This window comes from Magnetococcus sp. PR-3 (assembly GCF_036689865.1).
Classification (GTDB): Bacteria; Pseudomonadota; Magnetococcia; order Magnetococcales; family Magnetococcaceae; genus Magnetococcus.
In genome coordinates this window covers 1-57,671 of the sequence record NZ_JBAHUQ010000037.1, presented here as the reverse complement: position 1 = coordinate 57,671, position 57,671 = coordinate 1, and the positions used below count along the sequence as shown (strand labels likewise).

50 protein-coding genes are annotated in these 57,671 nt (G+C 48.4%); 22 read left to right on the top strand and 28 right to left on the bottom strand.

Going from position 1 to position 57,671, the window contains the following annotated elements:
• The first annotated feature begins 229 nt into the window (after positions 1–229).
• From V5T57_RS17670 to pntB, 3 genes are all read left to right on the top strand, one after another.
• Positions 230–430 (top strand): hypothetical protein, encoded by a 201-nt coding sequence (locus V5T57_RS17670; RefSeq protein ID WP_332892578.1) that lies wholly within the window; start codon positions 230–232, stop codon positions 428–430.
• A gap of 357 nt (positions 431–787) precedes the next feature.
• Positions 788–2,350: a Re/Si-specific NAD(P)(+) transhydrogenase subunit alpha gene (locus V5T57_RS17665; protein ID WP_332892577.1), complete on the top strand. Its 1,563-nt coding sequence runs from the start codon at positions 788–790 to the stop codon at positions 2,348–2,350.
• Positions 2,351–2,383: 33 nt separating this feature from the next.
• Positions 2,384–3,787 (top strand): Re/Si-specific NAD(P)(+) transhydrogenase subunit beta, encoded by a 1,404-nt coding sequence (pntB, locus tag V5T57_RS17660; protein ID WP_332892576.1) that lies wholly within the window; start codon positions 2,384–2,386, stop codon positions 3,785–3,787.
• Between the two features lie 98 nt (positions 3,788–3,885).
• Here pntB and V5T57_RS17655 read toward each other — a convergent pair whose 3' ends face one another.
• Entirely contained in the window at positions 3,886–4,215 is a 330-nt protein-coding gene (locus V5T57_RS17655; protein WP_332892575.1) for an HU family DNA-binding protein, read from the bottom strand.
• A gap of 155 nt (positions 4,216–4,370) precedes the next feature.
• Between V5T57_RS17655 and V5T57_RS17650 the strand changes: the two genes are divergently transcribed.
• Positions 4,371–4,976, top strand: a complete 606-nt coding sequence (locus V5T57_RS17650) for a ParA family protein (protein ID WP_332892574.1) — start codon at positions 4,371–4,373, stop codon at positions 4,974–4,976.
• Positions 4,977–5,224: 248 nt separating this feature from the next.
• On the top strand, positions 5,225–5,605 hold the full coding sequence (locus V5T57_RS17645) for an ankyrin repeat domain-containing protein (protein ID WP_332892573.1): 381 nt from the start codon (positions 5,225–5,227) through the stop codon (positions 5,603–5,605).
• A gap of 217 nt (positions 5,606–5,822) precedes the next feature.
• Here V5T57_RS17645 and rfbD read toward each other — a convergent pair whose 3' ends face one another.
• The 4 genes from rfbD to V5T57_RS17625 all read right to left on the bottom strand — a co-directional run bounded on the left by rfbD (position 5,823) and on the right by V5T57_RS17625 (position 10,466).
• Positions 5,823–6,722, bottom strand: a complete 900-nt coding sequence (rfbD, locus tag V5T57_RS17640) for a dTDP-4-dehydrorhamnose reductase (protein WP_332892572.1) — start codon at positions 6,720–6,722, stop codon at positions 5,823–5,825.
• 8 nt (positions 6,723–6,730) lie between these two features.
• Positions 6,731–7,354, bottom strand: a complete 624-nt coding sequence (locus V5T57_RS17635; RefSeq protein ID WP_332892571.1) for a hypothetical protein — start codon at positions 7,352–7,354, stop codon at positions 6,731–6,733.
• A gap of 10 nt (positions 7,355–7,364) precedes the next feature.
• Positions 7,365–9,653 (bottom strand): putative bifunctional diguanylate cyclase/phosphodiesterase, encoded by a 2,289-nt coding sequence (locus tag V5T57_RS17630; protein WP_332892570.1) that lies wholly within the window; start codon positions 9,651–9,653, stop codon positions 7,365–7,367.
• 63 nt (positions 9,654–9,716) lie between these two features.
• Positions 9,717–10,466 carry a DUF547 domain-containing protein gene (locus V5T57_RS17625; RefSeq protein ID WP_332892569.1) on the bottom strand — a complete coding sequence of 250 codons (750 nt, stop codon included), beginning with the start codon at positions 10,464–10,466 and terminating at the stop codon, positions 9,717–9,719.
• Between the two features lie 98 nt (positions 10,467–10,564).
• On the opposite strand from V5T57_RS17625, the gene V5T57_RS17620 reads away from it, so the two are divergent.
• Positions 10,565–12,547, top strand: coding sequence for an ABC-F family ATP-binding cassette domain-containing protein (locus V5T57_RS17620; protein WP_332892568.1), 1,983 nt, complete (start codon positions 10,565–10,567; stop codon positions 12,545–12,547).
• Between the two features lie 181 nt (positions 12,548–12,728).
• On the opposite strand, the gene V5T57_RS17615 is transcribed toward V5T57_RS17620, so the two are convergent.
• Together V5T57_RS17615 and V5T57_RS17610 are read right to left on the bottom strand one after the other, a co-directional pair.
• The gene (locus V5T57_RS17615; protein ID WP_332892567.1) at positions 12,729–13,595 is read right to left on the bottom strand and encodes an FKBP-type peptidyl-prolyl cis-trans isomerase; all 867 of its coding nucleotides are present in this window, start codon (positions 13,593–13,595) and stop codon (positions 12,729–12,731) included.
• 104 nt (positions 13,596–13,699) lie between these two features.
• Positions 13,700–13,975: an integration host factor subunit beta gene (locus V5T57_RS17610; RefSeq protein WP_332892566.1), complete on the bottom strand. Its 276-nt coding sequence runs from the start codon at positions 13,973–13,975 to the stop codon at positions 13,700–13,702.
• A 577-nt stretch (positions 13,976–14,552) separates the two neighbouring features.
• Between V5T57_RS17610 and V5T57_RS17605 the strand changes: the two genes are divergently transcribed.
• Positions 14,553–14,882, top strand: a complete 330-nt coding sequence (locus tag V5T57_RS17605) for a hypothetical protein (RefSeq protein ID WP_332892565.1) — start codon at positions 14,553–14,555, stop codon at positions 14,880–14,882.
• An 83-nt stretch (positions 14,883–14,965) separates the two neighbouring features.
• Entirely contained in the window at positions 14,966–15,235 is a 270-nt protein-coding gene (locus V5T57_RS17600; protein WP_332892564.1) for an IS1/IS1595 family N-terminal zinc-binding domain-containing protein, read from the top strand.
• A gap of 150 nt (positions 15,236–15,385) precedes the next feature.
• Here V5T57_RS17600 and V5T57_RS17595 read toward each other — a convergent pair whose 3' ends face one another.
• Entirely contained in the window at positions 15,386–16,759 is a 1,374-nt protein-coding gene (locus tag V5T57_RS17595; protein WP_332892563.1) for an N-acetylmuramoyl-L-alanine amidase, read from the bottom strand.
• 69 nt (positions 16,760–16,828) lie between these two features.
• Here V5T57_RS17595 and ubiG point away from each other — a divergent pair, with 69 nt between their 5' ends.
• Complete coding sequence (gene ubiG, locus V5T57_RS17590; RefSeq protein WP_332892562.1) at positions 16,829–17,551, top strand: bifunctional 2-polyprenyl-6-hydroxyphenol methylase/3-demethylubiquinol 3-O-methyltransferase UbiG; 723 nt, start codon at positions 16,829–16,831, stop codon at positions 17,549–17,551.
• 41 nt (positions 17,552–17,592) lie between these two features.
• Here ubiG and V5T57_RS17585 read toward each other — a convergent pair whose 3' ends face one another.
• Complete coding sequence (locus V5T57_RS17585) at positions 17,593–17,985, bottom strand: hypothetical protein (RefSeq protein ID WP_332892561.1); 393 nt, start codon at positions 17,983–17,985, stop codon at positions 17,593–17,595.
• A gap of 14 nt (positions 17,986–17,999) precedes the next feature.
• Here V5T57_RS17585 and V5T57_RS17580 point away from each other — a divergent pair, with 14 nt between their 5' ends.
• Together V5T57_RS17580 and V5T57_RS17575 are read left to right on the top strand one after the other, a co-directional pair.
• A complete protein-coding gene (locus V5T57_RS17580; RefSeq protein WP_332892560.1) occupies positions 18,000–18,998 on the top strand; it encodes an RluA family pseudouridine synthase in 999 nt (332 codons plus the stop codon).
• Between the two features lie 45 nt (positions 18,999–19,043).
• Positions 19,044–19,460 (top strand): hypothetical protein, encoded by a 417-nt coding sequence (locus tag V5T57_RS17575; RefSeq protein WP_332892559.1) that lies wholly within the window; start codon positions 19,044–19,046, stop codon positions 19,458–19,460.
• Positions 19,461–19,464: 4 nt separating this feature from the next.
• Here the strand turns inward: V5T57_RS17575 and V5T57_RS17570 are convergent, their stop codons facing one another.
• Entirely contained in the window at positions 19,465–19,653 is a 189-nt protein-coding gene (locus V5T57_RS17570) for a hypothetical protein (RefSeq protein WP_332892558.1), read from the bottom strand.
• Positions 19,654–20,113: 460 nt separating this feature from the next.
• Here V5T57_RS17570 and thpR point away from each other — a divergent pair, with 460 nt between their 5' ends.
• Positions 20,114–20,659, top strand: a complete 546-nt coding sequence (thpR, locus tag V5T57_RS17565) for an RNA 2',3'-cyclic phosphodiesterase (RefSeq protein ID WP_332892557.1) — start codon at positions 20,114–20,116, stop codon at positions 20,657–20,659.
• A gap of 122 nt (positions 20,660–20,781) precedes the next feature.
• Complete coding sequence (locus tag V5T57_RS17560) at positions 20,782–23,667, top strand: hypothetical protein (RefSeq protein ID WP_332892556.1); 2,886 nt, start codon at positions 20,782–20,784, stop codon at positions 23,665–23,667.
• A 73-nt stretch (positions 23,668–23,740) separates the two neighbouring features.
• Here V5T57_RS17560 and V5T57_RS17555 read toward each other — a convergent pair whose 3' ends face one another.
• The 14 genes from V5T57_RS17555 to V5T57_RS17490 all read right to left on the bottom strand — a co-directional run bounded on the left by V5T57_RS17555 (position 23,741) and on the right by V5T57_RS17490 (position 41,532).
• Positions 23,741–24,235, bottom strand: a complete 495-nt coding sequence (locus V5T57_RS17555; RefSeq protein ID WP_332892555.1) for a chemotaxis protein CheX — start codon at positions 24,233–24,235, stop codon at positions 23,741–23,743.
• 377 nt (positions 24,236–24,612) lie between these two features.
• The gene (locus V5T57_RS17550; RefSeq protein WP_332892554.1) at positions 24,613–25,380 is read right to left on the bottom strand and encodes a tyrosine-protein phosphatase; all 768 of its coding nucleotides are present in this window, start codon (positions 25,378–25,380) and stop codon (positions 24,613–24,615) included.
• 105 nt (positions 25,381–25,485) lie between these two features.
• Complete coding sequence (locus V5T57_RS17545) at positions 25,486–26,772, bottom strand: TRAP transporter large permease (protein ID WP_332892553.1); 1,287 nt, start codon at positions 26,770–26,772, stop codon at positions 25,486–25,488.
• Positions 26,769–27,305 (bottom strand): TRAP transporter small permease, encoded by a 537-nt coding sequence (locus V5T57_RS17540; protein ID WP_332892552.1) that lies wholly within the window; start codon positions 27,303–27,305, stop codon positions 26,769–26,771. Before V5T57_RS17540 ends, V5T57_RS17545 begins: the two co-directional genes overlap by 4 nt.
• A gap of 202 nt (positions 27,306–27,507) precedes the next feature.
• Positions 27,508–28,533, bottom strand: a complete 1,026-nt coding sequence (locus V5T57_RS17535; protein ID WP_332892551.1) for a TRAP transporter substrate-binding protein — start codon at positions 28,531–28,533, stop codon at positions 27,508–27,510.
• 438 nt (positions 28,534–28,971) lie between these two features.
• Entirely contained in the window at positions 28,972–29,472 is a 501-nt protein-coding gene (gene tpx / locus V5T57_RS17530) for a thiol peroxidase (protein ID WP_332892550.1), read from the bottom strand.
• Between the two features lie 241 nt (positions 29,473–29,713).
• The gene (locus V5T57_RS17525; RefSeq protein WP_332892549.1) at positions 29,714–32,983 is read right to left on the bottom strand and encodes a hypothetical protein; all 3,270 of its coding nucleotides are present in this window, start codon (positions 32,981–32,983) and stop codon (positions 29,714–29,716) included.
• Positions 32,984–33,184: 201 nt separating this feature from the next.
• Positions 33,185–33,769 carry a molybdenum cofactor guanylyltransferase MobA gene (mobA, locus tag V5T57_RS17520; RefSeq protein ID WP_332892548.1) on the bottom strand — a complete coding sequence of 195 codons (585 nt, stop codon included), beginning with the start codon at positions 33,767–33,769 and terminating at the stop codon, positions 33,185–33,187.
• Positions 33,770–33,935: 166 nt separating this feature from the next.
• Positions 33,936–35,267: a M16 family metallopeptidase gene (locus V5T57_RS17515; protein WP_332892547.1), complete on the bottom strand. Its 1,332-nt coding sequence runs from the start codon at positions 35,265–35,267 to the stop codon at positions 33,936–33,938.
• Positions 35,264–36,625, bottom strand: coding sequence for a M16 family metallopeptidase (locus tag V5T57_RS17510; RefSeq protein ID WP_332892546.1), 1,362 nt, complete (start codon positions 36,623–36,625; stop codon positions 35,264–35,266). Before V5T57_RS17510 ends, V5T57_RS17515 begins: the two co-directional genes overlap by 4 nt.
• Positions 36,626–36,814: 189 nt before the next feature.
• On the bottom strand, positions 36,815–37,168 hold the full coding sequence (locus tag V5T57_RS17505) for a hypothetical protein (RefSeq protein ID WP_332892545.1): 354 nt from the start codon (positions 37,166–37,168) through the stop codon (positions 36,815–36,817).
• Between the two features lie 49 nt (positions 37,169–37,217).
• Positions 37,218–37,700, bottom strand: a complete 483-nt coding sequence (gene lspA / locus V5T57_RS17500; protein ID WP_332892544.1) for a signal peptidase II — start codon at positions 37,698–37,700, stop codon at positions 37,218–37,220.
• Positions 37,697–40,561, bottom strand: coding sequence for an isoleucine--tRNA ligase (ileS, locus tag V5T57_RS17495; protein ID WP_332892543.1), 2,865 nt, complete (start codon positions 40,559–40,561; stop codon positions 37,697–37,699). The genes lspA and ileS overlap by 4 nt, the downstream gene beginning before the upstream one ends.
• A 47-nt stretch (positions 40,562–40,608) precedes the next feature.
• Entirely contained in the window at positions 40,609–41,532 is a 924-nt protein-coding gene (locus V5T57_RS17490; protein WP_332892542.1) for a bifunctional riboflavin kinase/FAD synthetase, read from the bottom strand.
• 264 nt (positions 41,533–41,796) lie between these two features.
• Between V5T57_RS17490 and V5T57_RS17485 the strand changes: the two genes are divergently transcribed.
• Positions 41,797–43,707: a SurA N-terminal domain-containing protein gene (locus tag V5T57_RS17485; protein ID WP_332892541.1), complete on the top strand. Its 1,911-nt coding sequence runs from the start codon at positions 41,797–41,799 to the stop codon at positions 43,705–43,707.
• A gap of 255 nt (positions 43,708–43,962) precedes the next feature.
• On the opposite strand, the gene V5T57_RS17480 is transcribed toward V5T57_RS17485, so the two are convergent.
• Positions 43,963–44,658 (bottom strand): metal-dependent hydrolase, encoded by a 696-nt coding sequence (locus V5T57_RS17480; protein ID WP_332892540.1) that lies wholly within the window; start codon positions 44,656–44,658, stop codon positions 43,963–43,965.
• A 238-nt stretch (positions 44,659–44,896) separates the two neighbouring features.
• Positions 44,897–46,345 carry an AmmeMemoRadiSam system protein B gene (gene amrB / locus V5T57_RS17475; RefSeq protein ID WP_332892539.1) on the bottom strand — a complete coding sequence of 483 codons (1,449 nt, stop codon included), beginning with the start codon at positions 46,343–46,345 and terminating at the stop codon, positions 44,897–44,899.
• Positions 46,346–46,449: 104 nt separating this feature from the next.
• Here amrB and V5T57_RS17470 point away from each other — a divergent pair, with 104 nt between their 5' ends.
• Positions 46,450–48,237 carry an extracellular solute-binding protein gene (locus V5T57_RS17470; protein ID WP_332892538.1) on the top strand — a complete coding sequence of 596 codons (1,788 nt, stop codon included), beginning with the start codon at positions 46,450–46,452 and terminating at the stop codon, positions 48,235–48,237.
• 18 nt (positions 48,238–48,255) lie between these two features.
• Positions 48,256–49,305 (top strand): microcin C ABC transporter permease YejB, encoded by a 1,050-nt coding sequence (locus V5T57_RS17465; RefSeq protein ID WP_332892537.1) that lies wholly within the window; start codon positions 48,256–48,258, stop codon positions 49,303–49,305.
• A gap of 143 nt (positions 49,306–49,448) precedes the next feature.
• Here the strand turns inward: V5T57_RS17465 and V5T57_RS17460 are convergent, their stop codons facing one another.
• Positions 49,449–50,411, bottom strand: coding sequence for a tetratricopeptide repeat protein (locus V5T57_RS17460; RefSeq protein WP_332892536.1), 963 nt, complete (start codon positions 50,409–50,411; stop codon positions 49,449–49,451).
• Positions 50,412–50,472: 61 nt separating this feature from the next.
• Complete coding sequence (locus V5T57_RS17455; RefSeq protein WP_332892535.1) at positions 50,473–51,705, bottom strand: putative sensor domain DACNV-containing protein; 1,233 nt, start codon at positions 51,703–51,705, stop codon at positions 50,473–50,475.
• A gap of 500 nt (positions 51,706–52,205) precedes the next feature.
• Between V5T57_RS17455 and dsrA the strand changes: the two genes are divergently transcribed.
• From dsrA to V5T57_RS17425, 6 genes are all read left to right on the top strand, one after another.
• The gene (gene dsrA / locus V5T57_RS17450) at positions 52,206–53,414 is read left to right on the top strand and encodes a dissimilatory-type sulfite reductase subunit alpha (RefSeq protein ID WP_332892534.1); all 1,209 of its coding nucleotides are present in this window, start codon (positions 52,206–52,208) and stop codon (positions 53,412–53,414) included.
• Positions 53,415–53,474: 60 nt separating this feature from the next.
• The gene (gene dsrB, locus V5T57_RS17445; RefSeq protein WP_332892533.1) at positions 53,475–54,548 is read left to right on the top strand and encodes a dissimilatory-type sulfite reductase subunit beta; all 1,074 of its coding nucleotides are present in this window, start codon (positions 53,475–53,477) and stop codon (positions 54,546–54,548) included.
• Positions 54,549–54,574: 26 nt separating this feature from the next.
• The gene (locus tag V5T57_RS17440) at positions 54,575–56,332 is read left to right on the top strand and encodes an NAD(P)-binding protein (protein WP_332892532.1); all 1,758 of its coding nucleotides are present in this window, start codon (positions 54,575–54,577) and stop codon (positions 56,330–56,332) included.
• 138 nt (positions 56,333–56,470) lie between these two features.
• Positions 56,471–56,872, top strand: coding sequence for a CopD family protein (locus V5T57_RS17435; protein WP_332892531.1), 402 nt, complete (start codon positions 56,471–56,473; stop codon positions 56,870–56,872).
• Between the two features lie 35 nt (positions 56,873–56,907).
• Positions 56,908–57,228 carry a heat shock protein HspQ gene (gene hspQ, locus V5T57_RS17430; protein WP_332892530.1) on the top strand — a complete coding sequence of 107 codons (321 nt, stop codon included), beginning with the start codon at positions 56,908–56,910 and terminating at the stop codon, positions 57,226–57,228.
• Positions 57,229–57,279: 51 nt separating this feature from the next.
• Positions 57,280–57,627, top strand: a complete 348-nt coding sequence (locus V5T57_RS17425; protein ID WP_332892529.1) for a hypothetical protein — start codon at positions 57,280–57,282, stop codon at positions 57,625–57,627.
• The last annotated feature ends 44 nt before the right edge of the window (positions 57,628–57,671 follow it).

Below are 57,671 nucleotides of genomic sequence, written 5' to 3'. Positions count from 1 at the left end.
TGATCCTTAGTAAGTGAATTCAAAATGGTATGCTCTTGCATAAAACAACGACAGACACTTTCCCCCTACCTTTTTTTTATTGATCAAGCACAATTCCCCCCTTTTATCGGGAACCCAACCCTTTGCCCACCGTCCTAAGCATGGTTTAATAAATCATGTAGACGGATGTGAGTTATCATTTCTCAAGCGCAGGCAAAATAAAATGCGCTCTGTCATTCAGGAGAGATCCATGAGTTGCGGTATCGATCAAATTATTCAAGACTCCAATGAAACCTTGAACGAAACCATCGAACGGCTGGTTGAAGATCTAGCCACAGATTTTAATACACAGATCAATGCCGATGAGGTCATGGATCAAGAAGCCACCACCATCTTACGTGGTGAGCTGCAAAAATTTGCGGTGTGGCTTATCCACGATCGTCACAAGTAGCATTTGGCCATCGGTAACCTGAAACGCAGCGTTCAGGTTACCGATGATATACATTCACAAACCGTTATATCTGCATTTTCATATATCATTTATTCTTACCAAATCCTCCCTTTCCCGCTACACTGGCCCGGTGTTCCTTTCACGTCCATAATCAAAAACATGGCTGATGTTGTCTTTACATCCCTTGCTCAAGCTGCAGCAAAGGAATGTAAAAACAAAATGAAGCGTCGTTACATAATTTTCAGAAATAGGGTTGTCATTTTCTGAAAATACCAGTAGCTTCGCAATTTCAGAATATACTGATAATGGATCGTTTTACCCATGACCTCTGCATACGTTTAGGAGGAAGTCAGACCCATGAAGATTGGTATCCCCAAGGAAATCCATCCTGGTGAGCGCCGGGTCGCCGCATCGCCGGAATCCATCGAGCGACTACGCAAACTCGGTTATGAGGTGCAGGTTGAAACAGGAGCAGGCGCGGAAGCGACCTTCCTGGATGACGCCTACCGCGAAGCCGGGGCAGACATTGTTGCCGACGCTAAAACCGTATGGGGCACGTCGGATCTTGTTCTCAAGGTTCGTCCCCCCGAAGCCCACACCGAGCTTGGTGCCCACGAAGTGGACATGATGCGCGATGGTGGACAACTGATGAGCTTCATCTGGCCTGGCCAGAACGAAGAGCTGCTTAAACGTTTGCAAGATAAAAAAGCAACGGTTCAAGCCATGGATGCGGTTCCCCGTATCTCTCGTGCCCAGAAACTGGACGCGCTGAGCTCCATGGCCAACATTGCCGGCTATCGTGCGGTTGTAGAAGCTGCTAACAACTTTGGCCGTTTTTTCACCGGTCAAATCACCGCTGCGGGTAAGGTTCCTCCTGCTAAGGTACTGGTTATCGGTGCCGGTGTAGCAGGTCTGGCTGCCATTGGTGCTGCTGTTAGTATGGGTGCCATCGTCCGTGCCTTCGACGTCCGTAAGGAAGTGGAAGATCAAATCAAGTCAATGGGGGCAGAGTTCCTCAAAGTTGACTTTGAAGAGGATGGTGCAGCTGCAGGCGGTTACGCCAAAGAGATGAGTGAAGAGTATAAAGTCGCTCAACGTGAAATGCTTGCCCAACAAGCGATGGATGTTGATATCATCATCACTACCGCATTGATTCCTGGCAGGCCTGCTCCAGAACTGATCACCGAAGGCATGGTTGAGTCCATGCGCGAAGGTAGTGTGATCGTAGATCTGGCCGCAGAGACCGGTGGTAACTGTGTCTGCACCGAACCTCATGAGAAGGTTGTGAAGCATGGTGTAACGATTGTTGGTTATGCCGATCTGCCCAGCCGAATGTCTACCCAGTCCAGTCAGCTGTACGCAACCAACTTGCGTCACCTGATCACCGACATGACACCTGAAAAGGATGGTCAGTTGGTAGTGGATATGGAAGATGATGTTGTACGTGGATGTACCGTTGTTAAAGATGGTGCAATCACCTGGCCACCCCCACCACCTAAAGTGGCGGCTCAAGCGGCACCAAAAGCTGCACCTGTTGCTGAGCCAGAGCCTGTTGATGAAGCCGCTATTGCAGCAGCTCAATCACGTAGCCGGTTCATAACCTTTGGCATCGCAGCTCTCGCGCTACTTGGTGTCGGTTATGCTGCCCCTGCAGACTTTATGCAGCACTTTATCGTGTTTGTACTCTCCTGCTTCGTCGGTTACATGGTGATCTGGAACGTATCACCAGCGCTGCACACACCACTGATGTCGGTAACCAATGCCATCTCCGGTATTATCGTTATTGGTGCGATCTTGCAGCTATCCAGTGATAGCTTGACAGTGACCATACTCGCCAGTGTGGCGGTGCTCATTGCAACCATCAACATCGCCGGTGGCTTTTTGGTCACGCAGCGCATGTTGAAAATGTTCCAGAAATAACGCGCAGTACGCGTCTAGACGAGGTTTGAACCCATGACTCAAGGTATTCTCACCGTCTCGTACATCGCCGCGGCTGTGCTGTTTATTCTCAGCCTCGGTGGTTTGAGCAATCAAGAAACCGCTAAACGCGGTAATATGTATGGTGTGTTGGGTATTGCGATCGCCATTGTGGCAACAGCATTCTCCGACCATGTTAGTAACTATCCAGTACTGGCCGCTACCATGGCCATCGGTGCAGCCATTGGCGCCTTCTTGGCCGCCAAGGTTGAAATGACCGAAATGCCTGAACTGGTCGCTGTCCTGCACAGTTTTGTGGGTCTGGCTGCTGTTTTGGTGGGTATTGCCAGCTATATGGACCACCCCACGTTCCCTTCGAACGTGCATAAGATCATCCATGAGATTGAAATCTTCCTGGGTGTCTTCATTGGTGGTTTGACCTTCACAGGCTCGGTTGTTGCTTTTGGTAAGCTCAAAGGCTCTATTAAATCCAAGCCCCTGATGCTACCCATGCGCCACATGATCAACTTCGCACTGATCATTGTCTCCATCGTGCTGGGTAAAATGTTCATGGAAGCAGGTAGTGGCACTTCAGCAATGACCTATCTGCTGATCATGCTGGCCATCTCTTTCTTCATCGGTTGGCATTTGGTAATGGCCATTGGTGGCGCCGATATGCCGGTTGTGGTCTCCATGCTGAACAGCTACTCCGGTTGGGCTGCTGCGGCAACTGGCTTTATGCTGGCCAACGATCTGCTCATCGTAACCGGTGCTTTGGTTGGTTCTTCTGGTGCGATCCTGAGCTACATCATGTGTCGTGCTATGAACCGCTCCTTCATCAGCGTCATCCTCGGTGGCTTTGGTGAAACTGGCGGGACCTCAGCAGCACCTGGTGATGATGGCCCCAAAGAGGTTATTGCAACCTCTCATGATGAACTGGCAGAGATGCTCACGGATGCTTCAGAAGTCATTATCGTACCTGGTTACGGTATGGCCGTTGCTCAAGCTCAGCATCCTGTCTATGAGATCACCAAGATCCTTCGTGACAAGGGCATTAAAGTTCGCTTTGGTATCCACCCAGTGGCGGGTCGTTTGCCAGGGCATATGAACGTGCTGTTGGCTGAAGCGAAAGTGCCTTATGACGTTGTGCTGGAAATGGATGAGCTCAACGATGATTTCCCCGATACTACGGTATCTCTAATCATCGGCGCCAACGATATTGTCAATCCTGGTGCACAGACTGATACCAACAGCCCCATCTATGGCATGCCTGTTCTGGAAGTTTGGAAAGCCAAAACCTGTGTGGTTCTTAAACGCTCCATGGGTACAGGTTACTCGGGTGTGGATAACCCCCTCTTTTTCAAAGAGAACACCCGTATGTTGTTCGGTGATGCCAAAGCAAGTATGGATTCCGTCTTGACAGCACTGCGCAACCACTAAGCTAAACGGTATGGGCTCTCCCTAACGGGAGGGCCTCTATCCATAAAAAAACCCAGTCCACATGGACTGGGTTTTTTTATGGAACAACAGGATCAAGATTACTCAGGATCATCTTCTTCACTGGGCATAGGGGGAATCTGCTTCCAGTCACGGCCACCATTAAGCCGTTTACGCAGTTCTGTATCGGATTTAAAATACGGAACGTTCTTGCCAGGAAGTTTCATCATCTGCCCGGTATCAGGGTGTCTACCCAACCAGGGGGGAATTTTCTTAATTGCAAACTGCCCAAACTCAGGAAACAAGACGGGTTCACTACGCCCGAGGCAATCTTCGACATTGGAGAGCAGGTCCGCAATAATCTCAGCAACCTGCTCAGGCTCTAAATTGCGTTTACGCGCAATCTGTTTAATCAGACCCTGGAGATCCATCTCGGCATCCTTTTTATAGGCTTAGGCGTCCGGTTCTACGGGTAAGGTGGCGCTTACCACTAAGCGATCAGGTATAATAACCGCGCAAAGTGTAGCAGCTTTCAGGATAAAATGGGATAACATCCCATCATTTCATACCTTGGAGTATCAGCATCATGCAAAGTGTGGCATTTTTTCATCAAAAAGGGGGAACAGGCAAGTCAACACTGGCCATGGCCAGTGCTCTGTTTTGTGCCGCACAAGGTCACCGGGTTATCTTGGTGGATGTCGATAATCAAGGAACAACCACCCACTGGTGGCAACAGTGCGCCCACCACTACCCCGATTTGGCATTAGAGACCAGGGGACAGCTTCAAGAGAGCCTTCCTGCCCTACTGCCTCGCTTAAGCCACAGTTTTGATCTGTGTCTTATTGATGCCCCCCCGGCTTTGACGCAAAGCACCATTAAAATGCTTGAGTATTGTGATGGATTGATCATACCAACACGCCCCAGTCCTCCTGATCTTTGGGCTTTAGAGCGCTTAAGCATGCTTCTACACACCCCCCCGCTAGATACACTGTCTCACCGTTTGGTTTTTAACCAGCATCAAGGGGAAGATCTATCCCTGCTGCAGAACATGCCTGCTGTACAGGATTTAGACCATCATCCAACAGTCATACCCTATCATGAAGCTTATCCAGCCCTGTTTTTAGGACAGCCCTTAACCTTGGCGATCAAACAACAGATGGCCGCTCTTATGAGCTCATGGCTACCGCAATAGCTGTGTTGTTTTTTTCCCTAGGCAAATAGTGCCACTTCGAAAAATTGGGGTATTTTTTTCCTATCTAGAATCTATTTAAGCTAGGAATAAATCATTAATATTCCCTATATTTCAATCATATACAGAGTTAAGCATGTTTGGCATACCCCTTGTAATGGATAAGGTTGCCGGAACTCTGTCATAGAGGCCGGCAAAACCACCACCACACGAACAGTTTCGTTTGTGTGCTATTGAAGGAGGAGCCGGCCATGAAACGCTTTACCGGTCTAATCCTGATTGCACCTGGCCTGCTGCTTACTGGCATGATCTCACTACCTGAGAAACCTGCCTCCGAGCGACATAAAGATGCGATCACGCAAAAGGTGCGCTATGACGCACCAAGTGTTGAGCTGCGCATGCGACAAGTGAAGTACCCTTTTGTGATGTCCGATGCTCAAGATGAGAAGCGGGATCTAAAAGGTTATACCGATCTAATGTGGGCAGCAGAAAATGGTCATTCTGTATTGGTGGCCGAACTATTGGCGGCGGGATCGGATCCCAGAGCCACAAACTGGTGGGGGCAATCAGCACTTGAGCTGGCCCGTGCCAAGGGACACGAACAGATCGTAGCCCTGCTTAAAAGAGAGTGACATGCCACCCTTGTGGTTAACACCATAAGGAACCGACACTCTCTGCACCCGAGCAAGGACCCCAACTTCCCCCAAATGAAGCCCTTGCGCTCTGCGCTAACGCTTAATAGAACCGGGGTCTGGTGCACACATGCCAAGGAACGTGATAGGGCGGAATGGTTATCGTACCACCGCCCTGGTCACGGACCGACTTACACCCGCGTTTACAACACCACTTTTACCCCTTATTCATCTGCTGCAACTCCTGCATAACCGCACCCAAAGCCTTCTCCCATGTCGGGGGCGTTGCCTTTTGCCCCAACCTGTTACTCAAAGCTGAACTATCCAACACAGAGAATGCTGGCCTGGGTGCAGGTGCACCATATTCAGCCGCGGTTGTGGATTCTATTGTTACAGGCTTTGATATCAAGGCTAACTCAAGCGCACGATCTTGTATTGTTTGTGCAAATTCATACCAGTTGGTTTGCCCTGCGCAACTCCAATGGTAGAGCCCCCCACCATTTTGAGTCGTTATCATATCATCGGCTAACAACCACAGCAGCTCAGCTAGTGCGTGACAACTGGTCGGGGCCCCCCATTGATCGGCGACAATACGTAAAGGGGAGACCCCCTGCCCCATTAAACGCAACATTGTGGTTAAAAAGTTTTTTCCCTGGGCATCATAAAGCCAGGTCGTCCGTACAACCGCACCTTGCTGCCCTAAATGTTCAAATATAGCCTGTTCTCCAGCCCGTTTACTTTGACCATATACAGACATGGGGTTGACTTCATCCTGCTCCGTATAGGGTTTGCACGCTTGGCCATCAAAGACATAGTCTGTAGAAATTCCCAAAAGAGGAATATCATGTGAGGCACACCATCGCGCTAAGGCCTCACTCGATTCAGCATTGAGCTTAAAGGCTGCCTCTCTATGCTGTTCTGCGCCATCTACATCGGTCATTGCCGCCGTATGGATTAATAAGTCAGGAAGACCCTTAGAAGGTAAGGATAAGACATCTGGCTGCGAGAGATCCCATTGATCTCGTCCAAAACAGCGACAATGATACTCTGCAGGGGTTGAACGGACCAAAGCACGTGCCAGCTGACCATGGGCACCTGTTATCCATATTGTGGGCATGATATGTATTACTCCGGCTGTTTTGAGGCATCCCAGGCATGGTAGAGCATAAGTGTTGCTTGCCATTTAAACCCTTTACCTTGGCGTTTAAGCATACTGTTTAATAAATAGCGTTTTGGTTGACCGTCAGCCCCTTTTAAGGTGACTTGAAAACCAGAAATTCGACATTGACCCGATTGCGCCCCCACCATCAAATGCTCAAGAACCTCTTCCGCTTGCTGAGGGTTCATAAAATAGTGCGCAGATAGCGGATGCTCCTGAAGAATTTGTTCCAAACTTGTTTCCAGATGATAGGCCGCACTATCGCTAACCATGGCGGGTTTGACCTCTTGTAATGCTTTTTGTGTCATCGCCGCTGGATATGCCACAAACACATAAGGCACGGCATCCCGAATAAAATTATGCTCTGCTTTACGAATATTGATCGCTTTTGCGGTACGGGTGATAAAAAAGGGCGGAATAAAAGGCACGACAAATTTAGCTTGAGCACACCACGGAAAATAGCTGCTCAACCATTGAATCAACGCCAATAGAATCAGAATGGAACTCCCCACAACCAGCGTTGCCAAAGGTGGCCGGGAGATAATGTATTCCAACTTTGCCAACACAGGACCAGCAGGTGAGTAAGCCATACCAGAGCTCCTAGTTAGAATGCGCGTCATTGAACTGCTGTACAAAAGCAGAAAAATCAGTCACAGACAGCGGTTTACTAAAATGGTAACCCTGAACAATGTCACTACCCAGAGCTTCAATGGCGGCTAAATCCTCATCGGTTTCCACCCCCTCGGCAATAATACTAAGGTTTAAACTGTGCCCAAGCTGGATGACAGCCCGACAGATCGCCGCATTATCCGCATCTTTGGCAATATCAAAAACAAAGGATTGATCGATCTTCACTTTTTGCACAGGAAAACGTTTAAGATATGAGAGCGAAGAGTAACCGGTACCAAAGTCATCAATAGATAGAGATGCCCCGGTTCCACGAAGTTGCGTTAACACCGCCATGGTGGATTCAGCCCCCTCCATCGCCACACTTTCGGTGATTTCCAAATCCAACCATTGAGGATCCAAGCCACTTTGGGCTAATGAACGATTTACCTCTTCCACCAGCTCTGGATCACTAAACTGCACAGAAGAGAGATTTACAGCCACTTTAAGTGGTGGCAACCCTGCATCTTGCCAAGTTTTGTTTTGATAACATGCGGTTCGTAACACCCAACGCCCAATGGGGATAATAAGCCCACTTTCCTCAGCCAAAGGAATAAAAACACCGGGCGATATATAGCCGTTTTCTGGATGTTTCCACCGAATTAAAGCTTCCATTCCAGAGAGAGTACGGCTAGGCACCGCCACCTGCGGCTGATAAAAGAGCTCAAACTGCTCCTCTTCTAAAGCTGTACGCATTTCGCGTAGCAACGTATGGCGGGCCATCATGCCTTCATCCATAGACTGCTCAAAAAAGCAGTAAATATTCCCTTTTTCCCCTTTGGCTCGATAGAGCGCCAAGTCTGCCTGACGGGTTAAATCTTCGACCCGCGCCCCATCACTGGGGGATAGAGAGATACCTAGTGAGGCCTGTAACTCAACCTCTTCTTTTTTTGCTTGGAAGCTCTGGTCAAAAACACTTAATAGTGCTGCCGCACTATCTGCAGCAGCAAGAGGGTCTGCCACATGCAATACAACCGCAAAGAGATCCCCACCCACCCGGCTTAAGGTTGCCGTTTCTGGAACCCGGGGGCGCAAACGTTCCACCACCTGTTGCAAGATACGCTCTGAACATGCGCGCCCCAAACGCTGGATAATGGTATCAAAATGGTTTAAGCCCAAATAGAGTACTGCCACCATAGGCAATTTAGTTTCACCACGGCTGACACGGGTTAAAGCACGGTCAAGACGATCATCAAATAGACTACGGTTCGGTAACCCTGTTAGACCATCATGGTTGGCTTGGTGTAGAAGCTGAGCTTCAAACTGCTTGCGGTCTGTAATGTTGGCACCATAAAGGTTCACATAGCCTGCAGCTAAGATAGGCGCCATACATAAACCAAATGTCTCAGTACCCGCATCGACTTCAAAAGCCAACTCTTCACCACTGTTTAGAGCATCTTCAATCATCTCTTTCCACGGCGAGGTCAATGTGGGTTTCTCTTCCTGATCAATCCCCCATGCTTGAAGCACAGGTTGACTGGCAGCATTATGGTAAAGAACACCACCACCACTGGCCACACGCATGACCGGGTTAATGTTCTCTTCAGGAAAACGGGCCAAACTTAATGCTCTTTTTTCAGCTTCAATTCGCTGCGTCACACTGGTTGCATAAATGTTGACATAACCAGTCTCTGTGATGGGTGCCAAACGTAGCTGAAAGGTCTCTATATCCGTTATTAGGTGTAGCTCTCGTTCATCTCCCCAGGCAAGGGTATCGGCAATGACATCCAACCACGCTTGATCCAGAGACTCTCCTCCTAAAGAGGAGATCAACGGCTCACTCGCAGCATTGGAGAACAAAACACTTCCCTTACCATCCACACGTAAGACCGGGTTGGCATTCTCTTCAGGAAATCGCGCCAAAGATTTTAAATGATCCCGCTCACCGACCAGGCGGGTGACATCCGTCCCATGTAATTGAAGCAGCTTATGATCACCTGGATGATGTATTTGCACAGCAAACACCTGTTCACCAATGCGGATCTCAAGAGTCTGCCCGTGCTGTTCCTGCATGGCATTTTGCACGCTAAGCATCAGGTCAGCAGGCAAGAACATGACTTGATCTGAACCATGCCAGAAGGTAAGCCACGCTCTGGCCGCCTGATTGACGTAGTGAAGATGACCCTTTGAGTCACAATGTATGATGGGGCTTGGATGTTCATCAGGCATATGGCTTATTTGCGGTATGTCACTTACCTTTGCCGCACGGCGTAACCACCACATCAACCCAAAACCGAAAAAGAGCAGAAAAATTAATAGATAAAGGTGCATATAATTAAGCCTTAGTTAGTGACCATTTAGAGCCCAATCGTAGGGTATATCTGCTTGGATTTTGCCAGAAGGCCATGCTTTAGGCGTATGATGCCGCAGGAAGTTGGGTAGATCAACAAAGTCAGACTTAAACCAGTGAAAGATTTGTGAAACATGAACCGTGTTACCGGAACGGTACAACCCCTTCACAGAATTGGCTAAAAAGAGTCTTGTCTGTTCATCCAGCTGCTGGTCTAAACTTTCAGCACTATAGGCTGTTGGTCGTAGATCTGGGCAACTACGGGAAGCACAGACAATGGCAAAGTGTATCCTTGGTTCTGCCAGTTTCCGTAAAATTTTATGTTCCAACTCATCCAGCGTCATGAGCTTGCCATGCACAATACCCGCGTTGTGCTTCCATACCGGCCATAACCAGGATCCAACATCTTTAATGCTTTTGACGGGCCAGTTATCAATCACCATTTTTATGGCCAATATATTGTAAGCATTGATATAAAATGCCAGTTTATCAGCTTTGGTTTGTAAAGATTCAACGGGAGTCTCTTGTAGCTTGATGACCACACGCTCCCAACGGGGGTCCGACTTTAAACCTTGATAATCCACCCAGTTTAACGACAACCCTCTCTCTACATGCCCCACTTTGACATAGGTCTGAAGAAGTGCATCGTAAACCGGCCAGCTTTGAGACCCGGCCTGTGCCTGAGGGATCATCATCCCTAAGATAACCACCACAACGGCCCAATTTCCCTTTACATAGCCTATCATGCCTCGCCTCCTGTTGTGATAAACCGTATGATAGAGCCCCTTTACCAAGGTTGGATGAAGCACCCCACCTAAATGTTCAATGGTTGATGAGGTTTTGCATGTTACGCCTGGAAAAAGTGGAAAAACGATTTGGGGCCACCCAAATACTCACCCATACCGACTTGGTCATTCATCCTGGAGAAAAAGTAGGATTAATTGGCCTAAACGGTATGGGAAAAACCACCTTATTCCGGATTATTGAAGAGACGGAATCCCTCGATTCAGGTCGGGTTGAACGACACCCGCCACATATGCGTATTGGTGTTTTACGCCAGGAGCTAACACCTTCTCATCGCTCAATTTTACAAGAAACACTGGGGGGCATCCCGCAACTGTTGAGCTTATCTGATCAACGGGAACAGCTGCAGCAACAAATCATCGATGAACCCGACCATTCCGATTATGAACAGTGGATCACCCAGCTTGGCGATATTGACCATGCCCTTGAAGATCTGGATGCTTATACGGCTGAAGCACGCGCAGGGGCAATTTTACTGGGCTTAGGCTTTACAACAACAGACCTTAAGCAGCCATTGGATGCTTTTTCAGGAGGGTGGCGTATGCGCGTTGCCCTGGCACAGTTACTATTCTCAGCACCTGACTTAATGCTGCTTGATGAACCAACAAACCACCTAGACCTGGAGTCTGTCGCTTGGCTAGAGCGTTACTTGTCGGGACTCTCCGGTGCCTATATTTTAATTTCACATGATCGGGACTTTCTGCAACGAACAACCCGTATAACCGTGGAACTCGAAGACGGTAAACTCACGCGCTATAAGGGAAGCTTCGACGCCTATTTACATTGGAAAGCTGAACAGGCTGAGTTACTCAGCAAACAAGCTGCTAAACAGGCTGAAAAACTGGAAGCGATGCAACGCTTCATCTCGCGTTTTCGTGCCAAAGCGACTAAAGCCAAACAGGTTCAAAGCCGCGTAAAACAGATGCAAAAAATGGAAGCCCAAAAAGTAGAAGCCCCTGGCCAGGGACGGGCTGCCCCCATTATTCGGCTACCAGATCCACCCCCTTGCGCATCACAAGTGGTAACCATCGATAAAATGGATATGGCGTATGGGGAGACACAAGTTTTTGCCAAAGCTGAACTTGAAATCAGCAAAGGATCACGCATAGGGCTGCTGGGGCCAAACGGCCGAGGTAAATCAACACTCTTAAAACTACTTTGTGGGGATATTGAGGCCACACAGGGTCTGGTCAATTTGGGGGACCGGGTGAAACCAGGCTTTTTTGCTCAGCACGCCTTAGAGTCTTTACGCCCCGAAGATACCATACTTGAGTCAGCCCGTATGGTAGCCCCTGCGGGTACAACCGAAACCCAACTACGCACAGTCTTAGGAGGCCTACTTTTTTCCGGTCAAACTGTGGAAAAGCAGGTTTCTGTACTCTCTGGCGGTGAAAAAGCCCGACTAGCCCTTGCTCGACTCTTTCTAAGTGGTGCCAACTTCCTACTACTTGATGAACCCACCAATCACCTGGACATGCCTTCACGAGCTGCCCTTGAAGAAGCTTTAGAGTCCTACCAAGGCACCTTTGTTTTGGTTTCACATGACCGGTCACTGCTCGAAAGTGTATGTGACCGGTTTGTTGCCATTTCTCAAGAACGTTTACACGCCGTTGGTGAAGATCTTGATCACTATCTGGAACACTTTGTTGAACAAGAGAACTCTGCTGCCACACCTGAGGCGGATGAAGATAAGAGCACCTCAAAAAACCGCTCTAAAGAGAGCAAACGTGAAGCCGCTCACATACGTAACACCTTACATCAACAGACCAAACCATTTCGCACAAAGCTGACTAAGTGTGAAAAATTAATCCAGACATTAGAAGCTGAAAAAGAGGTCATGGATGCTGCCTTGACTGACAGCAGCCTATATGACGAAGCCAATAAGGAAACATTGAAATCTCTCTTAGAAACAAGTAGCCAAACCGAAAAGAGTTTGGCCAAAGCTTGGGAGGAGTGGGAAACACTCTCTATGGAGATTGAAACTCTAGAAGAGGCCGCGAAAGAAGCATTGAACGAAACCTAAAGGTGACTTTCTCATATATTCGCTTCTCTCATGACCATCTATGCTTCAAACCCTTTATGGGCGAGGCCCCAAAAAATCACGGCGGGGTTTGGTTAGAAAGAGGGCTATAAAAAAGCCGCCTTCTTTCCTATGAAATAAGGCGGCTTTTCTAATGACGTTGCTGGTGCATCCGGTTAAGCGCTTATTTAGACTGGATCAGCTCAACCTTAAAGATCAAAAGCTTATTTTGACCGATAACTGGAGGACGGCCTCTTTCACCATATGCCAAGTGGGGTGGCAAGTAGAGTTCATAGATACTCCCACTGTTCATAAGCTGTAAGCCTTCCGTCCAACCCTGTACGACTTGATTCAGGGCAAACTCAATAGGCTCTCCGCGCTTATAAGAGCTGTCAAATACCGTTCCATCCAGCAGGCGCCCCTCATAGTGAACCTTTACTTTAGAGGTTTTGCTCGCAGGCTTGGGGCCGGTTCCGGCCTTTAGAACCTTATACTGCAAACCTGACATGGTGGTTCGCACACCTGATTTGCGCCCATTGGCCTTTAAAAAATCCTCAGCTTCTTTCAGATTATTGCTCTGCGCGGCGGCTTTCATCTTGGCCAACTCTGCACGACGACGTAGTTTTTCATCACGTAACGCCTGCTTCATATCTTGAGGTTGCATTTTCAGGGACTGTCCGGTCATTTTATCCCGAATTCCCATCAAAAGCGTATTGGTATCTATATCAAAACCTGTCTCTGCCAAACTTTGCGCCAGATTAACCCCAAGCGCATAAGATAGTTTATCTTTTTTACTCATTAAAGTTTCAGCAGAAAGTAATCCGGGCAGTAGAGTTACTGCAACGCAGAATCCCATCAGCGAGCTTTTCATCACATACGTCATACCATCCATCCTTTGTTCGAATACCCCTAAATAAACTACGTCTGGTGACAGGATGCAACCTGCGGCACCACCATGACACAAAGACTCTGCGCTCACAACCAACCCTAAAAAGCTTGGAATTATTTCTTCACCCTTTTTGATAGGCCTACCAACATATGCAGACAGCAAAATGGCCTCTCCATTTGCATGAAGAGGCCATAACTATGCATCGATCTTTCCAGGAATAGAAAAATCAGAACGTCTGTTCATAAGCCTGTTGATTGCAGCGTTGGTTAGTGATCAACCCGCTCGCGCATCTCTTTACCGGCTTTGAAAAAGGGTACCCGCTTTTCAGATACGGCGACGGAATCACCTGTCTTGGGGTTACGGGCTTGACGGGATTGGCGGTGGCGAACTTCAAATACGCCAAATCCACGCAATTCAACACGCTCACCCCGTTCCATGGCCTTGACAATTTCACCCAAGACTAAAGAGACCGCCAACTCGGCGTTCTGCTTGGAAAGACCATGTTGCTCCGCAATCATCTGGATCAACTGAGACTTGGTCATGGCGCTCCTCTAACTCACTTAACTATCTAAGGGACTGGTTTTTATGCTCAACTGGAGAACATTTTAACACATACCCAAAATAATTGAACCACTGTGCGTACGCAAATGGAAAAAAAGGGTTACGGTCATAACGCTCTTCTGGAGCTGCGAGCACAGAATATACCCCACTTTAACCGTACACACCATAGCAAAAGTATTTTTTTAGTACCGATGGCATAGATTATCAACACGCCATGTTTTCTCCATGCAACCCCCCAAACACCAAAAACGGTTTAATGACATACCCTGCGTATTTGGGCGGGTTATCTTAACTTTTTTAGCAGGCTCTTAAGCGCTGTTTGAGCACAGCATTATATCATAGAATTCATTGGCTGTTCGACACATGCACCTTCAAACAAGCCGCCGCCAGCTAACTTTAGCTGCGTATATCATTCACATATCATCAAAGTTGATACAACTCAGAAGGTTTACCACTTCTATTTTTTCTAAAAAACAACTCACAAACGGCTTACCTATTGCATATAAAACAATCAATAAGATCTAAACTTCGGCTAAAGCTTGCACCAGGAGATGCCAGATGTCTTCCAAAGATATGAACACAACCTATTCAAAAAACATGAAAACTTCTGGAAGAATCGCCACCCCCATGCTGGCACATTGCCACGGCAATGAAACCACAGGCGTTGCGGAAAAACTTGCCTCTGAGCTTAAGCAAACCCGCAGACCGACAACAGAGGCTGACATATCGAACGCCCAAAGCCTTGCCGAACTCTGCGCTTCTGAAAATTATTCTGCGGCCATGACAATCCCCATGCAACAGGATGATACGAGCCACGCTTCAACGCTTGTGACAGATCTATATGACATACCAAAAGATCTTATGCGCCAAACACGCATTCAAGATTAAACAACGCACACGCTGCATCAAACTACCGGACATGGGTACACCCCCCCAAATACCGGACTATAACGATAATGTGGGAGAGCAAAATGGCTACCATGGAAGTCCACGTACATTGCCCTGATTGTGGCAGCCTGGATGTGATTAAATTTGGTAAAGACCGCCACAACCGTCAACGTTTTCGCTGCAATGACCATTTTTGTGAACGCACCATCTTTATGATGGAAGACCCCGACTGGTGGCGCTTTGAAGAGATGAAGAAACAGATTGCTGTTCATTTATTAAGTGGAAATGGCATACAGCAAACCGCCAGCAATCTCGGTCTGCACCCAGATTTTGTCACGCGCATGGCCAGATAATCACACACTCTTTATAAAAAAGCCGGTATCGAACCATTCGATACCGGCTTTTTTTATATCGGTTACTTACGTCATCGTTTCAAATGTAAAAAGGGTCGCCCCATAACTTGGAGCGACCCTTTTTAAAATCCACCTATCGCGTCTACAACTTTACGTGACAACCCTTGAAGCTCTAGCAAAACGCTCAACCCCACGGAAAAGCCCCTTCGCCAAAGTTGCCTGGTAGTTCTCTTTCTTAAGCAACCGCTCTTCATGGGGGTTTGAAAGAAAAGCCAACTCAACCAATACCGATGGAATATCCGGCGCTTTAAGTACCGCGAAGCCCGCTTGCTTTACATTCTTATAGTGCAGCTTGACTTTTGGCATCGTATCTAGGGAATCCAACAAGTTACGGCCAAGCACCAAAGAACGGTTGAGTGAATCGCGCTGAGAGAGGTCCATGAGAATACCTGCAACCTCAGGGTCCACCACTTTACCCAGATTCACACCACCCACCAAATCGGTATTATTCTCTCGTTCCACCAAATCTTTGATTGCACGATCTGGTGTCGGTTTCCCTTTTTCAGAGAGGCAATACACGGAGGTGCCACGCGCAGAAGCAACGCGGAAAGAGTCGGCATGCAGACTCATAAACAGATCAGGATCATGTTGACGCGCAATACCCACGCGTTTTTTCAGGGAAACATAATAATCCCCTTTACGCGTTAAATGTGCACGATATCCAGGGGTGGCGTTGACCATATTCGCCAGTTTTTTGGCAACCGTCAGAACCACGTCTTTCTCTTTAACCCCTGTTCGACCCACAGCACCAGGATCTTCCCCTCCATGCCCAGGGTCGATAACCACAACCATCTCATCCCGATCAACCGTACGGTTACGGAATGGGTCATTACGGCGCTCAAGTTTAGCTTGACGCTCAAGTTCCCCTTTACGGTACAGGTCAATCACCAAACGCGGACCACGTTTCTTGGTCGCTTTTAGCAAGAAAGAGCGCGGGCGAACCTCTTCATTCAATTCAAACACTGCCCGCGTTGTATTCGGACGAGGAATACCCATACGGAACGCACGAACCACCGGATCTTTAATCCGTAAATTATGCGTACTGTGAGAAAGCGTAGCGTTGTCAATATCCAACACCACACGATCCGGATTTTTAAGGCGAAACAACGTATGCTTAACGGGCCGCTCCAAATCAAACACCACTCGGGAGTGATCAGGCGCAGTCCAAACACGAATATCTTTGATACGATTAGGACGCAAAGAAGCTTCAGCTAGCCCAGGCAGCATTAAACCACCAGAGGTAACAGCCAATAGCTGCAACAACTGTCGACGATTAACGTCTGACAAACCATTGAGCCGTTGATGAAGATCTAAAAGATCCATATTGTCATCCGTAACCATGGCAATCAGGTCTCGAAAAAAGGTTGAGAACCATGTTCCTTCGCGCTGTCGCAGGTTATAGTAGCCCGTTAGCACTAAAAAGGAACCAGGCGCACCCCCTGAAACCTCAGGCGTGCGCAGCATAAATCAGTTCAGCATAGATACAGAAGCAAGGAACATGCCGCTTAAAACGGTGGTGTGAGGAGGGTTTCCATGAGCACGGATGTGGATCTGGAAGAGATCGCAAAATTTGAAAGTATGGCGCATGAGTGGTGGGACCCTACAGGGAAGTTCCGTACTCTGCATGAGATTAACCCCGCCAGGGTCGCTTATATAAAAGAGACATTGACCGGTCAAAAAGAGGGGGACCTACATGGTACCCGCTTGCTGGATATCGGGTGTGGTGGCGGTATTTTGTCAGAGTCACTCTCTGATGGTGGCGCAGAGGTTACCGGAATAGATCGTTCAGATAAGATTATTGGGATTGCCACAGCTCACCAAGCAGAGAGCGGCTCTACTGCCACTTACCGGGTACAATCGGCTGCCGATCTTGGTAGGGCTGAACCTGAAAGCTATGATGTTGTACTCGCCATGGAGGTACTGGAACATGTACCTGACATTACCGCGTTTATCGGTGACTGTGCAACGTTACTCAAACCTGGCGGCACCCTCTTTTTTGCAACCTTAAACAGAACCCCAAAATCGTGGCTGTTTGCCATTGTTGGGGCCGAATATGTGCTGCGCTGGTTACCCCGTGGCACCCACCAGTTCGAAAAATTTATTAAACCTTCTGAACTACGCACCGCACTGCAAAGCAATGGGCTGGATATGCAGACCGTGCGCGGACTCTCATACAACCCAATCAATAGCCAGTGGCGTATCACCAACGATACCCAGGTCAATTATTTGGGCCATGCCATCAAGCCATTAAAATAGAACCTCTTGGGCCTTCCTGCAGCAGGAAGGCCCAAACCCAATTATGGCGATTCAGGCTTTATAATAACGCGACGCACAAGATTACCTGCAGCATCGAGCATGACCACTTCATTTCCTGCTGCAGTCCGGACCCATACTGCAACACCGGCTGGCGTCCCCACCATTTGCTCGACCTGCCCCTGTATAGGCAGAGTCAGTATTGAATTAGTTTCAACCATATGTTTTTTAACAGGGATGGGTGCTGGGGTTTCAGCGACAGGATGCGCTGCTTTAACCTCTGTTTTTTGTGATTTATCTCCACGTTTTTGAATGACCATCACAATCAACGCAATAGACATGATTAAAATCAGCACACCACCACCGATCACACCCATTTTGAGAAAGCGCATACTCTTGCTGGCAGGCTGTGAATCTGTTTGTTTTTCATTTTCCATGGAGCTCTATTCCTGTGTCTGATCAAAAAACACCAAGCATCCTTCAGGTCACCCTTACGGAGACCGATCAAGGCTTACGGGTAGACAAGGTGTTGGGCGGGTACTTTCCTGACATCAGCCGGTCATCGTTGCAACGCTGGATTAAAGAAGGCCGCATCCTTATAGAGGATCTTCCGGCCAAACTACCCAGTCAAAAAGTTAAAGCCGGACAACAGGTCACCATTCATCCTGCGGAACCTGAACCAACAGAGGTTCAGCCAGAGGCTATTCCGTTAGAGATACTTTTTGAAGATGACCACCTACTTGTGTTGGACAAACCGGCTGGCATGGTGGTACATCCTGGCGCAGGTGTCAACCACGGCACCCTTGTCAACGCCTTACTTCATCACTGCGGTACGGCGCAGAATCCTCACGCTGGGCTTTCAGGTATTGGGGGGGTTATCCGCCCAGGTATTGTACATCGCCTAGATAAAGATACCAGCGGTATCATGGTTGCTGCTAAACATGACAAGGCCCATATTCAACTCTCCAGTCAGTTTGAACAGCGCACCATTGGCCGACATTACCTAGCCATAACGCGTGGCACACCCAAACCTGACAAAGGCCGGGTTGAAGGGGCTATTGGGCGCCACCCTATACACCGCATTAAAATGGCCGTTGTCACACAGGGTGGACGCGCCGCCGCGACCCAGTACCGTGTGCTTGAGAGCATGGGTGCTTTTGCCCTAATTCGTTGTAAGCTAGAGACAGGTCGAACCCATCAAATCCGGGTACATATGACCCATGCAGGCCATCCTTTGGTGGGGGACCCTCTTTATGGGCAGCAGCAAAAAGCCCCAACACACTGGCCACAAGCACAACGGTCCCTTTTTAATCAGTTTCAAAGGCAAGCCCTGCATGCCCATACCTTAAAATTCACCCACCCCATAACGGGGGAGGATATGGCATTTAAACGTGCACCACCCGATGATTTTAGATTACTCTATGAAACGCTGGTACAGATGTCACAATAGCCATATCTGCACCTACGACAGGTCAGGTGCTAAGGAATTTTTATCATGCAAGAAAATGATCAAGAGATCCCACTCCCTCCCGCCACCAGTGCCCGTCTCGCACGCTGGGCTACGCTGACACAGGACCAACCCCCAGAGCAGTTAGCTCAGTGGCAAGATCGCCCAACCAGCCCATGGGTTGTCGTCATTGAAGATGGTCCGGCCCTAGATCGCCAGCGCTATATTGCCAAATTTGAGCTACAAGAAGAGATACCCTTTTGGGCGTATACGCTATGCAAAGCTTATTTGGATGATGTGGGAGAGTGGCCTCTATTTGGTTTTCAGGCGGATAAAGCTTTGCTGCAATTTGAAGAACATACCGACATTGAAAAGGCAACCAAAGAGGTAATTGAGTGCCTGAACACAGTCTGGCCAGAGGTAACATTGGTCTATTTAGGGCAAGGTGAACCTGAGGATCACTAACCGCTCAACTGCCCATATCTTCCCATGCACCAACGGAGACCATGTAATCGAAGAGAAGCAGGGTCAATACAATTACGATAACCGCACCTGCTAAAAAGGCCAACCGCCAGACCAAAGAGACCGTTCCACACTCGGGACAGCGCGAGTTCTGTTCCGGGTTGTACCATTTACCACAATCGGTGCATTGGCGCATAGAAGGACCCTGTCATAGACTGTCGGGATGGGGCATAAGTTAGAATAGGTTCAGTGTAAAGAACTCTGGGGCTAAGCTCAATCCTGCAAATAGAAGTTTTGATCCCATAGCGGTCAATAAAATACAGAATACACACTTAACACCTTGGCTAAAGCAGGTATAGCATGCAACACATCTGCCCCTAAAACTAACAACTAACAAGGGGCCAAACCAAAAACGTAAGCTTAACCTGACAGCACGTTAGGTACACAAACGTTTCAAGTGTTGACGACAGAATCATACAGAGAACATACACCCCCGACATCTACCTTATCGATATCAGTTCTCTAGAAGCACCCTCAACGAGAGGATACAAGAACAACCCAAGTCGACAGCGCCTATCAGCCAGCCCCTCTTCTTTGCATCACTTTTATGGCGATATTTCCTCCATACATATCTCTTAAGGATTTGAGGTAGAACCATGGAATATCAACGTCTTTTTATTGCGTTACCCCTGCCCCCTTCTCTGCATGCTGTCGTGAACACCTACCAAGAGAAACTTCAGCCTCTCCACCCCAAGTTTCACTGGACCCCCAGTAGACGCCTCCACCTGACTTTGCTCTTTTTAGGTACACAACCAACCACATGCATACCCACATGGCGATCACGACTGGATACCATCGCCAGCCTTACTGCACCATTAGCGCTACAACTTGGCCAGCTTGGGGCTTTTCCCACCCCATCCCAGCCCCATGTCATCTGGCTGGGTATGGCAGGTCAAAGCTTAGCTGGGCTACACACCCTCGCCAATCAACTAAGTCAGCACCACCCATCGCAAAAACCTTTTATTCCCCACATTACTTTAGGAAGACACCATGGTCGTGGCGCTACAGAAGCATTGACGCAATCCTCTTCAGCTCATGGGGCATGCTGGCAAGCCAAGGAAATGACACTCTTCAGCTCCAACCAGCCTAAACCGGGGAAATTATTCTACACGGCATTACACACATCTAAATTTTCTCTTTAATTTCTGAATCTTTCACGGATTGCACGGTTTTTGCGTTTTCAGGCATTGCGAGAAGTGTAAACCTTGTTCATCAGGCGTGTTGCCGTCACTTATGACACACGCTTAATTCGGTGGAAATTGCCATGAAGGTCTCCAAGATCTGGTTTCAAGAGAAGCGTCTGGTCCCCCAACTACAGGCGGATATTGATGCTTCAGCCAAAGTGAAGTTACAAACCCTGAAGCGTGAAATTGTAGAAATGCTGACAGCTCAGCGTTTTGTCACTTTTACCAAACAACGCTACTTTCACTATGATAACCAGCTGAACTGCCTATGGTTAATTTACCAGTTCAAGGGCCGTCCAGATGAGATGTTTCGCTATGTCTCTAAACTAAGGGTCTATGCGTTTAACCATTGGGAAGTTCCAGATATTGATGATCTGCGAACCATCTCTATGGAATCGCTTTTCTATACCCACCCGTTGCTTAAAGATGCCACGGTTTTATCCGCCAACGCTTCCAAAGATGGTGTTGGCTATCAAACCATAACACTGGGCCACTCCGGTCGCAGTGGGGCTTCACAAGAGATGCAAACCATCTTGCCCATGCATAGGGTTAATCAACGAGATATCTTTAGCTTCATTATTGCAAACTCTTTGGTGCCCACTGGTATTGAGGGGATAGAAGAGAAGCTAAAAGAGCTCTATGAACTAACGCTTTCACTTAATCCCGATAAAAGCAACGACACACCCAAGCCCCCTTCCCTTCGAGCATTGCAGCATGTCCTGTTAGAGTCTGACTATGTTCGGGCACGGCTGCCTGTACTGGAGCCTTCAACCCTAACAGATATGGGTAAAGGGATGTGGGAGCTCTACCAGCCAGAGCAACCGCCAGGTGAGGGTTGGCAAGAGGTCGAGCTGGAGACACCTTGGGAAGCACGTAACCCTGAACAGGATATACGTGATGGTGTTGTGGCCATTGATTTTGGCACAAGCTCAACAGTTGTGGCCTGTCGTGAAAATGGCAAAACCACCCTCTTACGGGTTGGGATGTCTGATCTTTTTCAAAAGCCCCAACCAAAGGATTATCAAAACCCAACCGTTTTGGCCTTTCAAAACCTGCCAAAAATTATGGAAGCCTGGAACAGTGAAGCCTACCAGCCTCTCGTAAGCTGGGATGATTTTCACTTCTCTCATCAGGCACTGGATGAACTAAGAGAAAACCAGTCCGCCCAAAATGTTGTTGCGAGCATTCTCACAGGCATTAAACAGTGGCCACTGCGCGCTGAAGGTGAAGGGGAGCTGCGTATCGTTGACCAGCAAACCGATACTGAGATTATTGCCAAACCGGGCTCCACGCCCATGCCAGCACCACAGACCCATATTACAGTCTCAGAAGATGATCCTCTGGATCCAATTGAACTCTACGCCTACTATCTGGGGCTCTATATTAATCATCGGGCCAGTGGTTTGTTCCTTGAATATTATATGACCTTCCCCATCACCTATCCCAAAGATGTTAAGCAACGCATGCTTAATGCTTTTGCTCGGGGTTTACAGCGCAGCTTGCCACTCTCTTTAATTAATACACCTAGCATGCGTCGGTTTGTTGTTAAAGAAGAGGCTTCTGAACCGGCAGCCTATGCAGCTTGCGCACTCAATGAACTCAATATTGAATCCACCGACAAAGGTAACGCCTTTGCCGTATTCGATTTTGGTGGTGGTAGCTCAGATTTTGATTTTGGTATGTTCCGCACACCGTTTGAGGATGAAGAAGCTCAAGGGTATGAGGCGGTTATTCGACACTTTGGTGCCAGCGGCGATATGTATCTAGGGGGTGAGAATCTTGTCTCTCAACTTGCCTACCGTACATTTATTCAAAATTTGGATGCTTGTCGAACCCATAAAATAGCCTTTACCCGCCCTGTAGAGGCTGATCTGTTCCCTGGTCATGAGCTTTTTGTGGAATCTTCACATGTGGCCCAAACCAACACATCCTTAGTTATGGCAGCGGTTAGACGTTTCTGGGAAAGCTTTGAGTGGCATGTTGATCCAGAGATCCTCTCCCAAACTATTCCTGGCAGTGATGGTGACCGCCGGCGTCGTCATACCGACTTAATTGGAGACGCTCTAAGTCTAGCCCTTACCAGTGAAGAGTTTGATATTGATCCCAATGCGCAAAGCCTACCACCAGATAAACGTATTGAAGAGTTAGAGCTGGAACTGCTTAACCGTGACCGGGAAAAAGTCACGGTTACCTTCCAAGTTGACCGCAACCAGCTAAACCACTTCCTGGTTCGTCGGGTAGGCAAAGGGATTTTAAGGTTCTTCATCGCGCTGAAAGGGGCCTTTGAAGGGATCAATGAACACCCTGAAGAGGTACATATTCTCCAAGCGGGTAACTCCTGCCGTTCTCATTTGGTGCAAGCACTGTTTACCGTCTTTTTACAGAAAAAGATGCATGGCTGGGAGCCACCACCCAACGGTATTCGTAAAAACCCCATTCTTGAGAGGGTCCAGCAACATGTACCCTTTATGCGCTATGTGGTACATCGCCCCCCTGTAGGCGATGTAAACAACCCCTACAAACCCACCGCCAAAACAGGTGTGGCTATTGGTCTTCTGAAGTTGATTCCTGGTGAACCACTATTGGCGACCGGGCCAACGGATGAGAACAGCTCGGGGGAGGCCCCATTCCGGCTTTTTGTTGGGGGTATCCGCAAGACCCAGTTTGTGCCGATACTCAAGCAGAACAGCCCTTACTTTGAATATCGTGAGCTTGGCGTTCCAACACGTGGCGTGTTTAACCTCACCTACTCCACGTCACCTCAAGCAGGTCTTGGCACCTTACAAAGGGGTTCCACAGAGATTAAAGAGCGCAGTCTGCGTTTTCATCCAGGCTTAGAAGGGAAACGCCTCTTTATTCAGGCTGTCGCCCCTTTCAAAGTTGAACTCTGCCTAGCAGACTCCTTAGCACAGATCCTTAAGCGCCCTGAAGAGGTTGCTTATCAAGAGGTGCTGGAACTTAAATAAGTGAGTTCTGCATAAGCCCAATAAAAAAGGCCGCCCATTGGGCGGCCTTTTTAAATACGATCAAACATGCCGGTTAATCTTCGAGTTTCATGTCCTCAAAGAACCCTTCCACAAAGAAAGGCCCATGCTCGATTTTGAAGTACTGTTTAATACTGTTGAGCTTAGTTGAATACTGCATGGCATAACTGGTGCCAGTGATTACGGTCGGTGGGGTCAAGGCGATGTCCCCATATTTTTCACCCAGGCGTGTTTGCAAACCACCCGCGACCATGTTGCACAGCTCACCAAAACCATCAGCGGCTTCTTCATTTTTAAGATCTTCGTATGTCTCGCCAGAAAAAGAACCCGCTAATGCTGCGGCCACATACATTGGGCAAGAGAGATGAATACCACCTTTTAAACCACCGCCAAAACCGACAAGGGCTGTGGCTTCAGAATCTGGTGGAGCATAAGGTTGAAACTCTGGCTTAGCAATCACGGGTCCGGGGGTGACCTCCAACATTAAAAATGCCAAAAAGATCTCATGCACCGAATCGATGATCGCCTGTGAAAATTCCTGCTTGAGCACACTCGCCTCCAGCTGGCCAACATCATTAAACCGTCCGAATAGACCAATCCCCCTGATCTATCCTTGGATAATCCCTAGTTAAACCAAAAAATCAGGGACTTACCCACCAAAAGGAGCCTTGCACCCTCTCCCTTTATTGACCTGACACCTTATCATGACAGATCTGACAATCCGTCTTGGTGTTTATTGATCTCCTACTTTTTTAACATGAAGAGACCAACAAATCACCTGCTTGTGTTACATGACCGCACTTTTTCGTAATCTCCATACAAAGAGGGCATCTTTTACGTAGATCACATTGATATTACCAACCATTCTTTCGGGAAATACTATAATGAATCTAAAAATAGCAACCCAAAAAACACCCACACCTTGCACTACGCCAGGGCTTGCCCGTCAAGAATTCTTTGCGGGTTGGTCATAACCATCTGAGTAGCCTTATCTACACCAAATTGCTGAGCCACCAGGCGAACAGCATCTCGCATAGCCGGCTGCCGATGGTGAATATCATGGGTATCTGTCGCAAGTACCTGTACCCAGCCTTGCTCAATCCAAGTATCAATAACAGCGGCTGTTTTTTCTCCATAGCTGCCACAAACACTACTACACGTTACCTGCGTCTTACAGCCCAATGCCATAAAAGGTTCTAGGCGGCTGGGATCATGACGGAATGTTCGAATACGCTCAGGATGCGCAATAACAGGTGTGTAGCCCTTATGAACCAAAAGCTCGCACATATACAGCTCTCCACCCTGCAAGCCTGCATGGGCAAATTCGGTCAGCACATAGCGGCATTTACCTTTGGCATTATGCTGCGTTAATAGCGGTGCAAAGCCCGTCTGTAACTGCTTTTGTGTATGGGCATTAAGTCGAACTTCAGCCGCCCCATAGATGGTGAGTGGAATTTGAGCTTCGTGAAGATGTCGACGCAGTACATCAACAGAACGGCTGACAATCTCCGCCCCATTGTTCCAATTACTTGCTGGGTTTAAATGTGGTGTAGCGACCATCGCAACGATCCCATCAGCAACAGCCATACGGGCCATATTTAAGGCCATTTGCATACTACTGGCGCCATCATCCAACCCTGGTAGGATATGGGCATGAAGATCAATATAGCCTGCGAGCGGAACCGAACTATTCACACCGGTTAATCCTTAACCTAAAAAACCATAACCCAAGCCGTGAAGATCGTAAGGGGCTGGTTCGTTTTTAACAAACCAACCAGCCCCCTTTCAAGGAAAGTGTGACTAGCCGTACAGAAGATCAACCATAACCAGACTGAGCCAAGGTACATAGGTAATCACAATCAGCGCGACAATCAGTACCATCATCCACGGCAGTGCCGCTCGTGTTACAGCACCTAAACTCATACCAGACAACCCTGCCGCTACATAAAGATTAAGCCCGACAGGGGGTGTAATCATGCCCACTTCCATATTGGTGGTCATAACAATCCCTAGATGAATCGGATCAATCCCCAAGTTTATAGCGATAGGATGGAACAGCGGTGCCAAAATGAGCAGAATGGCAGAAGGCTCCATAAAGTCACCGGCAAACCAAAGGATGACATTGACCAGAAGCAAGAACATATAAGGGGAAGGCTCACTGGCCATCACCTGCTCGGCCAACTCCTGGGGAATACGCTCTTCGGTTAACACATGGGCAAAAATCATGGCACAGGCGATAATGAACATCAGCATAGAGGTCATCTTGGCTGAATCCAACATCACCTTGGGAACATCTTTAATGCCCATATCCCGGTGCACAAACAATGCAATAGCTGCCGAGTATACCGCTGCCACTGCTGCCGCTTCTGTCGGCGTAAACACCCCTCCGTAGATGCCACCGACAACAATAAAGATCAGTAACAATCCCCAAAAGGCATCCAGAAAAGTCTTTAAAAGGTGACCTGCACCCTTCCACTCTTCTCTGGGCATATTCATACGCTTGGCGGTAATCCACGTCGCCGTTAACAGCACTCCACCCATCACCAAACCCGGTAAAATACCTGCAATGAACATTTTACCAACCGACTCTTCAACAGCATCCGCATAGACAATCATAGGAATGGAGGGGGGAATAAGAATACCCATAGAGCCGGATGTGGCAATAACCCCCACAGCAAAGCGTTTATCATAACCCGCAGCGATCATGCCGGGGATCATGATAGAACCAATGGCGACCACTGTGGCGGGTGATGAACCGGAAATGGCGGCAAACAACATACAAGAAACAACACCAGCCATGGCCAAACCACCCGTCATCCACCCCACCATAGCCTTGGCAAACTCAATCAGACGGCGGGAAACCCCACCTGTTGTCAGAAAATGAGAGGACAGGATGAAGAAGGGAATGGCCAGGAGCGTGGTATGCTCCATGGTATCAAACAGCTTTTGGGCCACCGTAATGGCCATGGAAGGATCATCGGTTGCAAACAGAACGAATAACAGACTGGAAAGCCCCAGACTGATGGCAATAGGTACACCAATGAGTAGAAGAAAGATTAAACCTAAGAAGAGAAATAGCGTCGTCATACCATCTCCTCCAATTCATCTTCACCCTCGCGCTTATGGATACGGATAGCATGCCCATGCCAGATATCAAAACCAATCCGCACAAAGTGTATAAACATCAAACCCAGCCCAATGGGTATACTCAGATAGGGAATCCATTGAGGCATTCTTAAATCCTCAGACAGATCTCCAAACATGCGTATTTCCATGGTGTAGATAATGGAGTAGTAGAACACCACCCCAACAAAGAGCAGGCAACTAAACAGAGCGGCTAACACCAAACGCCGCTGCCAAAGCGGTGGAAATTTTTCCACCAAAATATCAATACCTAAGTGACCACCAGCCTTAACCAAATGTGCCGCACCAATAAGCACCACCCAAGCGATGGTGTATTGAACCGCTTCCAAGGCCCAGGTCAGCCCCGTTTCAAAGACATATCGAGCCACCACATTGGCAAACATCAGCAGAGTTGCCCCAGCCAAACCAAGGGTGATAATTACCCGCTCCAACCAATCCAAGGATTGATCGGTTATTTGCATCCATTTGGAAAACATGATCCACCCTTTCCTTCCATGACCTGACTTCGATGGCCAGGTACTTTTTCGCCCCCCTCAAGTACTGTTTGGGTCCCTCTATCTTTTCAAGCAAAAGCCTGTCACGCCGCTCTATAAAAGCTCTTTATATGCTTAAAACCAAACAGTGTATATCAATAAAAAGAGCCGGATGCTTAACATCCGGCCCTATATTGATTCTCGGTCAATGGCCGAGTACTTGGTGTACCTCTTTTAGGAGATCTTCACCAATCTGACGGCGGAACTGATCCTCAACCCGTGCGGTGGCTTTTCGCCAAGCCATACGTTTTTCAGCAGGCATATCCACAACTTTGGCAAAACCCGCTTTTTCCACTCTAGCCCGGTCACCTTTATCCGCTTCTGCAGCAAAGCGACGGTTGGCCATTGTGGCATCTTTAACTGCTTTTTCCAGAGACATACGGATGTCATCTGGCAGGCCAGCCCAAAAACGGTCACTTACGACCAGCAGGTACCCAAGGTAGGAGTGATTAGATACAGAGACATAGTCTTGAACTTCATGGAATTTCTTAGAGTAAACATTGGACCAAGCATTTTCCTGCCCATCCACAACACCTTGACCAAGCGCGGTATAAACCTCTTTGAAAGGTAGCTTTTGGGGAACGCCGCCCAGTGAACTGATCATGGCAGCATGAACATCAGAAGTTTGAATACGGAACTTCATCCCTTTAAAGTCAGCAGGGGCATCCATAAGTGGTTTAGACCCCTTAATGGAAAATACTTTCATACCATTATCCCAAAACCCCAGCGCACGTAGACCTTTACGCTTGAGAGGGTCGGTCATTTTATTGACCACAGGGGAGTCAACCAATGTATGGACATCATTGATATCATTGAACAGGAAAGGCAGATCAAAGGTCTGTAGTTTCTTGGAGAATTTTACAAACTTGGACAAAGAGGGAGCCGCCATCAGACCCACTTTTTTACTGCGGGACAGGCGCATGGCTTCCATTACTTTATTATCATTGTAGAGCTGAGAGCTGGGAAAAACCTCTACACGTACTTTACCTTTAAGACGCTCATTAACCAGCTTGGCAAACATGTCTGCCGCTTTTCCCTTAGGTGTTTGTGGCGAGACAACATGGGAAAACTTAATAACATACTCGGCAGCCTGTGCTCCACCACTCCAACCCATTCCAGCGACAAGAAGGGCGGTTGCAGCGCAGGCGACACCAATACGAAAACTCTTCATCTCTACCTCCTGAACGGTTGAATGCATCACCCCTTCTTGCATGGAGACGAAATGCCCCATAACTAAGGGGTTACTCGATCTAACGACGGTCAGTTGATGGGGTTACCCTGCTGATAACCTTGCCATTGGCATACCCTTAATGCTGACCCAATATTTTTTTATAACGGCATTGATTCATTTCAGAGTAATGGATTTACCCAACATCCACCATTAAAAATGTGAATATATTCAGACAAGCATGTATTTGTAATGAAATATAACTTACGACCTTATTGTTAAAATATGTTTGCTTTAAGGGCTGATCCCGCGAAAAACATCACGATAAACCCTTACCATACAGATTTTTTTTCACACAAAAAAAACCCCGCACTTGGAAACCAAGTACGGGGTTTTTTATTCGCCCACTCCCTAAAAAAGGGAATGTTTAAGCTTAATCGCTTACTTCAAAGCAGCCATAGCAGCTTCGTAGTTGGGCTCTTCAACGATCTCAGGCACTTGCTGTGAATAAACAACTTTACCATTTTCGTCGATGATCACAACAGCGCGGGCACACAGACCGGCCAGAGGACCGTCTACAATGCGAACACCATAAGCTTCACCAAACTCAACAACACGCATTTCGCTCATGCCTGCAACGCTCTCCAGACCTTCGGTCTCGCAGAAACGCTTGTGAGCAAAAGGAAGATCGCGGGAGATGCACAGAACAACTGTGTTGTCCATTTTATCAACATTGCCGTTGAACTGACGTACAGAAGCTGCACACACAGGGGTGTCCAAGCTGGGGAAGATGTTCAGAACAACTTTCTTACCAGCATAGTTCTTCAGGCTGACCTCGGCCAGGTCGGTGCCGGTCAGGACAAAATCAGGTGCATCGCTACCTACGGAAGGCAGGTCGCCATTGGTATTGATGGGGTTACCCTTAAGTGTGATCTGAGCCATTGCTCACTCCTACAGCTTTGGTTGTTTTAATGTACTATTATGTTCAAAAAGATGTGGCGATGGTACACAGCTATTTCTGAAACATCAACATTTTTGTTGCTGTATCACTAAAAAAACGCACTTACAGCTATAAGTTACACATTAAATATCTATTTTTCCTGAACTTACGCAAACAACAAAAAAACGAAAGAGAGGCGCTTGATGGAGCACCTCTCTCTTTTTGGAACGATTTAATGAAGGTTTATGGAGCTTTTTGAGTGATCTCTTCTTCTCGAGATTTCATTTTAGACCATCGACCATCCATCTGTTCCACGGTGACCTCTTTTGTGTCGATGGTAATATCCGCTCTTGGCGGATAAGGCCCACCCTTTAAGAGATAGTTACCACGCCCATAGCGGTCTTTAAACCCACTCACTTCATACAGCCCCTCAGTCAGTTTGAGTTTTCCACCTAAACGGTTATAGCGGAAGTTATCAAACATAGAGAACGGAGCCTCTTTAAGTGCGCTATCAGAGTAGCCAGCAAGAATGGCCAAGTTTCTTAACATCGACGCATTCACACGCTGTTGTGCCACATTTTTTGGGCCACCGTTAAATGAGGCCTGGAATGCCTTAGGCTGCATGCCATCGAGCTGAAGGCCAGACAGGGTGAGATGCCCAACCCCTTCAACCTTACCCAATTGCAAGTCATCACTAGCTTGCTTGAGATCAATGTTAACCAAACGCACATCACCACCCCATTGAGGATTGGTTTTCAGCGTATCTGACACATGGAGATTTTTAAGACTAAGCTGACCACCCCACACAGAACCCGTTAACTGCCCCTGCGTCGTAATCTGCCCCTTATCCAAGATAATGGAATGCAGACGGCCTGACAGGTTACCGGTACGAATGGGAAGGTTATATCGCTGGGCCCAATCAGCCAATTGAAGGTTATGTATCGTTGCATCCGCATGGAGGCGCAGATCTTTTTTATAGATACCTTCAAGCTTTAAGCTATGTAACTCAACGGGTGTTTCCTCAACCTTAAGGGAACGATCCTTACCAAAGAAGAGCGTTCCTTCAACCAAAAGAGGCTTGCTCTCGAACGGTGAGAGCTCTAGCTCGCCAATGCGGATCTTTGCCACTTTTAGCTGTGATTGTTCAGAAGTCAGCGGTTGGGTTGGAGCCTGCTGCAGCATTGGCAAATTCATCTGCACACCCTGCAACTGCCAGTTACCATTGGGTCCAGTAAACGCTGCATCTCTTAGCTGTACCTGCCCTTTTAATCCCCCATTTTGCCATTGGTGCAAATCGTCAAAATGCAGGGACATATCCAAGCGCCCGGAAAGATGACTACCCTCCCAATCGGGCCAGCGAGGCATCATTGCGGGATGCAAGTAGTGTTTATACAGGTGCCCTAACCGGCCAGCCTCTACCCGCAGCTTCCCTGACCAAGGTTGAGCAGGTTGATGATCTAGCTCCCATCGCACAACCCCAATGCCCTTTTGGTGACTGGAGCCTGTTACGTGAAATGGAACTTCATCCAGGCGCCACCCTTTTTCACTGCGTATCTGCAGCTCTACCTGAGGACTCTCCAGACTAATATTGCGCTTTAGGTTATCCAAAGACCATTGACCAGAAGGTACATTGCCTTCCAACTGCACAGAAAGCCCTTGGGATGTTGGATCAAAAATCAACTTGGCTTGACCACTCAATGCAGCCTGCTCAATCGCCATGTGATGAGGAATATCCGAGATCCCAAGATCAAACGAGTTCCCTTGCCAATCAAACTGTTCGACCTGCCATGACGCACGACTTTTCCATAATGCATGATCACGCCAAAGCTGTATCAAGCCATACAGCTGCCCCTGACCTAATTTTCGACCGGTGATATCCGAAAGACGGCTTACAGCCAAAGGGTGACTTTGGGGAATTTCTAAACGCCAACCTGCATCCGAAAAACGCCCTGGCTCTGAGGTATTACTGTAGGAGATTTCCAACCGAGCATCATGCCAGTGAAGCACACTTTTTAACTGTTGCAGTTGCGGCGCGGCCCCACGGGCTTCCCCCCGCCAGGAAAAGGATTGAAAACGGCCATCCTGTGCCCGAGCTTCACCACCAATTCGGAATCGGTTCATCGCCCAACCACCGGTGTTTACCCAGATCAGGTCAGCACTACCCTCGACATAACGCATGGTGCTGTAGGGAGCATCAACGGCAACCGCATCTAGCTCCAGGGAGATGGGCTCTAACAGTCGATGCGCTTTACCCCGAGCAAGCAAGGTCGTACGTACATCCTTAATATCTATCCCTGGATATTGAATATGGTCAGGACCAGAAACCCCTTCCACTGTCCAATACATCTCCGGCCCACTGTTCTCACCATGGGCGGTTATTTTCCAAGGTTTACGCTGCATCCATTTGGCATTTTCAGGAAGGGGAACCTGCATACGTAACCATCGCATGAGCTTAATGGGGCTATGTAACTCTGTGGTCAGTTTCCATTCAGGCTTTTGACCTTTCCAACGAAGCCGCATCTGTGTATCAAGCATCCCCCCCAATTTAAGGGTACCATCGGGGATATCCCACTCCTCACGTTCATGGAACAAAGTCCCTGACATAAGTAGCGGCTTGCGCGTGCCATTAGGGGCTGCAATGTGTCCTGACCCGTTCCAATGCAACCGATCGCCACGCATGGTTAAATAGAGCGTACTGGCACCCTGCCAGTTATCCACACTTCGAATATTCTGTACATCCAGTCGACCGTTGGCACTCACCGACCGCCCAGGTGTAATACGTAGATCAAGATCCAGATTGGCTATACCTTGGGTTACCCCAATATTTAAAAGACCAAACCAAGGCTTGGCGGTCATATCTCGCGTATGCAGAACCACATGCTGCTCATCATCCCACTGTAGGTGGCCACTAAAGACACCCGCAGGATCACTCTCACCCGCAAAAACCAGTTGCCCAGTATCTTCAGAGAGGTTTTCACCAAAGACACGCATGGTATGCATCCGCCAAGAGGTCTCAGCATCTCCGACCCGAGCAATTTCACCATTTTCAATGGTCAAACCGTTCATGCGTAAAGCGAACAGCCACAAGGTGGAAGGGGCAACCTCTTCTTTAAGGATCCTGGCCCAGGCATCAGCACTACCCACACCGCCCTCGGCCTTGTCTGGTGTGGCAAAATGCCAGACAGGGTTGGCCATGGACATATGATTTAAGCGCCCCAACAAGAGATCCAGCACCCCCCAATTCAGGCTCACATCATCACAGACAAAAGATGCGCCCTCCTTGGTATGCAGTTCTACACGCGTAGCATGGGCATGACCCAACCCAACATTGAGTTTTTCAATAGCCAGGTGCCAGCCACTCCAATCACCAATGCGTGCAAACACCTCTTGACGGCTACTGTCTATTTGCAAAACAGCAATGGTCAACGAAAGCACAATGATACAAGTGAACAGCAAACGTACCGAAAAACGATACAGAAGCTTCAACAGCATCCCGGTCGATTTGGCAAACATAGAACCCCACACCGTGACTGATCCACGACACCGATTACACAACCCAACAAGGTTGTAATATTGGTGCAGATGAGAAAAACCGGCTATCAGTATATAGAAAAAGCGATGCCCACCATAAGAAAAAGCTGATACCGAGGGTAAACATCGGTATTTTTTGCTTTTTTAGTGAGACATGAGAGAAAAGTTGGCGGAAAGCTACAGTTAAGACTTGGGAAGCTGTTGAAAATCTTCTGGACTGTTAAGGTTAAGAAAGGGGTCTGAACCATCATCCCGTGGCATAAAGCTACATGCAGCAAAGCCTGTTTGACGTAAAAAATTCAAAACACCATAGCGCTCTTCATCCAGAGCTTGCTGGATACGCGGCAAGATATCGCGATGCCAAAGTGCAACTGTACCGTGAATTTGCCCACCACTTTCAGCGCACACCACCTGCACATCCCCTTGGCTAGCCCGCCAGGAAAGCTGAGTCACACAATCCTTAGGTAGCAGAGGTACATCAACAGGTGCCGTAAATAACCACTCCGTACGCATACGGCTCAGTGCCGTCTCAACCCCCGCCAAAGGCCCCAGCTGCCCCCGACGCAGATCTCCTAGAACAGGTAAACCAGAAGGAAAAACGGTTGGGTTGCCATTATAAAGAATCGATAAGGTGGATACCTGCGGTGCCATACGGGTGAACAAATGTTGCCATAGAGGAATGTTCTTCCATGAGACAAACGCCTTATCCTTTCCCATACGGGAGGAGTGGCCGCCTGCCAAAATAGCCCCAGTGGTTTGATTTTTCATGGCAACATCCCAAAATATAAAGTAGCTGGTACAGTGAAGAAATCCTCCCCTTTACCCCATCGGCCCATTACGCACAAAACATGCCTTTTTCACCGCATTGCCCATAGAAAAAGGGTGGCTTTTCTCAAAGCCACCCTCTATTTCCTAACAGCACTTGAACTTATACTTAAGGCTCGGTTGTGCCCACAGTCACCACACGCATATGTTCCGTCTGAAAAAATTGCTTGGCGACACGTTGAATATCTTCACGACTTACCTGTTTAATACGCTCAGGCCAACGGTCCAGATAATCCCAACCTCGGTTATAAAAGCCAATTAAACCCCATGTTGCTGCCATTTTTCCAAGCCGATCTAACGCAATGGGAAAACCACCAAGCAGGTTCTCCTTTGCACGGGTTAACTCCTCTTGACCCACACCCTTTTGAGCCAGTTCAGCCAGAATTTCTTTAATCAACGTCACAGCAGTCTCAACATTCTCCGGCTTAGTCGCCATACCAACCTGCCAGGGACCTCGCCCCTCCCACGGTGAAAAATAGGAGTAAACAGAGTAGGTTAACCCATGTTTTTCACGTAACTGCTCCGTTAGACGACTACCAAAACCTGAACCACCTAGAATATGATCAAGAACCGTCACGGCAAAATAATCAGCGTGATGACGGTTAGGCCCTAACCAACCCATGGCAATGACACTTTGAGCCTTATCTTTAGGAATATGATAGCCAGATACAGACTCAGTTTTAGGCGGTACCAGCATCTCTACCGATTGTCCAAAAGGTCCAGGCTGGTGTGATAATTTTCCAAAGTGACGACGGATGAGTGCCATGAACTGCTCAGGTTGCATATCACCCGCGACACTCAAGACCATATTTGGACCACGCATGGCTTTTTGGTGAAAAACCTTCAACCCCTCTTTCGTGAGTGCAGGTATACTCTTCGAATTCCCACTAACATCACGAGCATAGGGGTGCCCCCCCATAAGTAAGGCCTCCAATTTTTCATCCGCCAAAACATCGGCATCTTCACGAGACTGTTCATATGATGCCATCATCTCCCGCTTCGCTCGCGCAATAGGTTCATCATCCAAACGAGGTTGGGTAATGGCATCACCTAACAGTTCAAAGGCGATATCCAGATCTTTACTCAATGCGCGCATGGTGACCTTTAGATAATCCCGGCTGGCACTTCCAGACAGTGAAATGCCATAATCATCCATGGTTTGTTGAAATTGGGCTGTATTGCGCACCCCTGCCCCTTCATTCATCAACCACCCCAACAGATAGGCCGTTCCCTCCTGACCCACAGGATCCATGACCGAACCAGCACGAATAAATAGGCGTACCTCAACCATCGGGTTACTGTGGCTTTCAACCAACACCCCGGTAAAACCATTAGGCAAAACAACACGGGTCACTTCCGGAGCCGCCATCAGTGGCGCACTGTAGAAGAGACCTAAGAATAACCACAGTCTAAATACATTTAATACCACGTGGTTTTTCATCCCTGCTGCTCCTTGCTGGCTGGCTTTTGTTGGGGAGTCGTAATGCCAATCACCACCTGATCAGCCCGCAAATAACGCCTAACCGCATTTTGGATTTGTTCCGGTGTGACCTGCTCTATACGCTGCTCAAACTCTGCATAATAGCGTTCCCAATCCAAACCCAAGGTACTTAATCGACCAATTACATTGGCCATACCCTGTACCGAGTCACGCGCATAGATTTGACTGGCCAAGAGTCCATTTTTAACCTTCCTCAGTTCCGCGGCCGATGCCGGTTTTTCAGCCAATTTTGTTATCTCGGCCATCACCATCTGTTCAACCGTCGCCATAGAAACCTCTTTTTGTGGCATGGCATAGAGGCCAAAGGATGAAGGTCCACGGCTAAACATACTGTAGCTAGCCCCTGCACTTACCAGCTTGCCTTCACCCTGAGTAAGCTTTTGAAGACGGTTTGAAATACCACCATTTAATAGTTGCAGTGCCAGTTTAAGCGCATAAACCTCATCCTGGTTATCTCCCCCCTGATTACTGGGGACCAACCAGTTGGCCATCCAAGAAGGACGACGAATTTGCTGATCCTGATAGTGGTAGGTACGCTTGGTTGTGGGGGCTTGCCATTGTGGGTCAACAGGGGGTTTAAACGCGGCATCAGCTTGCAAAGGGCCAAAGAACTGCTGAACATATTTCTTGGTCTGCGCAAAATCTACATCACCAGCAATCACCAATGTGGCATTATTCGGCGCATAAAAACGCTGATACCAAGCCTGAAGTTGCTCAACGGTTAAACCTTGAACATCCTTCATCCAACCAATAATGGGTTGGCTATAGCTGTGACCTCTATACAGCTCCTGGGTATACTGCTCACGAATACGTGCATGCGGGTTATTATCAACCCGCATACGCCGTTCTTCCTGTACCACGTTGTTCTCTGGCTGAAACTCCTTATTCTGAAGCTTCAAAAACCGCATACGGTCAGCCTCCATCTCTAATGCAACAGAGAGATGCTGCTTGGCCAGCTTGCTGTAATAAAAGGTATAGTCTCTGGAGGTTGCCGCATTATCGGTGCCGCCAAGACGGGCAATACGCTTGCTATATTGTCCAGGTGCAACGGTATCTGTGCCTTGGAACATCATATGTTCCAGCATATGAGAAATACCGGTTTGTCCATCAGGTTCGTCAATAGACCCCACCCGATACCACACCTGGGTCACGACCAATGGCGCACGGCTCTCCCGTACCACAATGACCTGTAACCCATTATCCAAACGGTAACTTTGATGCTCTGGAACAGCTGCTGACGCTGTTGTGATGATAAAAAAGAAGCCCAAACACCAAGAAAAAAACTGTCGCAAATGCATGACCCAACTCCAAGGGTTACCAGTAATTCATTAAACATACAGGGGAGGCTGATCGTGCCTCGTCAAAGGTAAGGAGTATTGGTTTGAATGGAAAGGGTATTTACAGCAAGGAGGGGGATCCATTCAACCCGGTGCTTACCTACACACCGGATTGAATGTTGTACTGCTCAAAAAAATCCGCGTGTACTTTTATTGACTCAACCAACCCGGAAGGGTTTCCTGCTTTGTGCGATCCGCACCATTTCCTGACGCTGCAGCCCCACCTTTAGGGTTACGTTTTTGACCAAACAAGATCTCATCCGCACCGGTTGTGGAGGCCTGTTTATCTACCTTTGGGTTACGGCCTGAACTATTAGGCTTGTAACCAGCTTTGGGTAAATTATAGAGATCAGGAGGAATTTCAAGGGGCTCCCGGGTGGGAATATCACTGACCTCAACCTTCTTTTCCCAGGGCATACTGATGTTGGCAGAAAAACAGCCACTCAACATCAACAACAGTGACACGCCCAAACCTGCTCTTAAAGTGAACCATCCAGGTTTCATGGTCTATCCTATCCTATGGTCTAACATCAACTTACGGTTTGCGGTGCTCTTACGACTTATTTTCACTGTCCTGAGGAACCCCAACACCAAACCCTTCTAAAAGGATCATGGCAACACCGACGGAAATCGCTGTGTCAGCAATATTAAAGACGGGCCAGGACAAATCTTGCCAGTGCACGTGGATAAAATCCACCACCCAACCCAGTCTAACACGGTCAAGTAGGTTGCCTAGGGCCCCACCCATGATCATCCCCAGTGCCACCGCACTATAACGAGCTTGAGCACTACGGAGCATTAACAAGATCATGACACAGGCTAAAACAGCAACACCCACTAGAAGTATCTGACGCCAAAAGGGTGCCAAGTCGGTGAACATACCAAAGGCAGCCCCCAGATTATGCACCAAAGTGAAGTCGAAATACCCAGGGATCAGATCGATGCTTCCCTTAACCAACTCCTGCTCAGCCCATACTTTGGTCAACTGGTCCAAAACAAGGGTGAACAAGGCCGTTAGTAGGCCAAAACGAATCATGCGTCTGGCCCTGCCACACCCATCTCCATCACCACACCACGACAACGCGTGCAGAGCTCAGGGTGATCATTATGGCTACCTACGCCGGGATCAAAGTTCCAGCACCGCACACATTTTTCATTTTCCGATACCCCAGTTATCACTTTCAGGTCTGCAACTTCTTCAGACCCAACAGCCTCAGCCGGCGCTTCAGAGAAAGGTTTAATGGTCACGGAACTGACGATGTAGAGCTGAGGGTTCAGATCTCCAAATGCTTTCAGGAAATCAGCCAAATCATCACTGCAATAGAGTGTCACTGTGGATTGCATAAAGGAGCGTACACGTTTTTCAACACGATCCTTCTCCAGGCTTTTATACACCTCTGTACGAACCTGGCGATAACGCTCCCAACGTTGGGCTAAAGCATCGTCATACCACTCTGGGTGTTCGGTAGGGAATGCCGCAAGATGCACGGAATCTTCCCGCTCACCTGCCATAAAGCCCCAGACTTCATCCGCTGTAAACGACATCACCGGTGCCATCAACCGTACCAAAGATTCTAGCATATGGTTCATCACGGTCTGTGCACTACGTCGCTCTAAAGAGTCCGGTGCTGCACAGTAGAGGCGGTCTTTGATGATATCCAGATAAAAGGCCCCCATCTCAACACCACAGAAGTAGTGAAGACTCTGGTAAACACGGTGGAAGGTATAATCGTTGTAAGATTTTTCCACATCACGGATTAGTCTTGCCACACGATCCAACGCCCACCGATCCAGTTCGGGCATATCCGCATGATCTACGGTGTGTTTGGATGCATCGAAACCACTGAGATTACCCATGAGGTACCGCACGGTATTACGAATCCGCCGGTAGGCATCGGACAGCCCTTTTAGGATCTCATCGGAGATCCGAATGTCACCCGCATAATCCTCCGCAGAGACCCACATACGCAAAATGTCTGCACCATACTGTTTAATCACCTTCTCAGGTGCGATCACATTGCCACGAGATTTTGACATTTTGTGGCCTTTGCCATCCACCACAAAACCATGGGTCAAAACGGCCTGATACGGCGCCCGTCCACGGGTCCCTACCGAAGCCAAAAGGGAGGAGTGGAACCAGCCACGATGCTGGTCAGAACCCTCCAAATAGAGGTCAGCAGGCCACTTCAAGTTATCGCGACGCTCCAGAACTGCGGCATGGGTCACACCAGAGTCAAACCAAACATCTAGAATATCAGACTCTTTTTTGAAATCGCTCGAGCCACACTGACCACAACGATGCCCTTCAGGCAGGAACTCAGTCGCACTCTTCTCAAACCAGACATCCGCCCCAGCTTTTTCCATTTCAAGGGCGATACCTTCGGTCACAGCTTCATCCCGCACCACGTCACCACATGCTTCACAGCTGATGACGGCAATGGGCACACCCCATGTCCGCTGGCGGCTTACACACCAATCAGGGCGGTTCTCCACCATGTTATGGATACGTTCTTCCCCCCAATGGGGAATCCACTGAGTATCTTTGATGGATTGCAAAGCCTTTTCACGAAGGTCATTGGTCTCCATAGAGATAAACCACTGGGGGGTGGCACGGGTGATCAAGGGCGTACTACAACGCCAACAGTGGGGATAGCTGTGGTTGATCTTACCCTGGGAGAGAAGCGCCCCTTTTTCATCCAGCAGCGCCACCACCTGAGGGTTGGCTTTTTTGATATGTTCACCGGCAAAAAAGGGCGTTCCTTCTACAAACTTGCCGTAGTCATCTACAGGGTTATAGGGCTTGATGCCATATTTTAAACTGACATCATAGTCCTCTGCGCCATGACCTGGAGCCGTATGTACACAGCCGGTACCCGCTTCCGTCGTGACATGATCCCCGAGTAGAATCGGCGCATCTTGATCCAGGAAGGGGTGGCGGAAACGACGATTTTCCAACTGACTGCCATCAAAACGGGCCAAAACGCGTGCATCATTTTCTGGGTTTAGACCGGCAGCCTCAATGGTTGGCTCCCATAACGCTTCAGCCAAGACAAGCACTTCACCAGCCGTAACATTTTTATTCTCACCCGGATTGATGATCTCTACGGCAACATAGGTCAGATCACCATTTAGACTAACCGCCAGGTTGGCAGGAATGGTCCAAGGGGTCGTGGTCCAGATAACAACAGAGCTGGGTTTACCCTTTAAAGCAGGATCCAGATCATCCAACTCAACACCCTGTGCCAGTGGAAATTTCACAAAGATCGTTGTGGATTCATGATCCTGGTACTCCACCTCAGCTTCAGCCAAAGCGGTCACATCGTGGGTACACCAGTAGACGGGTTTAGCCCCCTTATAGAGGCCTCCGTTGTGTAAAAAGCGGCCTAACTCACGCACGATGTCCGCTTCAAAGCGATAATCCATGGTCAGGTAAGGATCTTTCCAATCCCCAGAGACCCCCAAACGCTGGAACTCACCTTTTTGGGTTTCAACCCACTTGCCAGCAAAAGCACGGCAACGTTTACGGAACTCAACAACATCAATCTGTTCCTTATCTTTGCCCTCTTTTTTGATCTCCTGTTCTACCTTGAGCTCAATCGGCAGACCATGGCAGTCCCAGCCCGGTACATAGACCGCATCCTTACCCTGCATCTGCCGGGATTTACAGATGATATCTTTTAGCACCTTATTAATAGCATGCCCCATATGCAGGTGTCCGTTAGCATAAGGGGGACCATCATGGAGAATGAAGCTATCCTTACCCTTACCAGCTTCACGCAGGCGACCATAGAGGTCCATATCTTCCCAGCGAGCCAATGTTTCTGGCTCCCGTTTGGGTAAGTTGGCCCGCATGGGCAAATCTGTATCGGGCAATTGGATAGTATCTTTGTACGCCATGGAGGGCTCCTTCACCCCGGGGGCCATAGGCACCCCTGCTTAACACTCTACAAACTGAAATAGGCCTTGGCCGCCGCAACATCGGCACCAATTTGAGCCTTTAATGCCTCTATATCAGGAAACTTACGCTCTTCCCGCACAAAAGCATGAAACTTGATTCTTAGATTTCGGTGGTACAGATCACTGCACGGCACCAGCATATGGACCTCCATATGCAGCCCCTCATCACCAAAAGTGGGGTTGGTGCCAATATTGGCAATCGCAGGTAGCCACTGATCCCCTACCCGCCCTTCGACCAAATAGACCCCTTTAGGGGGGTGCAAGACATGGTTTAAGGCCAAGTTAGCGGTGGGAAAGCCCAAAGCTCGTCCCCGTTTCATCCCTGTGACAACACGCCCTTCGATCTCGAAGGGACGATCCAACAACAGCTCAGCACTTTTAAAGTCGCACTGTCGGATGGCTTGACGTACCCGAGTTGAAGAGACGGTGAATCCACCATCACTGAGTAGTTCAGCCTTATGGGCACCAAACCCATATTTTTTACCGAGTTCAGATAAGGTGTCAAAATCTCCGGCACCTTTTTTACCAAAGCGAAAGTTTTCACCAATGACCACTTCTCGAATGTTCAAACCATCGGCCAACAGGTCACGAACAAAAATCTCTGGTGGCAAAGCTTGCAACCGCTTGGTAAAACGACAGATAAACATGGCGTCCAAACCATGGTGCTTCATCCATCTAGCCTTACCACGCACCCCGGTAATTCGGTCCAAGGGTTGTTGTGGACGCAAGACGCGTCTGGGATGCGGTTCAAACGTCATGGCCATGGTAGGGGCTTGGTGCTTATGCCCCAGACGCTTTAGCTGTTCAAACAGACGCTGGTGACCCCGGTGCACACCATCAAAGTTGCCAATGGTTAGCACGGCCCCGCGCAAACGATCCGGTAAATTGATCAAGCCGCGGATAATGTACATGTATGCAACCTTATCCTTCAAAGTAACCTGTTTGAATCCTTAACAGCACCCGAAACAGCCACTTTTGATCCCGCTCCGTAGTAAGCTATTTAGAATACCTCAGCTATGGATAGGAAATAAAGGGGGCTCTTATCTAAAAAAAGCTGGCGCTTTTTCACACCCGAGTGCGCGTCAGAGGTTGAACCTGGATGCCGCTGTAGATAGAGTAGCGGTTTAGCTTTTTCCTGAATGACCTGTTTTGGCCAAAACGATGGAGTGGGCAGCATGCTCAATGTAATGCGCAAAAGCGCCAACAGCTGGGTGATTAAAACCCTACTGATTCTTATTGCCGTCTCATTTTCAGTATGGGGCATTGAAGGGTTAAGGAATGCTGGTAATGACAAACCCGTCATTACGGTTGAAGATTGGTCAGCTTCCCGCAGTTATGTTCAACAGTCCTTTGATACGTTTATTCGTGAGCAGAAACAGCAGCTCGGCAATCTGCCTCTAGATAATCCACTCATTCGCCAACAGCTACGCCGTGAATTTTTACAGCGTATGGTTAATGACCGCTTACTGCTGCATAGCGCCATGAACATGGGCATGACACTCTCCCCTAAGGGATTGCAAGAGAACATTGCCAATGACCCCATGTTCCAACGTGACGGTCAGTTTAATGATAGCCTCTACCGCAATATCTTGCGCCAAAACCGCTTAGATCCAAAAAGCTACGAGGCCGATACAGTGGTACGTCATGCACGGGCTCACTTAGCCCAAGGCCTGACCAACGTTGCCACAGCCCCTACCCTGCTCTTAGAAAGCATGCTCAAACAAGAGAGTGAGAAACGCCAAGTAGAGCTCATGGTCCTCGACCAAAGCACCCTGGCTGAGGTAGAAGATCCAGGTGATGAAGCACTGCGAGCGTATCAGGAACAGAACCGTCAGGCTTACACCGTAGAAAAGCGGGCTAAGGTTCGTTATCTGTTACTGGATGCAGAGAGCATCCGTGGTGAGCTGAACATAGACGATGCCAAGATTGCGGCTCACTATGAAGAGAGTAAGCATCTCTACCAATCTGCAGAGAGCCGGCAAATTCGCCACATCCTGGCCAAGTTCAAAGCTGGGGATGAAGCCGCCAAAACAGCCGCACAAAAGAAAATAGATGATGCCAAGGCACGCTTAGCTAATGGTGAAGCCTTTGCCGATGTGGCCAAAGCACTTTCTGAAGATATCACAGCCAATATGGGCGGTAGCCTGGGTAAGTTCCAAAAAGGCTCAGGTTTGGTCCCCAGCTTTGAAAAAGTAGCTTTTGAGCTGGAAGCAGGCACAGTATCTGATGTCGTAGAGACCCCCTTTGGATACCACTTGATCGTGGTTGATGGCATTGAAGGTGAAGGCACCAAGCCTCTGTCAGCTGTAAAAGCAGAGATTGAAGCCTTGCTCTTCCAAGATGGAGCAGGAGAAGCTGTCTATAACAAATCTATTGCTTTAGAGGACATGCTGGCCTCTGGGGACTCCCTAGCGTCCATCGGTAAAGATCTTAACTTGCACTATAAAGAGACCGATTGGATTGAATACAGTAAGCTGGATGGTACAGTCTCTATAGAAAAAGAGGCCAAGTTCCATGAGGTCACCTTCTCCACTCTCAATGGAGAGCGTAGCACCCTGGTTGAGCTTTCGGATAATCGCTACTTTGTTGTGGAAGTCATCGAACGCCAAGAGCCAACGCTTAAACCTCTAAAATCAGTCCGCACGGAACTGCTGACCGCTTATCGCACAGAAAAAGCCCAAACCCAGGGTAAAGATGTCATGGATGCCGCACTAAAAGCCCTAAAAGAGGGCCAAAGCTGGCAGGAAGCTGCTAAGAAACATGCGCAGATCCAAACGCTGAGCCCTGACGCCTTCACCGCTGGGGATAAAGAGAGCAAAGTCCCCGCCACCGTTCGCCAAGCAGCATTCCGTACAGCCTTGGAAAAACCGCTCTATCAAACGGTTATTTCAGATGGCAACCGTCGGTATGTTCTTAAACTCACAGGCGTAACACCGGGGCAGGTTGATGCGGAAATGCTTAAAAATCCGCAGCTAGCGCAAGGCTTTAGCGGCATGCTCGGTAACGAGATGCAAGAAGCCTTTATGATGTGGCGACGCAAGCATGCTGAAATAACCATGGATCCCAAGGTTTTTGATAACCTTTAAGGAACCTAAGAGCAGAACACCAAAAAGGGCCAGGATAATCTCCTGGCCCTTTTTTTATTAAGCCGCACCATCAAACATAAACGCCAACAGTAAGAGACCACAGGCGTGGAGTGGATGAGGAAGAATCTGGTGGTGAGTGAAGTTTACAGGCAGAGGATAAGAGCCACATAGAATAAAAATGAAGAGCGCAAGGTTAACAGGCTTGGCCACCGCTATATCAGCAAAAACCGTAGGCACAAATATACCACATGATTTTTAAGGCAACCAACTTGTTACCACAGAGTGCCAAGCCAACTGATAGATGCGATGGTCAAACAACAGTTCAGCTTGTGGAGCCAGCCATAAAGCCAACAAGGTCACACTATAGAGAGCTGTTGTTGCATAGAGATCTTTGCTCCACAGCTTACAGGCGGTACCAAACGATCGTTTAACATGACGACCCGTCAGGTTAAGGCTATACACTTCATCCAGCAGCAGATGCACAATAAACCCAATGGTGATAAAACCACCGGCAACCCATGCGGTTAAAGTAGGCACGCGAAAAGCATGATGCAGCATAATAACCGTCAGAACACCAAACAGAATGGCTGCTGGTATGGAGTGAAAAATCCCCCGATGCACAGTCATGCGGGTAAATACTTCAAACACACCAATCCGCATGGCGGCAAACAACCCAGCCCACAAGAGAAACAGCTCTAGACCAGATAGCCCTTTGGTAGCTGGCTGTCCAAATAACACCGCAAAAGCCAAAAGCACGGAAACAAAGGTAAAGACCACACTGAGTATGGTGGAGTTGTCAGAATCAATATCCGGCAGTAAAGAGGCAACGGTACCACAACTAAAATAGAGGGCGACCTCTAGAGGCGATGCAACACCACCTGCATATAGGCCCGTTGCTGCCATGCCAGAAGCAACCGCACCAACCGTCAAATGGGTATGAAATCCTGCCATAGCTTACTCTTTTTTAAGGGATAACCGGATGCCCGTTACGCCTAACATAAATATGCGTAACCCGAGATACCTATCTAGGATCATCATCGGGCTTATACAGCAAACACTTCAGCACAATTACTTGTATAGCTGTCGATCAAGGCCACTAAAAAAGGAGAACGGTCGGGTTAAATATACGCTGGCTTGCACTCGGTAAAAGCGACCTATCAAACCGTCAGACTCCACCCTTCATTCCGACTCACAACGCTTCTTTCACTTTTTCTACCGTATAAACTGAGATCTCAGGATTGTTTTTCCAGCACTGACCATCCAAGCCCGCTTTTTTACATAAATGGTTTAAAAACTGCTCTGTGGTCGGTAGCTGTTCCCAAACCTGGGGTAAGAAGGTACCCCGGCGCATGCCCATGGAAAGAATAACGCCATGCACCCCAGGTTTGAGTTTATGTAAAAGATCTTGCGTATCGGAATAGACCAATTTAACCGGCTCTGTCAGCAACGAGACTTCAACCCGTAGATCATCCAGCTCTTCACGGGTTACAGCGGGAAAGCGGGGATCTTTTAATGCCGCCGACACACCATTGGCCAACAGATCATCGGCTAAAGTACGGTGGGCCTGCAGTGAACCAATACATCCACGAAGTTGCCCGTTTTTGGTTAGAGTAATAAATGTCGCTCCTGGCTGCTCAAACATAGGGTCACGTTTAGCCAGTGCCTGAACATCCATACCCGCTTTACCCTCCAACACCCCTTGCAGGTGTGTTCTAACTAATCCCGGCAACGCTGACAGATCCGGAGCTTTCTCAGCCACAGGCGTTTCCTCCATAAACAGATAACTGGCATACCCCACCACCCGACTTTTATCCCCAGCAGTATCTCCTGAGTTTCGATAATCGGCCAACTCTGGCTGCCACCCTTTTTTCTGGGCAGTTTGCATGAGCGCACGAATGGCAATATTTCCACACGCCTCACAGCTCGCCATGGTCTCCAGATCCATATCCAGCAGAGCCTTATTACAGGTGGTATCCAGTGCCACAGCTTTATCATAGTCATAAAAATGGGAGAGGTCGGACGAGCCAACAATCAGATCCTCTTCCTCACTGTATTTGGCAAGAATTTCCGCAACCCGAGAGGGCTCCATCTTGCCAAAAACCATGGGCACCAGTGTAAAATGCTTGAGCTGTTCCTGCAGGAAGGGAAGGTGTACCTCCAACGAGTGCTCTTGGGCATGTGCCGCAGGATCTGCCGAAAGATCAGGTTCATTTTTCACCATGCGCTCAATCAGGGCAAGATCAAGCTCAATGAGCCCTAATGGGGTTTTATAAGCATCGTACCGACCTAAGGAGGCTCCCTCTAGATAGACCCTGTGGCTGGGACCGATTAAAAACACCCGCCTCGGCTTCTCTTTTTTTGCCGCCTGCAGAGTTTTGTAGGCATAGGCTGCGGTTAACCCCGAGTAGCGGTATCCCGCATGGGGAGCCACAAAAGCACGGGGCTCATGCGAGTGCAGTTGCGGTGCCTGTTTAAGAAGATTCTGCACCAGTTGGCGAAGCTCATTTTCCTCACCCGGATAGAACATACCAGCCACAGCAGGTGGGCGTATCCGCTGATAGCTTTTGGGAGCCGACGCTTTGGGTACAACTTTAGCGCGGGGTTTGGCACTACTGAGTGTAACTTTAATGGATGCCATTGTTCGATCCTCAAACACCTTGGGTAACCTTGCATTCCGCCGAGATTAACGCCATTCTCCATAAGACGTTTTCTTTCAGTTAACCATAAACGCTGTAGGTGATCATGAAAAAAATTGGCTGGCTACTCCTGCTGACCCTACTTCCCTTCCATGCCTTGGCTGACCATGGTCTCAGTCGATGGGGAGATCTGAAATACCCTGCAGATTTTAAACACTTTGATTACGTCAACCCCAATGCCCCTATTGGCGGCACCCTCACCATGTGGTCTTTGGGTGGATTTGACAAAATGAACCCCTTTACCTTAAAAGGGGAAGCACCAGATATGCTGGGTTCGTTGGTTTTTCAGACTCTAGCAACCAGTGCACTGGATGAGCCTTTTTCCCAATATGAACTCTTGGCTCAAGAGGTTTCTGTTGCTAAGAGTGGCATGTCTGTCACCTACAAGCTTAACCCCGCTGCTAAATTTTCGGATGGAACCCCCGTAACCAGTGCTGATGTTCTGTTCTCACTGGAGATTTTGCGTACAGAAAAAGCGCATCCGCATTACAACAGCTACTGGCGGGATATCAACAAAGCAGAGGCCATAGACACACACACGGTCACCTTTCACTTTGCCCGCAAGAATCCGGAACTCCCGCTCATAACGGGCCAGCTGCCGATCTTAAGTAAAGCCTTTTTTGATCAGCACCCTTTTGGTAAGGAGTCCCTAACGCCTGCAATGGGTTCAGGACCCTATGTGGTGGAACGGGTTGATCCGGGTAAAACTATTACCTACAAACGTAACCCCAACTATTGGGGCTGGTCACTCCCTACCCAAAAGGGGTTTTACAACTTTGAACGGGTAACCATTAAATACTTCAAAGACGCGACCGTCGCTCTAGAAGCCTTTAAAGCTGGGGAGTTTGAGTTTGTTCATGTCTTCCACTCCAAACAGTGGGCTCGGGACTATACCGGGGACCATTTTAAGAGCGGTAAGATCATCAAGACCACCCTACCCCATCAAAATGTTCAAGGCATGCAAGGCTTCGTCTTAAACCTTCGCAAGCCACTTTTTCAAGACCGCCGGGTACGTCAAGCGCTCTCATTGGCCTTTGATTTTGAGTGGAGCAATAAAAATCTCTTTTACGGCCAATACACCCGTACAGCCAGTTATTTTGATAACTCTGAACTGGCGGCCAAGGGCAAACCAACCCCAGCTGAATTAGCCTTGTTGCAACCTTGGGCAAAAGAGCTCCCTGCCGAGGTTTTTGGGGAGGCCCCTCAGCCCCCATCAACACTAGGCCCTCGTGGTCTACGGGGAAATCTGAGGCAGGCCATGAAACTGCTGAAAGAAGCTGGTTGGAAAATGGGCCCCAACCGTCAGCTGGTAAAAAATGGCCAACCTTTTGTTATCGATATGGTGCTGGCACAGGCTGGTTTTGAACGCATTATGGCCCCCATGGTTGCCAATTTAAAAAAGCTGGGGATTACCCTTAAGTACCGCACAGTAGACGCCTCTCTCTACATGCGACGTATCCGTAGTTTTGATTTTGATATGGTGGTCTCTTCCTTTGGCCAATCTTTGTCGCCAGGAAATGAGCAACATGGATATTGGCACAGCGATACGGCAGATCAAGAAGGAAGCCGCAATATCATTGGCTTAAAGAGCGCAGCCATCGACAGTTTGGTTCATGCCATGATCTACGCCAAAAGCCGACAGGAATTGCTCACAGCAACCCACGCCTTGGATCGAGTCTTGCGCGCAGGCTATTATGTTATTCCAAACTGGCATATTCCCTACCACCGTATTGCCTACTATAAGCACTATGCCTATCCAACCGAACTGCCCCTATATTACCAGCCCTCAAGCTGGGTTATGAGCTGGTGGAGCAAAACGGAACCTAAGAGATAAGCGGAGTTATTTAGCCTCATGCTCACCTATATTCTTCGCCGCTTACTGCTTATGATCCCCACCCTATTGGGGATTATGATCATCACCTTTGCGGTTATTCAGTTTGTACCGGGCGGCCCCGTAGAGCGCATGGTGGCACTTCTAGAAAAGAGTGAAGGTGGTGGTGAGGTTAGCAGTGGTGGCGGTGCAGGTTACCGTGCCGCTAAAGGGCTGGATAATGAGCAGATTGAACAGTTAAAAAAACTGTATGGCTTTGATAAACCAGCTCACGAACGTTTTATTCAAATGGTTGGTAATTTTATCACCTTTGAGTTCGGTCACTCCTACTACCACCATAAAAGCGTGACCGAGCTGGTTGTGGAAAAACTACCTGTCTCAATATCCTTAGGGGTATGGACCTTTCTTCTTACCTACTTGATCAGTATCCCCTTAGGTATTCGTAAAGCCGTGCAACATGGCAGCCGGTTTGACTCTATGACCTCTATTTTGGTCCTGGCTGGCTACTCTATCCCAGGTTTTGTATTGGGTATTATGCTGCTGGTCTTATTCGGTGGGGGAAGCTTCTGGGATATTTTTCCCTTGAGAGGGCTGGTTTCTGATAATTGGGAGAGCCTATCTTGGCCTGCCCAGATCGCCGACTATTTGTGGCATATGGTGTTGCCCATTACCGCGTCTGTGGTGGGTTCTTTTGCAGTCATGACCATGCTCACCAAAAATAGTTTTTTGGAAGAGATTTCTAAACAGTATGTCATTACCGCACGTGCAAAAGGGCTGGGGGAACGGCAGGTACTCTACGGGCATGTATTCCGTAATGCACTGATTCCTCTGGTTACCGGGTTTCCTTCCGCTTTTGTCGGGGCATTTTTTAGTGGTAGCTTACTCATTGAGACCATCTTTAGCTTGGATGGACTCGGATTATTGGGCTATGAATCCATTATCAATCGAGACTACCCTGTAGTCATGGCTACCCTCTACTTTTTCACCCTATTAGGGCTGATTTCAAAACTCATTACAGACATCACCTATGTCCTGGTTGACCCTCGCATAACCTTTGAACATGAAGGGTAAAGGGGGCAGGTAAAAAACACCCTCGTTTAACCATTCAGCGGTCAAGCATACGCACCGCAACCTAGGGGGAGGGCTGGTATCTCTCCAAAAAAAACACAGGATAACCTCTTTGTACGTAATGCCTGACATGCGTTTGCAGATCCTCAGGCGTTTATCTTAAGGTCCTGCTCCAGCGCTTCTCGCAAGGCTTCGGCCTGCCAGTAGCCCCGATCTTCTGCACATTTGGCCCAATGCAGTGCTCGGGTCTTATTAGGTGCCACCCCTGTTCCATCTCTATAGGCAAGAGCTAACAACCATGGCCCCTCTGCATGCCCCAACTCTGTTGCTTGTTGAAAATAAGCGACAGCCGTTTCTTCATTTTTTGTGACACCATGCCCATTGAGATAGCGCACCCCCAAGGCACATAAAGCATCAAGCCCCCCGATCTCTGCAGATTGCATCATGGCTTTTAATGCTTTGCTACCATCCTTCTCAACCCCTTGACCCATTTCATAAGCCAAGCTTAACCAATACAGTCCTTGAGGGTCTTGTTGATAAGCTGCCTTTTCGAACCAGTAATAAGCATGGGCATAATCTTTTTCCCGGTTATGTTCATGAACACCAGGCTTGTTCCAATACAACACCCCAAGCTTAACTTGTGCCGAAGCCTCCTCTTTCTCAGCTGCTTTGGTTAAATATTTTACAGCCTTGGAAAGATCAAGCGCCACACCATGACCTTTAGCATAACAGTGACCAAGGTTCTCCTGCGCTTCAGCAATTCGCCAAAAGGCCCCCCATTTAAAATAGTAGGCAGCCTTGGTTAGGTCTTTATGCCCGCCCTCCCCTAAAACCGCCATAACCCCCAGCACATTATAGGCTTCCACCCCACCTAATTTGGTGGCCTTTATAAACAAAGACAATGCAGGTTCGAATTGATGGTTTCGATACGCTTGCATACCCCGATTATAGCGATCAATACCCTGGTTCCGAGCAAGCAGTACAATGACTGACAACGCGGTTAAACTGAGGAGAGTGGTGGTATAATAGGAGAACTCAACACCCTTACGCAGATCATTAATGACAATAATAAAGAGAAGGAATAAAAGTAACTTTAGTGTACGACTCACAAACGCCACCTATGAATAAAGCGATTAAACAGGTCAAACCAAAAATGTGTTATCCATTCGATTATACAGCCCAAAGGTTACTCAGACAGTCCGGCCACCAGTACAGGGCATCTTTATCCTTACCGGTAATGCCTGCCACAGGACCATCTTGAGAAAGCACAAACGCCACTGTTTCAGGGTTACGCCCTATAAATGAGACCGCCGAGTTATGGCGCGTTCCATACTGAAGCAGGTCGACATGAAAAGTCGGGTAGCCATCGTTATCAGGACCATAAAGAGTTTTACCTGTCCAAGGTGGAGCTTCCAAAATCGACCCAAAAGAGAGCGGCTGTAAACGGTCATTGATAATCAGCGCACCATCCACACGTGTGAGCTGGGCGAGCATCTCAACATGCTCAACAATTCGTCGTTTCACTTCATGTATGGTCTGCGAGAGCACTAATACATTCGCCCCCTCTTCCCCTCTTTGGTTGGCAATTTCAGTTTGCTGTTTCAGCGCTTCAAGATGGCATAACTCCTCTAATAGGGGGGCACCCTCTTGGGTTTCATGCATGACATATTTTTGGTTAATCCAATCTAACGCTGGAAACATGCGATCCGTAGGCAACCACACAACCGTTCCACCATGTCCTCGACGGCTACACTCAACCAAAAGCCGATCGATAAAATCACGGTACAGTTCCCAATAGTGGATACCCGATCTTCGAAACTCATCTTGCGCTTTAACCCCCCTAAGCAAACTCCAACCAATGAGGCTAGAGGTAAACGGGGTGGGTGTTGGCTCACTAAAACGACCGGCATTAAAACGGGCAATCACACTGCCACCGCGAAATACAGCCAGTGAACCTGTTTTCATCGTACTAATGATAAGCGCTTCTGGTGGGGATTGCTTAAACGGTTCCGCATCAAAACGCGTACGGCCACGCCGACTGGAGAAGACAGCACCCCAAATTTCTAAGGTCTGCGCATCATCTGGGTTCACACTAACGACAATGGATGTGGTTGTCGGGTCATAAGCCGGGGCAAGCTTGACCATTGAATCCACCGTAAAGGGAAGACGAGTACTCAGTCTCATCTCCACATTATCACCTGGATTGCCGTGCTCAATCTCAAAATCTGGCTCTAAAAGTGCGACACTTACCTGAACAGGACGGTCTTCCTCACGTTTTAGGCCCGCTAAAAAAACAGTCTCCATAGCTGTTTTTACATGGGCAAAACGCAGGCCACTCCGATGACGATCGGCACGATTCCAAAGTGTTATCACCTGTTCAATAATATGATGATCAAAAAGCACCCAAAACTCCCACGCGCAACTTACTTGACGAAACCAAGAAAAAGTTATATTCCCTATCACTACAGGAAATCATGTCATGCGCAGATGTCAATTCCACACATGGGTTTGCTCCTTGATGAAGCAGAGCTCCAGTTTAGCCTCTCCTTGCTCAGGGTACCAAGCACGAATTGACCTTCATTTGTACCTTTTTACAGGTATGTGACATTGGGCCGCCTTAAAAATGCGGTTATAAAATTTTTTTAAGCACCCCGAGGGAGGGTGATGGCTATCGAAGCCACCCACTCACAAAGTTTCCTTAATGTGCAATAAGTTAGTATAGACCCATCGTAAAAAAAGGGGTCCTATTACGAGCCGAAATCATCATAAAAATAAAGGCACCATACAAAAATAGGAAATACACCCCCTTTACCTTTCACTACAAAGTGTAGTAGAAAATTATAATATTCGGGAATTCGATACCTGTGCCAACAACTCCACAATGCCGTTGGGAGAACGACACTATGGCTGAAAACAAGCTGAACCCCACCCCGAATCTGGACACCCTCGAAGAGGGGCCGTGGCCCAGTTTCATCTCCGGGTTCAAAGAACTCTATAACCGCACTGGCAATACCATGGTTCGTGGTGTGCTCGACCAGCTCAACTATTCCTATGAAACCCGTATGGGTTACTGGAAAGGTGGCGTGGTTGGTGTACACGGTTACGGCGCTGGTATCATCAGCCGCTACTCAATGGTTCCCGAACTCTTCCCAGAAGCGAAAGAGTTCCACACCATGCGTATCCAGCCTCCACCAGGCCTGCACTACAGCACAAAGGCTTTGCGTGAAGTATTGGATATTTGGGAAAAGCACGGTTCTGGTATTATCTCCATGCACGGTCAAACCGGTAACCTGCAGCTCCAGGGTGTAACCCAGGACAAAGTTCAGGAACTGTTTGATGACCTCAACCAGCTCGGTTGGGACTTGGGTGGTGCTGGTGCAACTGTACGTACTGGTGCTTCCTGTGTCGGTCAGGCTCGTTGTGAAATGGCCTGCTACGATACACTGAAGATGCATGAGAAGGTGTTGACCTACTTCACCGACCTCGTACACCGTCCTCAGCTGCCTTACAAAGCTAAGTTCAAGTTCTCTGGCTGCGGTAACGACTGCGCCAACGCCATCCAGCGTTCTGACTACGCTGTGATCGGTACCTGGAAAGATGATATCCAGGTGGATGAAGCTGAAGTAAGCAAGTTCATTGAAGAGCGTGGTATTGCGTATTTGACTAATAACGTCATCACACGCTGCCCCACCAACGCCATTGAGATGAACGAAGATGGTAAGTCCATCACCATCAACAACAGTGACTGCGTACGCTGCATGCACTGCTTGAACGTGATGAACAAAGCCCTCTCACCCGGTAACGAGCGCGGCGTTAGCCTGCTGGTTGGCGGTAAAGGCCACCTCAAGGTTGGTAACATGCTTGGCTCCGTGATTGTGCCTTTCATGAAGATGGACGATGATGATGACATCGAAAAGTTCATCGATCTGATCGACGAGATGATCGACTACTGGGCTGAGAATGCTCTTGACCACGAGCGCGTTGGTGAAACCATCGAGCGTGTGGGTATGCAGCAGTTCCTGGATGCCGTCGGCTTGGAAGCTACCCCAGAAATGGTGCTTCAACCCCGTGATAACCCCTACTTCAAAGCACCTTACGAAGAAGCGGGCTAAACCTACGGGTTTAACAAGAGACAATCCCCCAAGCGAAGAACACTCGGGAGAATTAGATAGATGGCTAAGCGTGAATATAATACAGTTGAATCAGGTCCCCGCGCTTTTTGGGACATGCTTCACCCCACCATTCAGAAGAACTACGGTCAATGGAAGTATCATGACCGTCCTCGCCCAGGCGTACTGCACCATGTTTCCAAAACCGGAGACGAAGTGTGGACCGTTAAGGCTGGTACCCACCGTCAGGTAACTGTGGATATCGCCCGTCGCCTGTGTGACGTTGCCGATAAGTACTGTGCAGGCTTCCTGCGCTGGACTGTGCGTAACAATGTTGAGTTCACCACTGACGTTGAAGCCAATGTTGCACCGATGATTGAAGAGCTGGAAGCCATGGGTCATCCCGTTGGCGGTACCGGTAACTCAGTCGCAGCTATGGCGCACACTCAGGGTTGGTTGCACTGCGACATCCCTGCGACAGACGCCTCTGGTGTTGTTAAGTCCATCATGGACTTGATGTATGACGAGTTTAAGCAGGAAGAGATGCCTAACCGCGTTAAGCTCTCTACCTCTTGCTGCGAGATTAACTGCGGCGGTCAGGCTGACATCGCTATCGTTGTTCAGCACACCCGTCCTCCTCGCATCAACCACGACATCCTCGCCACCACCTGCGAGATGCCATCAACTGTGGCACGTTGCCCAGTGGCTGCTATCCGTCCTACGACGGTAAATGGCAAGCCTTCTTTGATGGTTGTGGATGAAAAATGCATCTGCTGTGGTGCTTGCTTCGGTGCCTGCCCAGCGATGGAAATCAACCATCCTGAGTACTCCAAGCTGGCAATCTGGATTGGTGGTAAGAACTCCAACCCCCGTAGCCGTCCTTCAAACATGAAGCTGGTTGCGCACGGTTTGCCTAACAATGTTAACCGTTGGCCAGAAGTGGCTGAGAAGGTTACCTCCATCCTTAAGGCTTACAAAGAGGGTGGTCGTGATTGGGAACGTGTTGGCGAGTGGGCTGATCGTATTGGTTGGAAGAAGTTCTTTGAGGTCACGGGTCTGCCCTTCGACAAGTACATGATCGATAACTATCGCCATGCGCGTACCTCCTTCAACCAGTCCGCTCATATCCGTTTCTAATAGCGGCCTAGTTAGGAGGTGTTACGATGGTTAAGATGAATCCGTACTTGGAATCAGCGACCAACTGGGAATTCGGCGACTGTACTTTTGAAGAAGGTACTGACAAGATCGTAGCCTATGGTGAGTTCAGTGGTGTATGCCCTACCTACAAGGAGCGTGTACCCCCCTGCACCAACGCCTGCCCTGCTGATGAAGATATTCGTGGCTATAACAACATCGTCCGCGGTGTTTGGAAGTCCGAAGATCCTTATGCAACGGCATTCCAGCGTCTGGCACGCAACAACCCGTTCCCAGCAGTTATGGGCCGTGTTTGTCCTGCACCTTGTCAAGGTGCTTGTAACCGCCAGTTCCGTGATGAAACCATTGGTATCAATGCTGTTGAGCATGCCATTGGTCAATACGCCATCGAAAAAGGGCTGAAGTTTGAAAAGCCCGAAGTTCCTTCTACCGGCAAACACATTGCGGTAGTAGGTGGTGGTGTTGGTGGCCTTTCTAACGCTTATCAAATGGCGTTACGTGGCCACAAAGTTACGGTTTATGATCGCGATGAGAAGCTTGGCGGCATGCTCCGCTATGGTATTCTCGGATATCGTGTATCACGTGAAGTGATCGATGCTGAAGTTCAGCGTATTCTTGATCTTGGTGTGGAAGTTAAATCCGGTGTGACCATCGGTGAAGACATCACCTTAGATCAGCTGAGCAAAGATCATGACGCTGTGTTCTTAGCTGTAGGTGCCCAGAAGGGTCGTACGATCCCTCTGCCTGGCACTGAAGGTAAAGCCATGGTGACATCTGCTATTGATTTCCTGCGTGACTTTGAAATCAATGGTGGTATTGAAGCTGGTGGTGCCGACAAGGTTACCGTTGGTAAAAATGTTGTCGTCATTGGTGATGGTGATGTTGCCATGGATGCATGCCGCTTGGCATTGCGCCTTGGCTCCAAAGCCACCCTGCTTTCCGGCGTTGCCCGTGAAGAGATGAACTGCTCTGACTTCGAGTATGATGAAGCCATTGCAGAAGGTACCGACATGAAAATGTGCACCGGTTCCTTGGAGATCATGGGTGAAGGCGATGCAGTCACTGGTATCAAAGTGATTGACATGCAGCGTAAAGATAAGGGTGAAGACGGCTGGAACCACGCCGTACCTTTCATGCGCTATAAGCAAAAAGCTGGATCTGAAGCAACTGTTGCATGTGATATGGTCATCTGGGCTGTGGGTCAAACCACCGACATGGCTGGTTTGGAAAATTGCACCGACGGCACACCTTTCCTGCAAGTTGATCACAACTTCCAGATCAAAGGTATGGACAATGTCTTTGGTGGTGGTGATGCCGTACAAATTCACCTACTGACCACAGCTATTGGTCATGGTCGTAAAGCTGCTGAGGCCATGGACATCTTCTTGAAAGGCGAAAAAATGCCTTCCAAGCCTGGTCGGGTGTCTGTTGTTGAATACGATAAGTTGAAGTCTGACTTCTTCGTAGAAAAGCCGCAAGCCAAACGCCAAGTTCAGCACCCAGCTAATGTTGTTGGTAACTGGGAAGAGACGCTCCAGCAGCTCTCTGAAGAGTCCACCAAGGATGAAGCTGACCGTTGCATGAGCTGCGGTATGTGCTTTGAGTGTAACCAGTGCATGCTCTTCTGCCCTCAGGACGCCATTACCAAGTTTAAAGGTAATCCTGAAGGTGAGGTGATGTTCACCGAATATGAGCGTTGCGTGGGTTGTCACATCTGTTCAGAAGTCTGCCCAACCGGTTACATCGATATGGGTTACGGCATCTAAGTATACCTGATGGGGGTAGGTTAACGCCTACCCCCATAGGTCTGTTTAGGACTTCGAATGTCTATCTGTTATGCGTGAGGGATCATGACTATCGTCACAGCTTTGCATCTTTTAGCTGCAATTGTTTGGGTCGGGGGCATGTTCTTTGCGCATAATTTTTTACGTCCGGCCAGTGAAGCGTTGGAACCTAAATACAGGATTCCGCTTTGGGCTGGCGTATTTAGCCGTTTTTTCCCTTGGGTCTGGGGTAGTGTTGTTATCTTACCGGTAACAGGCTATTGGATGATCTTTGTGGAAATGGGTGGAATGGGCAGTGTTGGATTACATGTTCATCTCATGCAACTCATCGGCTTGGTGATGATTCTGCTTTACAGTTATGTCTACTTTGTACTCTATCGACCTTTTAGGCGACTCGCTAAAGAGTTGATGATTCCTGAAGCAGGCATGTACATGAAGAAAATACGACCGATTATCTTAACCAATCTCTTTTTGGGGTTAATCGCGTCGGTACTTGGCGGGGCTGGTCGTTATCTTTTTTAGTCGTAATCAGATGACATGACTAAGAGAGAATAAAGATGGGTATAGCGTCATACGCAACATTCAATATTGGGCAGCTTGTATCGCATAAGCTGTTTAGCTACCGGGGCGTTATCATTGATATCGACCCGATATTTATGTTGAGTGAACAGTGGTATGAACAAGTAGCCCAAAGTCGCCCCCCAAAGGATGCACCATGGTATCGTGTTTTGGTTGATGGTACTGAAACAGAAACCTATGTTGCTCAACAGAATTTGAGCCCAGATAGAGAGAAAACAGCAATCAATCATCCGCACATTGACGAGTACTTTGTTGCACTGATTGATGGTGTTTATAAGCGCAGACAATCTGGTCATTGAGGCTTTACACCTCTCTAAGACCGATGGATCGTATAAAGAGGAATTTTCGATATGAGCAGCGAACTCAACCAGTTGTTGGATGGGGCCATCGAAGGCTCTAAGCAGTGGTCCCAAAAAGGTTGGCCCATGACGTTTGGTAAGGTTGACGTGAATTCCTTAGCCGAAGCCAAGGCTATGGCAAACACAGTTTCCGTCCGCCTAGAAGCCAACTCCTATTGGGACGGCGTGGACGAAGTGGGACAAGAAGTAGCCACCCATGGCGAAATCGCAAAAAAAGCTTTGGCTGATGGCGATATGACAAAGGCCAAATTCCATATCTTCCGTGCCTTGTTTGAAGAGCGCAAAATCAACGATCAAGGTCCTACTTGGTCAGGGGTTTTTGCCGCTATTGATAAATAATCAGTTTTCTCAACTGGTTTTAAAAGAGCTCTTTTAGAGCTCTC

Excerpts from the sequence above, each read along its gene's own strand:
- V5T57_RS17525 (WP_332892549.1), bottom strand. The coding sequence starts at position 32,983 with ATGTTTGCCAAATCGACCGGGATGCTGTTGAAGCTTCTGTATCGTTTT.
- pntB (WP_332892576.1), top strand. The coding sequence starts at position 2,384 with ATGACTCAAGGTATTCTCACCGTCTCGTACATCGCCGCGGCTGTGCTG.
- V5T57_RS17470 (WP_332892538.1), top strand. The coding sequence starts at position 46,450 with ATGAAAAAAATTGGCTGGCTACTCCTGCTGACCCTACTTCCCTTCCAT.
- V5T57_RS17635 (WP_332892571.1), bottom strand. The coding sequence starts at position 7,354 with ATGGCTTACTCACCTGCTGGTCCTGTGTTGGCAAAGTTGGAATACATT.
- V5T57_RS17505 (WP_332892545.1), bottom strand. The coding sequence starts at position 37,168 with ATGAAACCTGGATGGTTCACTTTAAGAGCAGGTTTGGGCGTGTCACTG.
- V5T57_RS17545 (WP_332892553.1), bottom strand. The coding sequence starts at position 26,772 with ATGACGACGCTATTTCTCTTCTTAGGTTTAATCTTTCTTCTACTCATT.
- V5T57_RS17620 (WP_332892568.1), top strand. The coding sequence starts at position 10,565 with ATGTTACGCCTGGAAAAAGTGGAAAAACGATTTGGGGCCACCCAAATA.
- V5T57_RS17560 (WP_332892556.1), top strand. The coding sequence starts at position 20,782 with ATGAAGGTCTCCAAGATCTGGTTTCAAGAGAAGCGTCTGGTCCCCCAA.
- amrB (WP_332892539.1), bottom strand. The coding sequence starts at position 46,345 with ATGGCATCCATTAAAGTTACACTCAGTAGTGCCAAACCCCGCGCTAAA.
- V5T57_RS17645 (WP_332892573.1), top strand. The coding sequence starts at position 5,225 with ATGAAACGCTTTACCGGTCTAATCCTGATTGCACCTGGCCTGCTGCTT.
- V5T57_RS17670 (WP_332892578.1), top strand. The coding sequence starts at position 230 with ATGAGTTGCGGTATCGATCAAATTATTCAAGACTCCAATGAAACCTTG.
- V5T57_RS17480 (WP_332892540.1), bottom strand. The coding sequence starts at position 44,658 with ATGGCAGGATTTCATACCCATTTGACGGTTGGTGCGGTTGCTTCTGGC.
- V5T57_RS17435 (WP_332892531.1), top strand. The coding sequence starts at position 56,471 with ATGTTCTTTGCGCATAATTTTTTACGTCCGGCCAGTGAAGCGTTGGAA.
- rfbD (WP_332892572.1), bottom strand. The coding sequence starts at position 6,722 with ATGCCCACAATATGGATAACAGGTGCCCATGGTCAGCTGGCACGTGCT.
- V5T57_RS17650 (WP_332892574.1), top strand. The coding sequence starts at position 4,371 with ATGCAAAGTGTGGCATTTTTTCATCAAAAAGGGGGAACAGGCAAGTCA.
- thpR (WP_332892557.1), top strand. The coding sequence starts at position 20,114 with ATGGAATATCAACGTCTTTTTATTGCGTTACCCCTGCCCCCTTCTCTG.
- V5T57_RS17610 (WP_332892566.1), bottom strand. The coding sequence starts at position 13,975 with ATGACCAAGTCTCAGTTGATCCAGATGATTGCGGAGCAACATGGTCTT.
- mobA (WP_332892548.1), bottom strand. The coding sequence starts at position 33,769 with ATGAAAAATCAAACCACTGGGGCTATTTTGGCAGGCGGCCACTCCTCC.
- V5T57_RS17655 (WP_332892575.1), bottom strand. The coding sequence starts at position 4,215 with ATGGATCTCCAGGGTCTGATTAAACAGATTGCGCGTAAACGCAATTTA.
- dsrB (WP_332892533.1), top strand. The coding sequence starts at position 53,475 with ATGGCTAAGCGTGAATATAATACAGTTGAATCAGGTCCCCGCGCTTTT.
- V5T57_RS17605 (WP_332892565.1), top strand. The coding sequence starts at position 14,553 with ATGTCTTCCAAAGATATGAACACAACCTATTCAAAAAACATGAAAACT.
- V5T57_RS17535 (WP_332892551.1), bottom strand. The coding sequence starts at position 28,533 with ATGAAGAGTTTTCGTATTGGTGTCGCCTGCGCTGCAACCGCCCTTCTT.
- V5T57_RS17595 (WP_332892563.1), bottom strand. The coding sequence starts at position 16,759 with ATGCTGCGCACGCCTGAGGTTTCAGGGGGTGCGCCTGGTTCCTTTTTA.
- V5T57_RS17540 (WP_332892552.1), bottom strand. The coding sequence starts at position 27,305 with ATGTTTTCCAAATGGATGCAAATAACCGATCAATCCTTGGATTGGTTG.
- V5T57_RS17600 (WP_332892564.1), top strand. The coding sequence starts at position 14,966 with ATGGCTACCATGGAAGTCCACGTACATTGCCCTGATTGTGGCAGCCTG.
- lspA (WP_332892544.1), bottom strand. The coding sequence starts at position 37,700 with ATGATTCGTTTTGGCCTACTAACGGCCTTGTTCACCCTTGTTTTGGAC.
- V5T57_RS17515 (WP_332892547.1), bottom strand. The coding sequence starts at position 35,267 with ATGAAAAACCACGTGGTATTAAATGTATTTAGACTGTGGTTATTCTTA.
- V5T57_RS17585 (WP_332892561.1), bottom strand. The coding sequence starts at position 17,985 with ATGGAAAATGAAAAACAAACAGATTCACAGCCTGCCAGCAAGAGTATG.
- V5T57_RS17630 (WP_332892570.1), bottom strand. The coding sequence starts at position 9,653 with ATGTGGTGGTTACGCCGTGCGGCAAAGGTAAGTGACATACCGCAAATA.
- ileS (WP_332892543.1), bottom strand. The coding sequence starts at position 40,561 with ATGGCGTACAAAGATACTATCCAATTGCCCGATACAGATTTGCCCATG.
- V5T57_RS17625 (WP_332892569.1), bottom strand. The coding sequence starts at position 10,466 with ATGATAGGCTATGTAAAGGGAAATTGGGCCGTTGTGGTGGTTATCTTA.
- hspQ (WP_332892530.1), top strand. The coding sequence starts at position 56,908 with ATGGGTATAGCGTCATACGCAACATTCAATATTGGGCAGCTTGTATCG.
- tpx (WP_332892550.1), bottom strand. The coding sequence starts at position 29,472 with ATGGCTCAGATCACACTTAAGGGTAACCCCATCAATACCAATGGCGAC.
- dsrA (WP_332892534.1), top strand. The coding sequence starts at position 52,206 with ATGGCTGAAAACAAGCTGAACCCCACCCCGAATCTGGACACCCTCGAA.
- V5T57_RS17575 (WP_332892559.1), top strand. The coding sequence starts at position 19,044 with ATGCAAGAAAATGATCAAGAGATCCCACTCCCTCCCGCCACCAGTGCC.
- V5T57_RS17465 (WP_332892537.1), top strand. The coding sequence starts at position 48,256 with ATGCTCACCTATATTCTTCGCCGCTTACTGCTTATGATCCCCACCCTA.
- ubiG (WP_332892562.1), top strand. The coding sequence starts at position 16,829 with ATGAGCACGGATGTGGATCTGGAAGAGATCGCAAAATTTGAAAGTATG.
- V5T57_RS17485 (WP_332892541.1), top strand. The coding sequence starts at position 41,797 with ATGCTCAATGTAATGCGCAAAAGCGCCAACAGCTGGGTGATTAAAACC.
- V5T57_RS17665 (WP_332892577.1), top strand. The coding sequence starts at position 788 with ATGAAGATTGGTATCCCCAAGGAAATCCATCCTGGTGAGCGCCGGGTC.
- V5T57_RS17570 (WP_332892558.1), bottom strand. The coding sequence starts at position 19,653 with ATGCGCCAATGCACCGATTGTGGTAAATGGTACAACCCGGAACAGAAC.
- V5T57_RS17510 (WP_332892546.1), bottom strand. The coding sequence starts at position 36,625 with ATGCATTTGCGACAGTTTTTTTCTTGGTGTTTGGGCTTCTTTTTTATC.
- V5T57_RS17425 (WP_332892529.1), top strand. The coding sequence starts at position 57,280 with ATGAGCAGCGAACTCAACCAGTTGTTGGATGGGGCCATCGAAGGCTCT.
- V5T57_RS17440 (WP_332892532.1), top strand. The coding sequence starts at position 54,575 with ATGGTTAAGATGAATCCGTACTTGGAATCAGCGACCAACTGGGAATTC.
- V5T57_RS17490 (WP_332892542.1), bottom strand. The coding sequence starts at position 41,532 with ATGTACATTATCCGCGGCTTGATCAATTTACCGGATCGTTTGCGCGGG.